The sequence below is a fragment of the Vreelandella sp. 2A-K22 genome (assembly GCF_054065485.1).
This window is the reverse complement of record NZ_JBSUGC010000006.1, coordinates 225,162-280,974: the sequence shown is the minus strand read 5'-3', so window position 1 is coordinate 280,974 and position 55,813 is coordinate 225,162. Positions and strand designations below refer to the sequence as shown.

Annotated in this window: 58 protein-coding genes and 1 riboswitch (2 of these 59 only partly in view); of the genes, 32 read left to right on the top strand and 26 right to left on the bottom strand. The window is 53.9% G+C overall.

What is annotated here, in order from left to right; genetic code table 11:
• The 5 genes from ACW17M_RS10750 to ACW17M_RS10730 all read left to right on the top strand — a co-directional run.
• On the top strand, nucleotides 1–778 hold the 3' portion of the coding sequence (locus ACW17M_RS10750; RefSeq protein WP_457547374.1) for a ThuA domain-containing protein. It extends 2 nt beyond the left edge of the window; only the last 778 of its 780 coding nucleotides appear in the window; the start codon is cut by the window's left edge — 1 of its three bases falls inside, at nucleotide 1; it ends in the stop codon at nucleotides 776–778.
• Complete coding sequence (locus tag ACW17M_RS10745) at nucleotides 775–1,824, top strand: Gfo/Idh/MocA family protein (protein ID WP_027959886.1); 1,050 nt, start codon at nucleotides 775–777, stop codon at nucleotides 1,822–1,824. Before ACW17M_RS10750 ends, ACW17M_RS10745 begins: the two co-directional genes overlap by 4 nt.
• A gap of 86 nt (nucleotides 1,825–1,910) precedes the next feature.
• Complete coding sequence (locus ACW17M_RS10740) at nucleotides 1,911–2,900, top strand: LacI family DNA-binding transcriptional regulator (protein ID WP_457547373.1); 990 nt, start codon at nucleotides 1,911–1,913, stop codon at nucleotides 2,898–2,900.
• Nucleotides 2,901–2,981: 81 nt separating this feature from the next.
• Nucleotides 2,982–3,410 carry a type II toxin-antitoxin system VapC family toxin gene (locus ACW17M_RS10735; RefSeq protein ID WP_457547372.1) on the top strand — a complete coding sequence of 143 codons (429 nt, stop codon included), beginning with the start codon at nucleotides 2,982–2,984 and terminating at the stop codon, nucleotides 3,408–3,410.
• A gap of 46 nt (nucleotides 3,411–3,456) precedes the next feature.
• Nucleotides 3,457–3,945: an acyl-CoA thioesterase gene (locus tag ACW17M_RS10730; RefSeq protein WP_457547371.1), complete on the top strand. Its 489-nt coding sequence runs from the start codon at nucleotides 3,457–3,459 to the stop codon at nucleotides 3,943–3,945.
• Nucleotides 3,946–4,034: 89 nt separating this feature from the next.
• Here the strand turns inward: ACW17M_RS10730 and ACW17M_RS10725 are convergent, their stop codons facing one another.
• The 10 genes from ACW17M_RS10725 to ACW17M_RS10680 form a co-directional block, all read right to left on the bottom strand.
• Nucleotides 4,035–4,976 carry a helix-turn-helix domain-containing protein gene (locus ACW17M_RS10725; protein ID WP_457547370.1) on the bottom strand — a complete coding sequence of 314 codons (942 nt, stop codon included), beginning with the start codon at nucleotides 4,974–4,976 and terminating at the stop codon, nucleotides 4,035–4,037.
• Nucleotides 4,977–5,093: 117 nt separating this feature from the next.
• Nucleotides 5,094–6,287, bottom strand: coding sequence for an MFS transporter (locus ACW17M_RS10720; protein ID WP_457547369.1), 1,194 nt, complete (start codon nucleotides 6,285–6,287; stop codon nucleotides 5,094–5,096).
• Nucleotides 6,284–6,559, bottom strand: coding sequence for an amidohydrolase family protein (locus tag ACW17M_RS10715; protein WP_457547368.1), 276 nt, complete (start codon nucleotides 6,557–6,559; stop codon nucleotides 6,284–6,286). The genes ACW17M_RS10720 and ACW17M_RS10715 overlap by 4 nt, the downstream gene beginning before the upstream one ends.
• An 800-nt stretch (nucleotides 6,560–7,359) precedes the next feature.
• Entirely contained in the window at nucleotides 7,360–7,779 is a 420-nt protein-coding gene (cdd, locus tag ACW17M_RS10710) for a cytidine deaminase (protein WP_457547367.1), read from the bottom strand.
• A gap of 12 nt (nucleotides 7,780–7,791) precedes the next feature.
• On the bottom strand, nucleotides 7,792–8,517 hold the full coding sequence (gene deoD, locus ACW17M_RS10705) for a purine-nucleoside phosphorylase (RefSeq protein WP_027959881.1): 726 nt from the start codon (nucleotides 8,515–8,517) through the stop codon (nucleotides 7,792–7,794).
• A gap of 29 nt (nucleotides 8,518–8,546) precedes the next feature.
• Nucleotides 8,547–9,791 (bottom strand): phosphopentomutase, encoded by a 1,245-nt coding sequence (locus tag ACW17M_RS10700; RefSeq protein ID WP_457547366.1) that lies wholly within the window; start codon nucleotides 9,789–9,791, stop codon nucleotides 8,547–8,549.
• Nucleotides 9,788–11,143 (bottom strand): thymidine phosphorylase, encoded by a 1,356-nt coding sequence (gene deoA, locus ACW17M_RS10695; RefSeq protein ID WP_138799914.1) that lies wholly within the window; start codon nucleotides 11,141–11,143, stop codon nucleotides 9,788–9,790. The genes ACW17M_RS10700 and deoA overlap by 4 nt, the downstream gene beginning before the upstream one ends.
• Entirely contained in the window at nucleotides 11,143–11,937 is a 795-nt protein-coding gene (deoC, locus tag ACW17M_RS10690) for a deoxyribose-phosphate aldolase (RefSeq protein WP_022520641.1), read from the bottom strand. The genes deoA and deoC overlap by 1 nt, the downstream gene beginning before the upstream one ends.
• 85 nt (nucleotides 11,938–12,022) lie before the next feature.
• On the bottom strand, nucleotides 12,023–13,306 hold the full coding sequence (locus ACW17M_RS10685; RefSeq protein WP_159176300.1) for a NupC/NupG family nucleoside CNT transporter: 1,284 nt from the start codon (nucleotides 13,304–13,306) through the stop codon (nucleotides 12,023–12,025).
• 168 nt (nucleotides 13,307–13,474) lie between these two features.
• Entirely contained in the window at nucleotides 13,475–14,320 is an 846-nt protein-coding gene (locus tag ACW17M_RS10680; protein ID WP_457547365.1) for an outer membrane protein OmpK, read from the bottom strand.
• 310 nt (nucleotides 14,321–14,630) lie between these two features.
• Here ACW17M_RS10680 and ACW17M_RS10675 point away from each other — a divergent pair, with 310 nt between their 5' ends.
• The 6 genes from ACW17M_RS10675 (at nucleotide 14,631) to cyoE (ending at nucleotide 20,569) form a co-directional block, all read left to right on the top strand.
• Nucleotides 14,631–15,413, top strand: a complete 783-nt coding sequence (locus ACW17M_RS10675; protein WP_457547364.1) for a DeoR/GlpR family DNA-binding transcription regulator — start codon at nucleotides 14,631–14,633, stop codon at nucleotides 15,411–15,413.
• Nucleotides 15,414–15,758: 345 nt separating this feature from the next.
• On the top strand, nucleotides 15,759–16,766 hold the full coding sequence (gene cyoA / locus ACW17M_RS10670) for a ubiquinol oxidase subunit II (RefSeq protein WP_457547363.1): 1,008 nt from the start codon (nucleotides 15,759–15,761) through the stop codon (nucleotides 16,764–16,766).
• 3 nt (nucleotides 16,767–16,769) lie between these two features.
• A complete protein-coding gene (cyoB, locus tag ACW17M_RS10665) occupies nucleotides 16,770–18,746 on the top strand; it encodes a cytochrome o ubiquinol oxidase subunit I (protein WP_009287202.1) in 1,977 nt (658 codons plus the stop codon).
• Nucleotides 18,746–19,366: a cytochrome o ubiquinol oxidase subunit III gene (cyoC, locus tag ACW17M_RS10660; protein WP_009287203.1), complete on the top strand. Its 621-nt coding sequence runs from the start codon at nucleotides 18,746–18,748 to the stop codon at nucleotides 19,364–19,366. The genes cyoB and cyoC overlap by 1 nt, the downstream gene beginning before the upstream one ends.
• Nucleotide 19,367: 1 nt before the next feature.
• Nucleotides 19,368–19,688 (top strand): cytochrome o ubiquinol oxidase subunit IV, encoded by a 321-nt coding sequence (cyoD, locus tag ACW17M_RS10655; RefSeq protein WP_022520636.1) that lies wholly within the window; start codon nucleotides 19,368–19,370, stop codon nucleotides 19,686–19,688.
• Entirely contained in the window at nucleotides 19,646–20,569 is a 924-nt protein-coding gene (gene cyoE, locus ACW17M_RS10650; protein WP_457547362.1) for a heme o synthase, read from the top strand. The genes cyoD and cyoE overlap by 43 nt, the downstream gene beginning before the upstream one ends.
• 88 nt (nucleotides 20,570–20,657) lie before the next feature.
• Here the strand turns inward: cyoE and pta are convergent, their stop codons facing one another.
• Together pta and ACW17M_RS10640 are read right to left on the bottom strand one after the other, a co-directional pair.
• Nucleotides 20,658–22,838 (bottom strand): phosphate acetyltransferase, encoded by a 2,181-nt coding sequence (pta, locus tag ACW17M_RS10645; RefSeq protein ID WP_009287205.1) that lies wholly within the window; start codon nucleotides 22,836–22,838, stop codon nucleotides 20,658–20,660.
• Nucleotides 22,835–24,019 carry an acetate/propionate family kinase gene (locus tag ACW17M_RS10640; protein ID WP_457547361.1) on the bottom strand — a complete coding sequence of 395 codons (1,185 nt, stop codon included), beginning with the start codon at nucleotides 24,017–24,019 and terminating at the stop codon, nucleotides 22,835–22,837. Before ACW17M_RS10640 ends, pta begins: the two co-directional genes overlap by 4 nt.
• A gap of 186 nt (nucleotides 24,020–24,205) precedes the next feature.
• Between ACW17M_RS10640 and ACW17M_RS10635 the strand changes: the two genes are divergently transcribed.
• The 5 genes from ACW17M_RS10635 (at nucleotide 24,206) to ACW17M_RS10615 (ending at nucleotide 28,435) form a co-directional block, all read left to right on the top strand.
• On the top strand, nucleotides 24,206–25,126 hold the full coding sequence (locus tag ACW17M_RS10635) for an EamA family transporter (protein WP_457547360.1): 921 nt from the start codon (nucleotides 24,206–24,208) through the stop codon (nucleotides 25,124–25,126).
• Between the two features lie 77 nt (nucleotides 25,127–25,203).
• Nucleotides 25,204–25,716 (top strand): porin family protein, encoded by a 513-nt coding sequence (locus ACW17M_RS10630; RefSeq protein ID WP_457547359.1) that lies wholly within the window; start codon nucleotides 25,204–25,206, stop codon nucleotides 25,714–25,716.
• Nucleotides 25,717–25,950: 234 nt separating this feature from the next.
• On the top strand, nucleotides 25,951–27,012 hold the full coding sequence (locus ACW17M_RS10625) for an HlyD family secretion protein (RefSeq protein WP_027959873.1): 1,062 nt from the start codon (nucleotides 25,951–25,953) through the stop codon (nucleotides 27,010–27,012).
• Nucleotides 27,002–28,126 carry a DUF2955 domain-containing protein gene (locus ACW17M_RS10620; protein WP_027959872.1) on the top strand — a complete coding sequence of 375 codons (1,125 nt, stop codon included), beginning with the start codon at nucleotides 27,002–27,004 and terminating at the stop codon, nucleotides 28,124–28,126. Before ACW17M_RS10625 ends, ACW17M_RS10620 begins: the two co-directional genes overlap by 11 nt.
• A 123-nt stretch (nucleotides 28,127–28,249) precedes the next feature.
• On the top strand, nucleotides 28,250–28,435 hold the full coding sequence (locus ACW17M_RS10615; RefSeq protein WP_027959871.1) for a CsbD family protein: 186 nt from the start codon (nucleotides 28,250–28,252) through the stop codon (nucleotides 28,433–28,435).
• A 135-nt stretch (nucleotides 28,436–28,570) separates the two neighbouring features.
• Here ACW17M_RS10615 and ACW17M_RS10610 read toward each other — a convergent pair whose 3' ends face one another.
• The 3 genes from ACW17M_RS10610 to tenA form a co-directional block, all read right to left on the bottom strand.
• Nucleotides 28,571–30,280: a hypothetical protein gene (locus ACW17M_RS10610; protein WP_027959870.1), complete on the bottom strand. Its 1,710-nt coding sequence runs from the start codon at nucleotides 30,278–30,280 to the stop codon at nucleotides 28,571–28,573.
• 240 nt (nucleotides 30,281–30,520) lie between these two features.
• Nucleotides 30,521–32,425, bottom strand: coding sequence for a phosphomethylpyrimidine synthase ThiC (gene thiC, locus ACW17M_RS10605; protein ID WP_457547358.1), 1,905 nt, complete (start codon nucleotides 32,423–32,425; stop codon nucleotides 30,521–30,523).
• Between the two features lie 31 nt (nucleotides 32,426–32,456).
• Entirely contained in the window at nucleotides 32,457–33,140 is a 684-nt protein-coding gene (gene tenA, locus ACW17M_RS10600; RefSeq protein WP_009287211.1) for a thiaminase II, read from the bottom strand.
• An 88-nt stretch (nucleotides 33,141–33,228) separates the two neighbouring features.
• Nucleotides 33,229–33,391: riboswitch (TPP riboswitch) on the bottom strand.
• 213 nt (nucleotides 33,392–33,604) lie between these two features.
• On the opposite strand from tenA, the gene ACW17M_RS10595 reads away from it, so the two are divergent.
• The gene (locus ACW17M_RS10595; RefSeq protein ID WP_027959869.1) at nucleotides 33,605–34,561 is read left to right on the top strand and encodes an NAD(P)-dependent oxidoreductase; all 957 of its coding nucleotides are present in this window, start codon (nucleotides 33,605–33,607) and stop codon (nucleotides 34,559–34,561) included.
• 53 nt (nucleotides 34,562–34,614) lie between these two features.
• Complete coding sequence (locus ACW17M_RS10590) at nucleotides 34,615–35,382, top strand: class II aldolase/adducin family protein (protein WP_022520626.1); 768 nt, start codon at nucleotides 34,615–34,617, stop codon at nucleotides 35,380–35,382.
• A 153-nt stretch (nucleotides 35,383–35,535) separates the two neighbouring features.
• On the opposite strand, the gene ACW17M_RS10585 is transcribed toward ACW17M_RS10590, so the two are convergent.
• The 4 genes from ACW17M_RS10585 to ACW17M_RS10570 form a co-directional block, all read right to left on the bottom strand.
• Nucleotides 35,536–36,369: an ABC transporter permease gene (locus ACW17M_RS10585; RefSeq protein ID WP_009287212.1), complete on the bottom strand. Its 834-nt coding sequence runs from the start codon at nucleotides 36,367–36,369 to the stop codon at nucleotides 35,536–35,538.
• A gap of 9 nt (nucleotides 36,370–36,378) precedes the next feature.
• Entirely contained in the window at nucleotides 36,379–37,098 is a 720-nt protein-coding gene (locus tag ACW17M_RS10580) for an ABC transporter permease (protein ID WP_027959867.1), read from the bottom strand.
• Nucleotides 37,099–37,164: 66 nt separating this feature from the next.
• The gene (locus ACW17M_RS10575) at nucleotides 37,165–37,941 is read right to left on the bottom strand and encodes a transporter substrate-binding domain-containing protein (RefSeq protein WP_027959866.1); all 777 of its coding nucleotides are present in this window, start codon (nucleotides 37,939–37,941) and stop codon (nucleotides 37,165–37,167) included.
• Between the two features lie 71 nt (nucleotides 37,942–38,012).
• A complete protein-coding gene (locus ACW17M_RS10570) occupies nucleotides 38,013–38,783 on the bottom strand; it encodes an ABC transporter ATP-binding protein (protein WP_457547357.1) in 771 nt (256 codons plus the stop codon).
• Between the two features lie 324 nt (nucleotides 38,784–39,107).
• On the opposite strand from ACW17M_RS10570, the gene ACW17M_RS10565 reads away from it, so the two are divergent.
• The 6 genes from ACW17M_RS10565 (at nucleotide 39,108) to ACW17M_RS10540 (ending at nucleotide 43,446) form a co-directional block, all read left to right on the top strand.
• Nucleotides 39,108–39,785 (top strand): TetR family transcriptional regulator C-terminal domain-containing protein, encoded by a 678-nt coding sequence (locus ACW17M_RS10565; protein ID WP_022520621.1) that lies wholly within the window; start codon nucleotides 39,108–39,110, stop codon nucleotides 39,783–39,785.
• Nucleotides 39,786–39,795: 10 nt separating this feature from the next.
• A complete protein-coding gene (locus ACW17M_RS10560) occupies nucleotides 39,796–40,983 on the top strand; it encodes a pyridoxal phosphate-dependent aminotransferase (RefSeq protein WP_039859267.1) in 1,188 nt (395 codons plus the stop codon).
• Between the two features lie 372 nt (nucleotides 40,984–41,355).
• The gene (locus ACW17M_RS10555; RefSeq protein ID WP_022520619.1) at nucleotides 41,356–41,544 is read left to right on the top strand and encodes a 2-hydroxymuconate tautomerase; all 189 of its coding nucleotides are present in this window, start codon (nucleotides 41,356–41,358) and stop codon (nucleotides 41,542–41,544) included.
• Between the two features lie 290 nt (nucleotides 41,545–41,834).
• Nucleotides 41,835–42,197 carry a DUF1304 domain-containing protein gene (locus tag ACW17M_RS10550; RefSeq protein ID WP_027959862.1) on the top strand — a complete coding sequence of 121 codons (363 nt, stop codon included), beginning with the start codon at nucleotides 41,835–41,837 and terminating at the stop codon, nucleotides 42,195–42,197.
• Between the two features lie 119 nt (nucleotides 42,198–42,316).
• Entirely contained in the window at nucleotides 42,317–42,901 is a 585-nt protein-coding gene (locus ACW17M_RS10545) for an HD domain-containing protein (protein WP_022520616.1), read from the top strand.
• An 89-nt stretch (nucleotides 42,902–42,990) separates the two neighbouring features.
• Entirely contained in the window at nucleotides 42,991–43,446 is a 456-nt protein-coding gene (locus tag ACW17M_RS10540) for a GNAT family N-acetyltransferase (protein WP_027959860.1), read from the top strand.
• A gap of 255 nt (nucleotides 43,447–43,701) precedes the next feature.
• Here ACW17M_RS10540 and ACW17M_RS10535 read toward each other — a convergent pair whose 3' ends face one another.
• The 3 genes from ACW17M_RS10535 to ACW17M_RS10525 form a co-directional block, all read right to left on the bottom strand.
• A complete protein-coding gene (locus ACW17M_RS10535) occupies nucleotides 43,702–43,956 on the bottom strand; it encodes a Txe/YoeB family addiction module toxin (protein ID WP_039859268.1) in 255 nt (84 codons plus the stop codon).
• On the bottom strand, nucleotides 43,953–44,204 hold the full coding sequence (locus tag ACW17M_RS10530) for a type II toxin-antitoxin system Phd/YefM family antitoxin (protein WP_022520613.1): 252 nt from the start codon (nucleotides 44,202–44,204) through the stop codon (nucleotides 43,953–43,955). Before ACW17M_RS10530 ends, ACW17M_RS10535 begins: the two co-directional genes overlap by 4 nt.
• Before the next feature lie 156 nt (nucleotides 44,205–44,360).
• Complete coding sequence (locus ACW17M_RS10525; protein WP_039859269.1) at nucleotides 44,361–44,600, bottom strand: hypothetical protein; 240 nt, start codon at nucleotides 44,598–44,600, stop codon at nucleotides 44,361–44,363.
• Nucleotides 44,601–44,760: 160 nt separating this feature from the next.
• Between ACW17M_RS10525 and ACW17M_RS10520 the strand changes: the two genes are divergently transcribed.
• Nucleotides 44,761–45,696 (top strand): LysR family transcriptional regulator, encoded by a 936-nt coding sequence (locus tag ACW17M_RS10520; protein ID WP_039859270.1) that lies wholly within the window; start codon nucleotides 44,761–44,763, stop codon nucleotides 45,694–45,696.
• On the opposite strand, the gene ACW17M_RS10515 is transcribed toward ACW17M_RS10520, so the two are convergent.
• Nucleotides 45,663–46,682 (bottom strand): NADP-dependent oxidoreductase, encoded by a 1,020-nt coding sequence (locus tag ACW17M_RS10515; RefSeq protein ID WP_457547356.1) that lies wholly within the window; start codon nucleotides 46,680–46,682, stop codon nucleotides 45,663–45,665. The genes ACW17M_RS10520 and ACW17M_RS10515 overlap by 34 nt on opposite strands.
• 107 nt (nucleotides 46,683–46,789) lie before the next feature.
• Between ACW17M_RS10515 and ACW17M_RS10510 the strand changes: the two genes are divergently transcribed.
• A complete protein-coding gene (locus tag ACW17M_RS10510) occupies nucleotides 46,790–47,674 on the top strand; it encodes a LysR family transcriptional regulator (RefSeq protein ID WP_201764691.1) in 885 nt (294 codons plus the stop codon).
• A 342-nt stretch (nucleotides 47,675–48,016) separates the two neighbouring features.
• Here ACW17M_RS10510 and ACW17M_RS10505 read toward each other — a convergent pair whose 3' ends face one another.
• Both ACW17M_RS10505 and ACW17M_RS10500 read right to left on the bottom strand, forming a co-directional pair.
• Nucleotides 48,017–48,205, bottom strand: coding sequence for a manganese efflux pump MntP family protein (locus ACW17M_RS10505; protein ID WP_230804532.1), 189 nt, complete (start codon nucleotides 48,203–48,205; stop codon nucleotides 48,017–48,019).
• 298 nt (nucleotides 48,206–48,503) lie between these two features.
• Nucleotides 48,504–49,508, bottom strand: coding sequence for a LacI family DNA-binding transcriptional regulator (locus tag ACW17M_RS10500; RefSeq protein ID WP_457547355.1), 1,005 nt, complete (start codon nucleotides 49,506–49,508; stop codon nucleotides 48,504–48,506).
• A gap of 269 nt (nucleotides 49,509–49,777) precedes the next feature.
• Between ACW17M_RS10500 and ACW17M_RS10495 the strand changes: the two genes are divergently transcribed.
• The 4 genes from ACW17M_RS10495 (at nucleotide 49,778) to ACW17M_RS10480 (ending at nucleotide 54,199) form a co-directional block, all read left to right on the top strand.
• Nucleotides 49,778–50,695 (top strand): dihydrodipicolinate synthase family protein, encoded by a 918-nt coding sequence (locus tag ACW17M_RS10495; RefSeq protein ID WP_041157810.1) that lies wholly within the window; start codon nucleotides 49,778–49,780, stop codon nucleotides 50,693–50,695.
• Nucleotides 50,696–50,796: 101 nt separating this feature from the next.
• Nucleotides 50,797–52,068 carry an Nramp family divalent metal transporter gene (locus ACW17M_RS10490; protein WP_022520605.1) on the top strand — a complete coding sequence of 424 codons (1,272 nt, stop codon included), beginning with the start codon at nucleotides 50,797–50,799 and terminating at the stop codon, nucleotides 52,066–52,068.
• A gap of 38 nt (nucleotides 52,069–52,106) precedes the next feature.
• On the top strand, nucleotides 52,107–53,318 hold the full coding sequence (locus tag ACW17M_RS10485; protein WP_427768565.1) for a DcaP family trimeric outer membrane transporter: 1,212 nt from the start codon (nucleotides 52,107–52,109) through the stop codon (nucleotides 53,316–53,318).
• A gap of 347 nt (nucleotides 53,319–53,665) precedes the next feature.
• Nucleotides 53,666–54,199 (top strand): AAA family ATPase, encoded by a 534-nt coding sequence (locus tag ACW17M_RS10480; RefSeq protein ID WP_414122406.1) that lies wholly within the window; start codon nucleotides 53,666–53,668, stop codon nucleotides 54,197–54,199.
• Nucleotides 54,200–54,235: 36 nt separating this feature from the next.
• Here ACW17M_RS10480 and ACW17M_RS10475 read toward each other — a convergent pair whose 3' ends face one another.
• Nucleotides 54,236–54,412, bottom strand: coding sequence for a hypothetical protein (locus ACW17M_RS10475; RefSeq protein ID WP_155705713.1), 177 nt, complete (start codon nucleotides 54,410–54,412; stop codon nucleotides 54,236–54,238).
• Here ACW17M_RS10475 and ACW17M_RS10470 point away from each other — a divergent pair.
• Both ACW17M_RS10470 and yddG read left to right on the top strand, forming a co-directional pair.
• Nucleotides 54,411–55,142, top strand: coding sequence for an AraC family transcriptional regulator (locus ACW17M_RS10470; RefSeq protein WP_022520602.1), 732 nt, complete (start codon nucleotides 54,411–54,413; stop codon nucleotides 55,140–55,142). The two genes, ACW17M_RS10475 and ACW17M_RS10470, sit on opposite strands and share 2 nt — an antisense overlap.
• 88 nt (nucleotides 55,143–55,230) lie before the next feature.
• Nucleotides 55,231–55,813 carry the 5' portion of an aromatic amino acid exporter YddG gene (gene yddG / locus ACW17M_RS10465; protein ID WP_039859273.1) on the top strand. Its footprint extends 299 nt past the window's final position, so only the first 583 of its 882 coding nucleotides appear in the window; it begins with the start codon at nucleotides 55,231–55,233; the stop codon falls past the right edge of the window.

Below are 55,813 nucleotides of genomic sequence, written 5' to 3'. Positions count from 1 at the left end.
GACCATTAACGTTACCGTTTGGGGTGAAAACGTCCACGAACAAACCAATGAGGTCGTGGCGCGAATTTATCCAGAAGGTATGCATCACTGCATCGCGGAAGGTTTAAACGAAGCGGAGGGTATCCACGCCAACGCGGTTACCTTGCAAGATCCCGAACAGGGTTTAAGTGAAGAGACTCTCGAGAATACCGATGTGCTGCTGTGGTGGGGCCACGCTGCCCATGGCGATGTGTTGGAGGAAACCGTCGACCGCGTGCAGGTGCGCGTGTTGCAGGGGATGGGGCTAATTGTGCTGCATTCTGGGCACTACGCAAAAATCTTCAAACGCCTGATGGGCACGACCTGCTCACTCAAGTGGCGGGAAGCGGGAGAGCGCGAGCGGCTGTGGGTCGTTAACCCTGGTCACCCTATCGTTCAGGGCCTGGGCGACTATATCGAGCTGCCGCATACTGAAATGTACGGCGAGCCGTTTGCGGTGCCCAACCCCGATGAAGTGATCTTTATCAGCGCCTTTGAGGGTGGTGAGGTATTCCGTTCAGGGCTGACCTACAAGCGCGGCAACGGCAAGATTTTCTACTTCCGCCCAGGTCACGAAACCTATCCGATCTATTACAACGAACAGGTAAAAACCGTGCTGAAGAACGCTGTGAAATGGGCGCGCCCGGAAGGCTCCCGCTGGATCGATAGCTGCCCCAATGTTCCTGCCGACCAGGCCCCCAACCCGGTGGAAATCAAAGGCGAAGGGCTGCATAAACCTGGCGAGGAGGGCTTCAAATGATCCGTTTAGCGATTATTGGCGCTGGCAGTATGGCGGGTGAACACGCCAAGCACTTTAGCCGGATCGAGGGAGTGGAAGTGGTGGCGGTGTGCGATATGGAGCTGGCCAAGGCCCGCGACTTTGCTGGCCGTTTTGGTATCGCCGATGCGTATGACGACCTGGAAGCTATGCTGGCGCGGGAGGATATCCAAGCCGTTAGCAACGTCACGCCAGATGGTGTTCATAAGCGCACGTCATTGGCCGCGATCACCGCAGGTAAGCATATCCTGTGCGAAAAGCCGCTGGCGACGAATGCGGATGATGCGCATGAAATGGCCCAAGCGGCGCAGGCCGCTAAGGTCATCAATATGGTCAATTTTAGCTATCGCGATGCCCCGGCCATTCAACACGCTCGCGCGCTGATTACCGCTGGGGCGATTGGTCAAGTTCGCCACGTAGATGCCAGCTATCGGCAAAGTTGGCTGGTCAGCAATGAGTGGGGGCGCTGGGATCAGGAGAGCCAGTGGCTATGGCGGCTCTCGGAAGCCCATGGCAGCAAAGGTGTACTGGGCGATGTGGGTGTTCACATTGTTGATTTTGCCAGCTTTCCGGTCGGCGATATTACTCGCGTTAACTGCGAACTGACCTGTTTTGAAAAAGCTCCAGACAACCGGATTGGTGACTATTTGTTGGATGCCAACGACACCGCGCTAATGCGAGTGACGTTTGCCAATGGGGCCAAGGGCACCATTCAAGCCACCCGCTGGGCGACCGGGCATCACAACTCGTTAACCCTGAGTGTACACGGCGATAAAGGTGCTATTCGCGTCGATTTAGACGCCTCAAAAGACGACGTGCAGGTGTGTTTGGACGATGACGTTCACCCGGCGCGCTGGAGCACAGTGAAGGCACCGCCAACACCCAGTATCTATCAGCGTTTTGTTGAAAGCATCCGCAGTGGTCAAAACGACCAGCCGGACTTTGCCCGCGGGGCGGCGATCCAAACCGTTCTTGATGCCTGCGTTATCTCCAGTCAGGAAGATCGCAGCCTGGAAGTTGCAGTGTAATCAGCGTCGCAACGCCGGGCGTTTTTCGGCACACTGGAGGCATTCCAGGTGAAAAATAGGGCGGGAAATAGCCGGTGAGAGATTCGGTGATAAAGAGCAAGCAAAGCGCCCAAACGGCCACCATCCGAGAAATTGCCCGGCGGGCCGAGGTATCGATTGCCTCGGTGAGCCGGGCCCTGAACGGCAAGCCAGGGCTCAGTGATGCCCTGCGTGAGAAAATTTTGGCGATTAGCCAAGAAGTGGCCTACCAACCCAGCGCCGCGGCTCGTCAGCTAATAAGCGGTAAAACGGCGGTGGTAGGCATCTCTCTCGGCCGTCAGGATATCGAGCTGCGCCCTTACTATATCTTGCTCTACCAGCACCTCACCGTGGCCCTTCATCAGCAGGGTATGGTGCCGGTGTTCTTTAATCACCAGCAAACCGCCGAATTACCCGAACGCGCGGGGGCGGCTATTTTGCTTGGTGAAGCCCCAGACGATGAGCGCCCGGCACTGCTTAAAGCCGCTGCGATTCCTTTTGTGCGCATAGGTGATGCCAGGGAAGGCTTTTCGGTCGCCCCGGACGATCGGCAGGGGCTGTATGAAATAACGCACCACCTCATTACCCAGGGTCGCCATCGGCTGGTTTTTATGGGGGGTGAGCTAGAGGTGCCGCGTCCCCATAGCCGTTTGGAAGGATACCGGCGGGCATTGGCAGAGGCGGGGCTCGCCGAACGCTTGATCAGCCTACCGCACCGCTTCGCGTCAGACTCCCTTAACAGCTATCGCTATCTAAATCGCTATTTAGACGGAGAGAGCACTCAACCACTGCCTTTTGATGCGCTGGTATGCGCCACCGACGAACTAGCGTTGGGCTGTGTAGCCGCGCTGGAAGACCGCGGGATTGAAGTGCCTTTTCAGGTCGCGGTAACAGGCTTTGATGACCTGCCCACCCTCGCCACTGGGCTCACTACCGTACGGCAGGATATTGCCGAGATAGCCGAGACGAGCATGGCACTACTGGCAGAAGCGAGGGCGGGAGAAGCGCCCCGACACGTATCGCTGCCGGTGGCGCTGGTGTTACGGGAAACGAGTTAGCGCGGCGGCAACTGCTCCGGCCTAAAGGCGTCGGGGAGCAGTGCTTGCATATGCAAGCTTGGGTGGCTGCAGGTTCGATCTGTGACGACCTATATGCTGGATACCTGTATCTGTTCATTCATTATGCGCGAACAAGCAGCATCGGTTATCAGTCGCCTAGCCACTGAGGTTGGGCAGGGGAATCGAATAGTGGGATTGACGCTGACTTATGCCGAAATTCGCTATGCAGAAATGCGCTATGGTCAAATCGGCAAGAAAGCATCTGCTAAGCACAAGTCTCTTGTTGATGAATTCGTGAAGCGATTGGATGCCGTATTGCCCTGGGATAAGCAAGCCGTGGATGCAACCGTTGAGATAACGCGGGTGTTAGCTAAAGCAGGCACGCCTATTGGCTCAAACGACTCGGCCATTGCAGGGCATGCAATCGCCTCGACTTGCACCCTGGTTACCAACAACGTGCGTGAATTTAGCCGTGTACCAGGGCTGGTTTATGAAGACTGGATTCATTAACACTGGCTATTTTTACGTGAACAGTCAGTTTTATGGAGACAACACAGTGAATCTATATTTTCGAATGATCTGGCTACTACTGACGACGAAGCGTCGACGCGGTTGGATGCGCCTGAATGCCCTTGAAAATACCCTTGAGGGAATTGTTTTACTCAATGATATCGATGTGAATGGCCACATGAACAATGGCCGGTTCATGACGGTCTGCGATCTTAACCGCATTGACTTGTTCATTCGCACAGGCTTGGCTCGAATCATGCTTCGGCGCAAATGGATGCCCATCATCTCTTACCATGACATGAACTACTATAAGTCACTCAAGCTGGGTCAGCGTTATCGCTGCGGCATGAGCATGGAGCGCTGGGACGAGAAGTATTTCTACATGCGGCACTGGTTTACCAACCCTAGCGGTGCCACGGTTGCTGAGGGTGTTTCACGTGCGGTGATTCGTGGCAGAGACGGGGTCATCCCACCTGAAGAAGTGGTGGCCGCAGTGGAGGCGTATCAACGGTTGTTCACGGAAGAGCTTTTATGACCGAGGTGCTGTGGCTGATGAAGGGCCTTGGCGTCGCTGCATTGCTATAAAAAGTGCACGAAACGAGTTTGGCAGGGCGACATGCATCCTTAAAGCCAAGGCTTGACTGAACGTTTGGCTCTATAATCTCGTGGAGTGGCCTTAATAATGCGAGAGAATGCCTTTGAAAAAGATGAAACGCTATTAAACCCGCAACGCTCGGAAATCAAGCCAATAGGTAATTCAGTATCTGTCAAAAGACGTGATGCTTTGCGGATGCGCCTCATCAATATATATTGATGAGGCGCCATACCAAAAGTGGCTTTAAAGGCACGAGAAAAGTGATACTTGCTTAGGCAAGCCACGCCCGCCAGTTCGTCAAGCGAAACATCATTAGTCAAGTTGGCCTGAATGAAGTCAGCAACTTGGAGATGCCGCGCTCGGGATAGCTTAGGGCTTTTGGTAACTTCGTTTTTTACTACACTGCTATATTTTTTTAAAACATGAAGTGCAAAAAAACCAAGCGCTTGCTCTACATAAAGTGTTGAAATAGACGAAGGAGAAGCCAACTCCTCTTTGAGTCCGTATGCTAAACCGGTCATTACGGGGTCTTGGATATTCATGCGATGATGGTCGATTCGGATAACCGGGCTCGTCTGACCAAAGTATTCGATTGCCTTTAAGTGAAGAAACTCAGGTGACAAGTGTATTCGGCAAATGCTGGGTGTCTGGCTTGCCTCTCCTAAGCGCGGCTTCCAGTAAATCTGATTTTCTAGAGCAGGCGCAATGAACCAATCATATCTTCGCTTTTGATAAGAACGCCAATCGCCACCATTGTATTGGTACTCACCAACTTCCTCGTTAGAACTATACAATACGAATTGATGCTCTTCTGTGGCAGGACGTAAGTTTTCCTCGGGCTCGCGGGGTTGTGTATGCCAGCCGACATAATAACTCTCCAATTGTAAGCTGGATGAGCTAAGCGCTATTTCGCCTGGAATATATTTTTCGTAATCATCTCCGCAAACTGGAATGGGGCTTTCGCTTTGCATAATAGTCATCCTTGGTTCCCGGTACACCGACTTTGCGTATAGATCAGCTTACTACCCGCCGAAGCTGGTTGCCCAGGGAAACCCTTCACAGGAAATCAACACTTCACGTTCGCCAGCTCACCGAGGAGGGTAACCAGGCCTCGTAAAGCCACTACTTAGCCAAACACTGATTAGAAAAGCGGTCACGCATAGGACTGCAGCGGTCAGAAGCAGCATGGGGAATTTCCCCAACTGGTACAACCAACCGAAAGTGATGCCTGCCACCATGGTTCCGCCGTAGGCCACAGCACTATATATCCCCATAAGTCGTACCCGTTGCCGTTCATCGAGCTGCGTGAGGATAGAAACCAAGCAGTTGAGTCCTATCTGGTTTACGATGCCCCAGAGTATACAACCCAGCACCAAGCTCCAATATTGCTGAGCTAAGATCAGAAACCCAAGGTAGATGCCGGCAATGGCTAGGAGGACTGGCTTGATTAATTTCTGAGGTGTCCATATGTCGAGTAAGTTTCCCCCCATACCGGCCAAGCCGAACCCAAGGCCGTAGGCCAATACCGCAAAGCCCGCATAAGTCGCCGTCCGATCCAGCCCTTGCTGAACCTGGCTCCCCAGAAACGTATAAGTGCCATAGAAGCTCACCATATATAGGAAGCTGATCATCAAGGTTGGTTTTGCCTTAGGGATGGCCAGGGCCTGTACCAGTGTTGTGGATCCACCCGAGACGCTTCTGTCCCCTGCGGGAAGACGGGAAAATCCTAGAGTGGCAAGGGAGGCCATGAGAAAGACTAAATAATAGGCATAGCGCCACGACAGTAAATCCGAAACGAAAGCGCTCAATGGAACGCCGGCCACCATGGCTAGAGACCACCCAGTGATCACTTTGCCCAACGTAGCTGATTCGCGCCCTTTCGGTGCAATAATGGCCGTCATCGAATACAGAGTTGGCAGCATGACGCCCGCCCCCAAACCAGCCAAAGACTGGGCTAAAACTAGCACCACATAGTGAGTTGCTAGCCCTGAAGCAAGAATGCTTGCCGCCAGAATGCAGCCTGCCAATTGAAGCGTCAGGCGATACTCGAGGCGTTGAGCCAGACCTGTCAGAAACAGCCCGGCCATTGCCGTCGAGCCGCCGTAGGCGGAAACAGCCCAGGCTACCTGAGCTACGCTGGCACCCAAGGAGTGACTTACATCACTCAGGATGGGACTCATGAGGAACGCGTTAGAGCCAATGACTGCCACACCGAGTAGGAGGACAACCGTACGGAACGTAAAGCTGCCGTCATTGTCTTCCAGATTCTGATAAATCGTCATGAGGTCTCCCGATGCCCATATCGAAATGGCATCGGTTGGGTAAGCTCGCCGGCCTTCACGACATGCTCAAGGTTCTGAGGATCATGAATAGAAGCGAACCCCTTTGCAGGATCCGCCTTCACTACGATGAGATCAGCCATATAGCCTGGTGCCAGCGCTCCAAGTTTCCCTTCCAGACCCAAGGTCCGGGCATTATCGCTTGTGGCTGCCTTGATGGCCTCCTGTGGGGAGAGACCGGCATATTCCATCAGGAGATCCATTTTCAGCGCCATGGCGACAGATCACTTCCAGCGCGGCAAGGGTAGGCATTTTTGTATACGACGTATGTGGAAATAACTATCGAACACTGCATAATTTGAAGTAGATGTATAGCTTCTTGTGCCTCTGCAAAGTCAGTCTGCTTGATTAGCTGATTTAATATGGTAATCCGTTCTTGGTTGCTGAGTTTGTTAAACCCGTTTAGTGATTCTAAAGCTATTTTTGAAGTGAGCCTTGGCTGATTGAAAAAGGGTAACGTCCTAATATCTTCAGGTAAGAATAGCTCTATATATGTATGTGGCATATATATCCTTCTTGAACGCCGTTTGTAATCATTCTAGTTAAGACCCAGGTAGCCGAGTTTGCTAAAATTGCTTTAGATTTTCCGTTTGTTGCTTAATTCGCCGCTTGATGAAGCCTTGAAGAGAACGCCAGAGTTCCTGAAAGACCGAACCGAGGCAGTGGCCCGGTTATGGCGGATTGGACAGACTAGCTAGGTTTCGTGGAAGCCGTCCTCTGCGCTGCAAGGGCGGCTATTGGGCTTGGTACATGGGATGTGGTCGGTATCGATCAATTCTGCAAACGGCAGCGAGAGCGGATACAAGCCGCTTCCTAAATGGGGTAACTTTGCACCATCACGAGCAATAGCCCTGGAAAGGGCTGCCGGTGAACTACGAAAGCATCTTGATCGCCTGACAGAGCACGAGCGTTTACGAACTATAAAGTGGCTTGGCGGCATTCTGCCAAGCTATCGACAGTCATAGGAAAAGCCGTCAGCTGAATAAAGCGAAACGGCTTCTTTGGCGTAGAAATATTAACGCGGTGGCAACTGCTCCGGCCCGAAGGCGTCGGGGAGCAGTGCTTCCATGGTGTAGGTTTTGAGCAGCTCTCCGCTGCCGGATAGCACCTTGATCTGAGTCTCTGGCGTGGCGAACTCGCGAATGCGCTGACGGCAGTCGCCGCAGGGCGTGCATAAGTGATCAGCGGGGCCCATGACGTAGACGGTCGCCAACTGGCGTTGGCCTGCGGTCACCATGGTGGAAATGGCCGAGGCTTCAGCACACAGGCCTTTGTAGTGCGCCACTTCCACATTAGCGCCCGCAAACTGCTGACCGTCAGGGGTCACCATCACCGACGCCACCGGGTGATTAGAGTAGGGCACATAGGCGTTAGCCCGCGCGCTGAATAACTTCTCAACGATCTCTTCTGATACTTCATCCGTTTGCTGACTCATCACAACTTCCTCTTAAGCGCGGGCTGCGTCGTCGCGTAACACGGTGTCCAAAGCAATCAGCATCATGTCGTCAAAGGTAGTTTGACGGTCTGCGCTGGAGAGCGAATCGCCTTTCAGGATGTGATCCGATACGGTGCAGATGGTCATGGCGCGGGCGCCAAACTCAGCGGCGACGCCGTAAAGACCTGCGGCTTCCATCTCGACGCCGACAATGCCGTAGCGCTTGAGCATTTCAGCCATTTCGGTTTGCGGGTTGTAGAACAAGTCTGCAGAGAAGATGTTGCCCACTTTGACCGGCACGTTTTTGGCCTTGGCGGCGGCCACTGCGTGCTGGGTGAGTTCAAAATCCGCAAGCGCGGCGAAGTCGTGGTCGTTAAAGCGCATGCGGTTGACCTTGGAGTCGGTGCTGGCGCCCATGCCGATGACCACATCGCGGACGTTGACATCGTCGCGCACCGCGCCGCAGGAGCCCACGCGAATTAGCGATTTTACGCCGTAGTCGGTGATCAGCTCTTTGGCATAGATGGAGACCGACGGAATGCCCATGCCGTGGCCCATCACGGAAATCTCGCGGCCTTTATAGGTGCCGGTATAACCAAACATGTTGCGCACGTCGTTGACCTGACGCACATTCTCCAGGTAAGTATCGGCGATGTATTTGGCGCGCAGCGGGTCGCCGGGCATCAGTACGGTATCGGCAAAATCACCGGGAGCAGCGTTAATATGTGGGGTTGCCATCAAAGGTCTCCTTTAAGCGGCGCTAGTCGTTAAGCGGCGTCGGGTAGAAAGCTTTTGCCATCGGCCATGGCCGGTAGCAGGAAAAAGTCGGCCAGGGTTTGGCCAATATCGGCAAAGGTGCCGCGCTCGCCCAGCGGGCCGGGGGTAAAGCCGGGGCCATGTACCAGAATGGGGATGTACTCGCGGGTGTGCTCGGTGCCGTGCCAACTGGGGTCGCAGCCGTGATCGGCGGTGAGAATCAGCAGATCATCTTCGCTTAGCGCAGCCAGTAGATTAGGCAGCTTTGCATCGAAATCTTCCAGCGCGGCGGCATAGCCCGGCACGTCCCGGCGGTGGCCATAGACCGAGTCAAAATCGACAAAGTTGGTCATGATCATGGCGCGCTCGCCTTCGTCGCGTTGGTTGGTGCGCTCGATCTCTCTGAGGGTGGCGTCCATGAGTGCGTCATGGCCGCTGGCTTTTACCTTGTGGGTAATGCCGCAGTGGGCGTAGATATCGGCGATTTTACCAATCGAGACCACTTCGCCACCGGCATCGGCGAGCTTTTGCAGTACGGTGGGCGAGGGCGGCTCAACGCTGTAGTCGCGGCGGTTGCCGGTGCGGGCGAAAGTGGTGCTGTCTTCGCCAATAAACGGACGCGCAATGACGCGGCCAATGTTATAAGGCTCCAGCAGCTCGCGGACGGTTTCGCACAGCTTATAAAGCCGCTCAAGGCCGAAATGCTCTTCGTGAGCGGCGATCTGAAAGACCGAATCCGCCGAGGTGTAAACAATTGGCTTGCCGGTGGCGACGTGCTCTTCACCCAGGCGGGTGATGATCTCGGTGCCTGACGCGTGGCAGTTGCCAATCACCCCAGTGAGGTCGGCTTCTTGCACGATGGCGTCGAGCAACTCAAGGGGGAAACTGTCGGTTTTATCTAGAAAGTAACCCCACTCGAAGCGTGCCGGGACTCCGGCAATTTCCCAATGGCCGGAAGGGGTATCTTTGCCGCTGGAAATTTCTTTGGCGTGGGCGTAAGCACCTTCCAGACTATCCGGCAGCGTGACGCCTTCGGCAACGCTGCCCGTGGCATCGCGGTGGGCGTGAAATAGCCCCAGCTTGGCCATATTGGGCAGTTTCAGCGGCCCTGAACGGTTGGCGTTATCCGCTTCGTCACGGGCGCAGGCAGCGGCGATATGGCCCAGAGTATCGGACCCTTCATCACCGAAGGTAGCGGCATCCGGGGCGGCGCCAATCCCAAAGGAGTCAAGTACCAGTACAATCGCGCGGCTCATAAGGTTTCTCCACGGAAAGTGTCTTGTAGCAGGGTGTCGGCGCTGGCCGTACCTTCGCCAATCGAAAACGCCGCGCGCAGCTGTTCGGCGGCACGTTCAGCGGCGGCTTCACTGCGGGCGTGAACCGTCGCAATGGGGCGCTGGCTATCCACGCTTTCGCCGATTTCGACGATATCCGTAAAGCCGACACTGTGATCGACGCTGGCGTCGTTGCGCAGGCGACCACCGCCCAGCTCCACCACGCTCATACCTACAGCGCGGGTATCAATACGTTGGACCACACCGGCTTGCTCGGCATACACGGGTTTAATAACGTCGGCCTTGGCCAGGTAGTGCTCTGAGCGTTCCATAAAGTCGCTGGGGCCACCGAGTTCGTGCACCATGCGGGCGAATACTTCAGCAGCTGCGCCAGAGGTTAGCGCCTTCTCAAGCTGAGTAAGCGCTTCTTCACGTGAGCCTGCGAGCCTGCCGGCGATCAGCATTTCTACGGCCAGTTCACGGGTGACTTGCATCACGCGGCTGTTGGGGCGGTCGCCACGCAGCAGGGCCAGAGTCTCAACGATCTCTACGGCGTTACCGGCGCAGGGCGCCAGCGGCTGACTCATATCGGTGAGCAGGGCGGTGGTGGGCGTGCCTGCCTGGGTGGCCACATTGGCGATGCTTTTGGCCAGTTCGCGGGATTTTTCTGGCGTGGGCATAAAAGCGCCGCTGCCGACTTTAACGTCCATCACCAGCGCATCCAGTCCGGAGGCCAGCTTCTTGCCTAGAATAGAGGCGGTAATCAGCGGAATCGATTCCACCGTGGCGGTCACATCACGCACGCCGTAGATGCGCTTGTCGGCGGGGGCGAGATCACCCGTTTGGCCAATAATCGCTACGCCAGTGGATTTAACCACCTCGCGGAAACGCTCTGGTGCGGGGTAGGGGTCGTAGCCGGGGATTGATTCGAGTTTATCCAGGGTGCCGCCAGTGTGACCTAAGCCGCGACCGGAAATCATCGGTACAAAGGCACCACAGGCGGCCACCCAGGGGCCGAGCACCAACGAAACCAAATCGCCTACGCCGCCGGTGGAGTGCTTATCGACAATCGGGCCGGGCAGGTTGAGGTCGCTCCACTGCATCACGTGGCCGGAGTCGCGGGTAGCGGTGGTCAGCGCAACGACTTCTTCACGGCTCATGCCGTTGAGAAATACTGCCATGGTGAAGGCGCCTATCTGGGCGTCGCTGATGCGATCATCAGCAATGCCCTGCACAAAGGCTTTAATCTCTTCCGCGGGCAGCGGCTGGTTATCACGCTTTAGGCGAATCAGCTCCTGGGGAAGAAGGGTGTGTTTAGTCGCGTTGGCAGACATTAGTAACCTCCGTCAGTGGTGGCCGCGTTGGTGTTGCCGGTCAACGTAGCCAGCAGATTGCTCAGCAGGCTAGAGGCACCAAAGCGGAAGTGAGCGGGCGTCGCCCAGCCTGAGCCCATAATATCGTTAGCAAGAGCCAAATATTCTGCTGCGTCTTCGGCGGTTTTGACGCCACCTGCTGCTTTAAAACCAACGTCTTGGCCACTGGCCTTGATGGCTTTGAGCATAATTTCTGCGGCTTCCAGTGTAGCGTTAACAGCTACTTTGCCGGTCGAGGTTTTAATGAAATCCGCACCGCCTTCAATGGCCAGTTCGCTGGCGCGTTTGATCAGCGCAGGTTCTTTGAGCTCGCCGGACTCAATGATCACTTTGAGCAGTGCTTGACCAGCGCAGGCGGCTTTGCACATTTCTACCAGCTCAAGGCCGGTCTCTTCGTCGCCTGCCATCAACGCGCGGTAGGGAAATACCACATCAACTTCATGGGCGCCGGAGGCAACCGCATCGCGGGTTTCACGGGCGGCGGCCATAATGTCGTCGTCGCCATTAGGGAAATTGGTGACCGTGGCGATCTTCACCTGCTCGTTTAGCTTGTGAGCCGTAAGGGCACGCTGGGCGGTGACAATAAACTGTGGGTATACGCAGACCGCGGCAGGGGTGCCAAAGGGCGTTTTCACCTGCTGGCAGAGCGCTTCAATGGTGCTGTCCGTGTCGTTGTCGTTCAGGCTCGTCAGATCCATGAGGGTGAGTGCTTGGCGGGCGGCTTGGACGATATGGGGGGAGGCGGTCGCAGTCATGGAATTCTCACAAATCAGTAAAAGATAAAAACGGGCACTGCGGATAAAGCCGCAGTGCCCGCCACCTTCAGTAAAACCCGCTGCGTTAAGCAGTGACGTTACTTAGGGCGATAAAGAAGCCAGCAATCGAGGCCGACATCAAGTTGGACAGTGTACCGGCCAATACGGCTTTGACGCCAAAACGAGCAATCTCTTTGCGGCGGGTAGGGGCAATGCTACCCAGGCCACCCAGCAGAATCGCAATGGAGGAGAGGTTCGCAAAGCCACACAGCGCAAAAGAGAGGATCGCCATGGTGTGCGGTGTCATCATCTGACCCGTCGCAGCTACCACCTGTTCCCCATCAATGTAAGGCGCTAGGTTGATGTAGGCGACAAACTCGTTGACCACTAATTTTTGGCCAATGAATGAGCCAGCCAGCGTCGCTTCTTCCCAGGGTACACCCAACAGGAAGGCAAGCGGGGCAAACAGCCAGCCCAGGATCAGCTCCAGGCTCAGCGATTCAAAGCCCACCCAGCCGCCAATGCCACCCAGGATGCCGTTGATCAGGGCAATCAGGGCGATAAATGCCAGCAGCATCGCGCCCACGTTGGCGGCCAGCATTAAACCCGAGGTAGCGCCCGATGCAGCAGCATCCAGTACGTTGGCAGGTTTATCTTCCAGGGCTTCAATCTCTTCTTCCACCTTGGTAACGCTGTCGCTGTCGGTAACGTCTTGGGTTTCCGGCATGATCAGCTTGGCGAACAGCAACCCGCCCGGCGCCGCCATAAAGGAGGCCGCTACCAAGTACTCCATGGGAATACCCAGCGCGGCGTAGCCCGCCAATACTGAACCGGCGACCGACGCCAGACCACCACACATAACGGCAAACAGCTGCGAAGGCGTCATGCGGGCGATAAACGGGCGCACCACCAGCGGCGCTTCGGTCTGGCCGACGAAAATATTTGCCGTTGCGGAAAGTGATTCAGTCCGTGAGGTGCCCAGGGCTTTTTGCAGGGCACCACCTAAGATGCGAATCACCCACTGCATAATGCCGATGTAGTAGAGCACGGCGATTAGCGAGGAGAAGAAGATAATGACGGGGAGTACTTTGATGGCGAATACAAAGCCGACATTATCCACATCGGCTAAGCCACCGAACAGAAAGCCGATACCGTCGTTGGCATACACCAATATTTGGCTAACACCGGACGAAATGGCCTGCAGCACCGCTTGGCCAAACGGCACGTAAAGTACAAAGGCACCGATACCCGCCTGGATAGCAAAGGCGCCCAGCACGGTACGCAGCCGGATCGATTTACGGTCGTAGGAGAAGATCAGGGCAATGGCCACCAGAGTGACCATGCCTACCAAGCTCATAAGGAGTGTCATAAGGAGATCCTTCGAGTCCGGGAACCTCTAATTAACTATTGCGCTTGCCTATACGGCGTTAAAAATCGCCTCAAAATGCTCATTTACTGCTCGTAAACTCCGCCTTTTCGTTGATTTTTGCCTTGTCTAGCCTGCGCTCATTACGTTAATCAAAGGCTCCTAAAGCGGTTATAGTAAGTTGAGCTTGACGGAGTAGATCATCGCATTCTGATAATCGTTGGGGGTACCCAACTTATTCTCAGAGTAGCGGTACTGAATGCCGGTGGTGATCAAATCGCTCGGATGCCACCATAGGCTCAGTGCACCGTTGGTGCCTACACTGCCCGCTGTATCGCCCACGTAGTTCTGCTCCAGATACTCATCGTCGCGACCAAAGGTCTGTTCGTGCCAGTTGGTGACGCTGAAGTCCTGGTTGAGTGCAGTGAAATCATAACCCGCGACCCAGCCTGCCATATAGCCGTTCATGCCGGTATAGCTGTTACTTTGTACCCGCGCAGCACCGATAAAGGGCTTGAACCACAGGCCATTGTCGAAGGTAGTGCGGTAACCCAAACCAAGAATCTGATCCTGCTCGCGGCTGTCATAACCGTAATCGCGGAAGTCATACAGGTGGGCGTAAATCGACAGCGGGCTGTCACCCAGGTAAATGTGTGAGGTCACTTTACCCGCGGTGCGGAAGTTGTCTTTACCACCGCTGGACTCGTCGAACTGGTCGTTGGTGGGGTTCTCGAAATCAAAGAAGCCGTAGAACTCGCCCCAGCTAAAGCCAGCGCCGCCTTCGATTTCGAGAAACATAAAGTCGCTTTTCGCCGCGTTGGAAGCGGTGCGCGCCTCGGTGCCGTTTGACCAGTCCAGGTAGTTAACCGAAACGTTGGCGAATGACCACAGCCGATCTAGAGGATGCGACTGAGCAACCTCATCTGCCATTAGCGGCGTAGTGAGCATGGCCCCTAATACGCCAGCGCCAAGCGCGATCTTAGACGAAGGGGGGCGAGAGTGTGTACGAGCAGTCATGAGAGCCTCAACATTGGTTGTCGCGGAGCCATTTGGGTGTGGCTATCCGAGGTTGTAGTCGTGCGGGCTGGCGTTAATGTTAAAATTATAACATTCAGTGTTATTTTTCTAACGTTGATTTGCAAGAGTTGTCACATCAACGCTATTTAAATGTCATATGGCTCTCATTGTGGCACTAATAGTACCAATAGCCGTCGTAGCAGTGGAAATTACGCCGCAGCTCGCTCAGCATAGAAATGAAAATGGACGCAACACCGATGCTCTCGTTGCGAAAATCACAACAAGAGGGGTTTGCCAGGAGATGCCCACCATGAATGGCCGTAGTGCGCTGCGCCTTGCCAAGCTTCAGGAAGCGCTTGCCAGTGGCGGTACTCTTCATCTGCGCGATGCCGCAGAGCTATGCGATGTTTCCGAAATGACCATCCGTCGCGATCTGACGACTCAGGACACTGCCATTAGCCTGCTGGGTGGACGCCTAGTGATGGCAAACTACCCTGGCGTAACGCCTATTTATGACTTGACCGAACAGCAGGCTAGTCACTACCAGGCCAAGTATCGGCTTTGTCAGCGGGCGCTAGCCTACATAGAAGAGGGCGATACGCTGTTTATTGACTGCGGCTCAACGCTAATGCCGCTGCTGAGCCAGTTAAGTCATTTCCGAGAGCTGACGGTAGTGACCTATGCGCTTAATGTTGCCAATGCCGTTGCCGCCCTGCCCAACGTGCGCTTGGTGCTACTGGGCGGGCTGTTTTATGCCACCTCGCAGTCATTTGGTAGTGACAATATGACCGCTGCTATCGAGCGGTTAGGCATTAATAAGGCACTGATCTCCGCTGCAGGGGTGGATTTAGAGCGTGGTGTTAGCTGCTTTCACTTTCACGAAGTGGCGCCTAAACAGGCTGCCATTGCCACCGCTATGCAGCGCCTGTTGGTGGTAGATGCCAGTAAGTTCAGCGTAGTTCGCCCGGCCTATTTCGCTGCTCTGGACGATTTTGATGTGGTGGTTACCGACGAAGAGGGAGCCCCGCAGTTGCTTAAAGAAAATGGCCGCGTTGTACCTGAGATAGTGGTCCCCACCGTCACAGTGGCGTAAGCGATTTCCCCCTTGCTCATCCCAGTCAATACCTGGGGTGCGGCAATGCGCCACTTCTTTCATGATCTCGATCAATAGAAAATACTTTAGTCTTAACTGCTTAAGCCTTTAGTGCTTAGGCCGGCGAGGCTCGTCGCCAATTCCCATCCGGCGACGCATATTTTTCCCGGAGCAATGGCGCCCAGCGTCACGTGTGCACTGTCCTTGAGAGCGTTTTCCTAGCACGTTTTCAAGAGCGCCATGCAGAGCATGTTTTGGGAAGAGTATGGGGTGGTAGTTAGCCTGCTATGTAGAAGGGCGACATGGCTAGCTAGTGTTTTAAACAACCTCTGACGAGATCACACCATGCAACGACGCTCACTTTGGCGCAGACGAGGCACGCTAGTGCTCCTTGCGCTGTGTCTGTTTCTAGCAGGCTGTAGTTCAGCGCTGCTAGACCCAAAAGGCCAGATTGGCGCTGAGCAGCGCACACTGATTCTGACCGCCTTTGGCCTAATGTTGATTGTAGTTATTCCTGTGATTGTCATGACGCTGCTGTTTGGCTGGCGTTACCGGCGTAGTAATAGCCTGGCTAAATACACGCCTGATTGGGCGCACTCCAACGTGATTGAAGCGGTGGTGTGGATCGTGCCCTGTGCGATTATCGCGGTGCTCGCCCTGTTGACCTGGAAGACCTCCCATAGCCTTGATCCCCACAAACCGCTGGAAAGCGATGTGGCGCCGATCGAAATACAGGCGGTGGCGCTTGATTGGAAGTGGCTGTTTATCTACCCCGAGCAGGGTATTGCCAGTGTTAACGAAGTGGCCTTTCCGGTAGATACACCGGTGCGCTTTAGGGTCAGCTCAGGCTCAGTGATGAACGCTTTCTTTATCCCCCATCTTGGCAGCCAGATTTATGCCATGGCGGGCATGGATAACGATGTCCATCTCATCGCCGATGAAATTGGTAGCTACCCTGGTCGTTCCACCAACTACAGTGGCGCGGGCTTCTCTGGCATGACCTTTGAAGCCAAGGTGACCAACCCCGAGGATTTTGACGCCTGGGTGGAAACGGTACGCGCTGCTCCACAAACGCTGACCTACCCAGAAGGTTATGAAGCGTTGGCGGAACCTAGCGAATCGAATCCGGTTGAGTACTTCTCAGCCATTTCACCATCGCTGTATGAAAGCATCTTACGAAGCTTCCATACCGGCGGCGAGCATCAGATGGACGGCGATCATGCTGACTCCCACGATGGCGAAAATGAGAAGACTGCCGATCACGCGGCCGAATCAGGTCATGTCACTAACAACCATGCTAGTCAGGATAATGCCATGCGCAGCCACTCCTCTAGCGTAGAAGTGGGAGGTTAAGCCGTGTTTGGAAAACTCACGTTAGAGTCAATTCCCTACCACGAGCCGATCATCATGGTCGTCGCGGCCTTTATGGCCATTGGTGGGATCGCACTGTTTGGTTTAATCACCTATTACCGTAAGTGGGGCTGGCTGTGGAACGAGTGGTTTACCTCCGTTGACCATAAAAAGCTCGGCATTATGTATTTCATCGTCGCTCTGGTGATGCTGCTGCGCGGCTTCTCGGATGCGATAATGATGCGCACCCAGCTGGCGATGGCCGCCGGGGATGCAGCGGGCTATTTACCCCCCGAACACTACGACCAGATATTTACCGCCCACGGCGTGATTATGATCTTCTTTGTCGCCATGCCCATGGTCATCGGCTTGATGAACCTGGTGGTGCCGCTGCAAATTGGTGCCCGCGACGTAGCTTTCCCTTTCCTGAATAACTTAAGCTTTTGGCTGTTTGCGGTCTCCGCGATACTGGTCAATATCTCGCTGGTGGTGGGCGAATTCGCCAAAACCGGCTGGCTCGCTTACGCGCCGTTATCGGGGATCGAGTTTAGTCCCGGGGTGGGGGTCGACTACTGGATATGGGCGTTGCAGATATCCGGTATAGGCACCACGCTGACCGGTATTAACTTTTTCGTGACCATCATTAAAATGCGCACCAAAGGCATGACGATGTTCCGCATGCCGATCTTCACCTGGACCTCGCTGTGCGCCAACGTGCTGATCATTGCTTCCTTCCCAATTTTGACCGCGACCATCGCGCTGCTAACGCTGGATCGCTATTTGGGTATGCACTTCTTTACCAATGATTTTGGCGGCAACATGATGATGTACGTCAATCTCATCTGGGCCTGGGGCCACCCGGAAGTTTATATCCTGATTCTGCCAGCCTTCGGCGTGTTCTCTGAAGTGATTGCGACCTTTGCCCGTAAGCGGCTGTTCGGCTACGCCACCATGGTGTGGGCGACCATTTCGATCACCTTGCTCTCGTTTGTGGTTTGGTTGCACCACTTTTTCACCATGGGGGCGGGCGCCAACGTCAACGCCTTCTTCGGCATTATGACAATGATCATCGCCATTCCTACCGGGGTGAAAGTGTTCAACTGGCTGTTCACCATGTTCCGCGGCAGCCTGGAACTCACTTCGCCGGTGCTATGGACGCTGGGCTTTATTATCACCTTTACCCTAGGCGGTATGACCGGCGTTATGCTGGCGGTGCCCGCAGCTAACTTTGTGTTGCATAACAGCCTGTTCGTTATTGCGCACTTCCACAACGTTATTATCGGCGGCGTGGTGTTCGGCATGATGGCGGGGCTTACCTATTGGTTCCCCAAAGCGTTCGGTTTCACTTTGAACGAAAAGTGGGGCAAGCGTTCGTTCTGGTGCTGGTTTATCGGCTTCTACGTCGCCTTTATGCCGCTTTACGTACTGGCCTTCTTTGGTGCCGTGCGCCGCATGCAGTCCTACGCCAACCCCGAATGGCAGCCGTGGATGATTCTGGCTTGGGTAGGCGCGGTAATCATTATGCTGGGCATTGTCTGCACCATCATCCAGTTCTGGGTGAGTATTCGCGACCGCAAACAGAACGCTGATGTCACCGGCGACCCCTGGAATGGCCGCACCTTGGAGTGGTCAACCTCTTCTCCAGCGCCGTTCTACAACTTTGCACGTCTGCCGGAAGTGGGCGATATCGACAGCTTCTGGTCGCAAAAGCAGCGTAGCGAAGAGCAGCTTGAAGAAGCCCCCTATACCGATATTCATATGCCGCGTAATACCGTGGCCGGGCCAGTTATCAGCTTCTTTGCGCTGGTCATCGGTTTCGCCCTGGTGTGGCATATCTGGTGGTTAGCTGGCGTCGGCGCCGTGGGTGTATTCATCAGCTTTATGGCACGGGTATTTAACGACGATATCGACTACTACGTTCCCGCTGCTGAAGTTGAGCGAATCGAACGTGAGCATCAACAACGCGTGGAGGCGCAAGCGTAATGTCGACTGATACGCTAAATCATAGCTCGCACCACCCGGTAGAGCACGAAGAAGAGCATCACGATGCCTCGGGCACGAAATTGTTTGGTTTCTGGGTCTACTTAATGAGCGATTTGGTGATCTTCGGGTCACTGTTCGCCACTTACGCCGTGCTGATGAAGGGCACGGCGGGTGGGCCAACTGGCGCTGATATCTTTGAATTACCTTTGATCCTTTTCGGAACCTTTGCACTGCTGATCAGTAGTTTCACCTTCGGTATGGGCGTTTTGGCAATGCATGCCAACCGTGTTGGCCAAGTGAAAGTGTGGCTGATTATTACCTTTCTACTGGGCTTGTGCTTCCTGGGGATGGAAGTCTATGAATTCCAGCATCTGATCCATGAAGGGTACGGTCCGGACCGTAGCGGCTTTTTATCGGCCTTCTTTACCCTAGTCGGTACTCACGGGTTGCACGTTACGTTTGGCATGATCTGGATTTTGGTGATGTTGGTACAGCTTTACACCAAAGGGTTGAACGATATGACCCGGCCGAGGATTTTGTGCCTAAGCCTGTTCTGGCACTTCCTCGATATTGTCTGGATCTGTGTCTTCTCATTCGTCTATCTGATGGGAGTGTTGTGAGATGAGTGCAAGTTCAACCAATGCCCATGGCAGCGTTAAGTCGTATGTGACAGGACTGGTATTGTCGCTGATACTGACCATTATCCCTTTTGCGGTGGTGATGAGTGGCGCTTTTAGCGTATTGGCTACCGTGATTGTGATAGCCGTGACCGCAGTGTTGCAGATACTGGTGCAACTGGTCATGTTTATGCATATGAGTACCAAAGCCGACGAAGGCTGGAATCTGATGTCCTTCGTCTTCACACTGACGATTCTCGTCCTAGTGGTAGGAGGCTCGCTGTGGATCATGCAGCATCTGCATCTCAACATGATGATCGGCTAATCTCAGCGCCCAGCCGCTGGCGGGATCTGTTCGAGCTGACCAAGCCGGGCATTATCGGCGGCAACCTGATTGCCACCCTGGGGGGCTATTTTCTCGCCGCCCAGGGGCAGTTCGAGTGGCTCAGCTTTGTCTCGGTCATGGTGGGGATTGCGTTAATCATCGCGTCGGGCTGTGCGTGTAACAACGTTATTGACCGCGATATTGATGCATTGATGGCGCGTACGCGCCATCGCCCCCTGGTCAGAGGCAGCATCTCTATCACTCAAGCGCTGGGCGTTTCGGCGCTGCTGGGTGTATCGGGGGTGGTGTGCCTGGCGCTGGGCACCAACGGGCTAACCGTTGCCTTGGCGGTGATTGGCTGGGGCGTGTATGTGGGGCTTTATAGCCTCTATATGAAGCGCCGCTCGGAGTACGGCACCTTGGTAGGCAGCCTCTCCGGCGCCATGCCGCCGGTGGTAGGCTACTGCGCAGTCACGGGGCAGTTCGACAGCGGTGCCATTATGCTGCTGGTGATTTTCTGCCTGTGGCAGATGCCGCACTCCTATGCGATTGCGATCTTCCGCTACGCTGATTACCGCCGCGCGTCGATTCCGGTACTGCCGGTGGTGCGCGGAGTGAAAATGGCAAAACACCATATCCTGGGCTACATCGTGGCGTTTATACCCGCCTCGTTGGCGCTAGGGCTGGCCAGCCAAGCGGGCGCGGGATATCTGTGCGTGGCGCTGACCATGGGCGGCTATTGGCTCTACTTGGCGCTGCGCGGCTACCGTTTAGACGACGATGTGCGCTGGGCCAAAAAGGTGTTTGGCGTCTCTATCCTTACCATCACCGCGATGAGTTTAGTCATGGTGCTGGAATCGATGGTGCCGATGTGGGTTTAGCCCTCACATACCGTTAAGCCGTTAATAAAACGCCCCAAGCAGTTATCTGCTTGGGGCGTTTTTATTGGCTAGGGAAAGTTTCTGTAACTCAGCTTTCCCGCTGACTGGCCTGAATGGCGGTTAGTGCAATGGTGTAAACGATATCGTCGACCAGTGCGCCCCGGGAAAGGTCATTCACTGGCTTGTTTAGGCCTTGCAGCATGGGGCCAACGCTCACTACGCGGGCGCTACGCTGCACTGCTTTGTAGGTGGTATTGCCGGTATTGAGGTCAGGGAACACAAACACGGTGGCTTTTCCTGCCACCGGCGAGTCGGGGGCTTTCTGCTTGCCCACGCTCTCGATGGCAGCGGCGTCGTACTGTAGCGGGCCGTCGATGGCCAGGTGCGGCGCGCGTTCTTTAGCAATCCGGGTGGCTTCGCGGACTTTATCCACATCCGCGCCGGTGCCGGAGTCGCCGGTGGAGTAGCTGATCATGGCGACACGAGGCTCGATACCGAAGGCTTCAGCGGAGCGGGCGCTTTGTAGGGCGATTTCGGCCAGGGTTTCAGCGTCTGGGTCGGGATTCACCGCACAGTCGCCGTAGACTACCACCTGCTCGGGCAGCAGCATAAAGAAGATCGACGAGACTTGATTATACTCCGGCGCGGTTTTAATCAACTGGAAGGCGGGCCGCACGGTGTTGGCGGTGGTGTGTACGGCGCCGGAAACCAGTCCGTCGACTTCATCTAACTGCAGCATCATGGTGCCGAGCACCACGTTATCTTGCAACTGCGCTTCGGCGGTTAGCTCGTTGAGTTTGCCACGACGACGCTCGACCATCGGGCCAATATAGTTCGCACGGGTGCTTTCAGGGTCAACAATCGTCAGCGATTCTGGCAGTGTCAGGCCGCGGTTGCGCGCTACATTTTCGATATCGTCGCGCTTACCCAGCAGTACGCAGTCGGCAATGCCGCGGCGCTGGCAGATTATTGCCGCTTCTACGGTGCGCGGTTCATCTCCTTCCGGCAGCACTACGCGCTTTTTAGCCAGCTGGGCGAGTTTAACCAACTGGTGGCGAAACGCTGAAGGTGAAAGGCGGCGGGTATAACCACTGCTCAGGTGGGCTTTCAACCACTCAAGATCCATATGGGCTGCGACGTAACGGGCCACCTGTTCGGCGCGCTCGAAATCGTCCATAGGGATTTCGCTGCTTAGCTGGCTGAGGTGCTGTGCTGTGGTCAGGCTGTCGGTTTCTACTGCCAATACCGGTAGGCCCGTTTTGAGCGCGGGGCGGCACATCTCGATCATGCTGTCGTTGGGCATAAAGCCGTTGGTCAACAGTACGCCCGCTAGCTGAATACCGTTCATGGTCGCCAGCGCTGAGGCCAGCACCACATCGTCGCGGTCACCGGAGGCCACTACCAGGCTACCCGGGGTGAAAATATGCAGTGCGTTGGCAGCACTGCGGGCGCAGAGGCTAGTGGAGAGTACCCGACGGCTGGCTGCCTCGCCTTCGTTCAACAACTTGGCATTAAGCGCTCGGGCCACATCCAGAGTGCGCGGGGCGCTAAGCGTTTTGCTGTAAGGCACCACACCAATCAGGTGGAATTTATCGGTCGCCAGGGCGGGGGAGTACTGGCGCAGTTCAGCGAGCACTGACTCTTCCAACTGCGGTTTGAAGGTGCCCGGTGCTGCAGAAAGATCATCTTCCTGCGCGTAGGGCAGATTTTTCATGCGCATCAAAATGCCGCCCAACGTGCGGCTGGAGCTAACCCCACCAAAGCTGCGGGCGTGCATATCAAGCTGCTCGGCCAGCGCCTGGGGCTCGTTTAAATCACCGGATCCGACAAGAATAATCCGCGCGTTAAGCGCATTGGCGAGCTGGGCGTTGGTTTGGGTGGCGTAGGTGGTGTGCTGGGTGGGCACTACGCCCTCTACCACGACTAGGTCTAGGGTACTGCCATCGCGGTGGGCCTGTTGAACAACCTGTTCATAGAGCTCGACGGCATTTTCCATCAGCTCATCGATTTGGTCGTCGCGCAGCAAGCGCTCAAGGCGTGCCTGGGAAATCGGCGAAGGCGGGCGCTGATTGAGTGCCCGGGAAACCAATGCGGTGGATCGATCCAGGCCTGGGCCGTTCAGCTCGTTCTGCATAAACGGCTTTAAAAACCCGGCTTTCAGGCCGATGGTATCCAGCGCTTGAATTAACCCCAGACAGGCGGAGGTAAGCCCGACGCCCTGGCTGGTAGGCACTAACAGAATCGCTTGTGGCTGGTCGGGGTGAGTCATACACGTGTCTCTAGGCAGTGGCGGGTTTCCATGGCAATGCGGCCTTCTTCATCGGTAGGGATCACCCACACCTGGGGGCCTTCATGGCTGGCGCTATCCAGCTTGCCCTCTTTGCCGCGGATAGTCGCTTCGTTAGCGTCGTTATCCAGAGCAAAGCCGAAGTGGGGCAATAGGGCGAGCACACGGCGACGTACAATCGGCGAGTTTTCGCCGATGCCGCCGGTGAAAACAACCCCATCAAGCTGGGGCAGGGCGCAGGAGAGCCCCGCCAGAGATTTAGCGATCCGGTAGCAGAATACCTCTACCGCCAGCTGTGCGGTGGCGTGCCCTTGTTTAGCAGCCTCCTCGATTTCGCGCATGTCGTTGGTTAAGCCTGAAAGGCCCAGTAGGCCGCTCTCTTTATTGAGCACGTCGTCGATTTTGTCTAACGACCAGCCCAGTTGGCGGTGCAGGTGGGCGTGCAGGCCAGGGTCAACGTCGCCACTGCGGGTGCCCATCACCAAGCCTTCCAGTGGAGTAAGGCCCATGCTGGTATCCTGGCTTTGATTGTTCCAAACCGCGCTGGTGGAACAGCCATTGCCCAGGTGGGCAGTCAGCCAGCCGCCTGTGCCACGGCTACTCAGTTCGCCCGCCCGCTGGCTAACATAAGCGTGGCTGGTGCCATGAAAGCCATAGCGGCGAATGCCATGCTCAGCGTAGAGGCTTTCTGGCAGAGCGTAACGGTAAGCACGCGGCGGCATGGTTTGGTGGAAAGCGGTATCGAACACTGCCACTTGGGGCAGGTCTGGAAAGACGTCTTGGGTCGCCGCAATACCTGCTAAATTTGCTGGGTTATGAAGGGGGGCAAGCGCTGCGGTGGTTTGGATAGCCGCAATGACGCTAGCGTCGATGAGTGCGGCCTGGGTGAAGTGCTCGCCGCCATGCACGATGCGATGGCCCACCGCCGCTGGTAATCGGCCCTCCATACGCTCAAGGATCGCGTTAAGTGCTTGGGTGTGGTCAGCGCCAGGAAGTGGTTGGCTGAAACGATCACCGGCGCTGTTTTTGCCCTTGAGGCATGCATCCTCGCTACCCAAGCGTTCCGCTATGCCCTCAAGTCGCGGTGCCTGAGGGTCGGAATCAATCAACGCGTATTTAATAGAGGAGGAACCGCAGTTAATGACCAGCACCGGTGCGTTCATAAAAACCTTTTCGCTAGGAGGTTATTGAGCAAAGGGGTAGACTTTAGTTTAACATGTTGCAGCGCGCAAAAGCAGCGTCAGGCTTTCGTTAGCCTTCTAGGCAAAAGCTTGGCATGCTGGGATCTTTGCCTACCTGGCTACTCGCCATCTTACACCTTCACCCCTATAACGAGCCGTACCGTTCTTATGTCAGCGTCCTCTTTGCCGAAACTACTACCGCGCCATTTGGCCATTCTGTTAATGATGACCGTGGCCACCATGTTCGCCGCCAATCACGTTTCAGCTCGGCTGGCGTTTGATAATGGCACCGGTCTGTTACTGGCGGTATTAACCCGCTCGGGGGTTGCCTGCCTGATTTTAGTGGCGCTAGTCATCGTGCAGAAAAAGCGCTTGTGGCTGCCCGCAGGCTCTTGGCCGTGGCAACTTACCGTGGGGCTACTGATTGCGATCCAAAGCGTTAGCCTCTACTCGGCGGTGGCCAGGCTGCCTGTGGTGATCGCACTGCTATTGGTCAATACCTTTCCTATTCAGCTGGCGCTGCTCAGTTGGGCGTTGGGCGGCCCGCGCCCTACTCTGCGTAGCTGTCTGATCATGGGCACGATTTTAATCGGCTTACTGGTAGTGCTGGATATTCCCTCATGGATTGCCAGCGCCGATGGCATGGGACCGGGTTGGATAGCAGGCATTGGTTTTGGAATAATGGCGGCCTTCGTATTTGCTTGCGCGCTGTGGGTTACCGAGCACCGCCTTGCAGGAGTGGGCAGCACCCTGCGCAGCCTGTTGACCATGCAGACCGTGTTTATTGTCATGATCATTGGCGGCATCGCCGGTGTAGTGCCAGGGGGGATGAGCCTGCCGGATAACAGTACCGGCTGGCTAGGGCTGACGCTGCTTGGTCTGTTGTATGGTTCGGCGTTTTCGACGCTGTTTATTTTTGTACCGCGACTCGATATGGCACGCAACGCACCGGTGATGAATATCGAGCCGGTCGCCTCCCTGGTACTGGGCTACTTCGTATTGGGGCAAATGCTTAGCCCCGGCCAGTTGGTAGGTGGTGCAGTCGTCGTTGGCGGTATTGTCGTGCTGAGCTTATCCAAGGGGCGGTAAATGTTTGCGTTCTTCATAGTTATGAATCACAATACAAGTGTGTAAGGAAACACTGTTTTTTAACTGAGGTGCAAGCTATGAAGATGTCCATGTTGTCACTTACATCGGCGGTACTCCTGGTTGGTGCAGGCGCATTTGCAACCACTGCTCAAGCACAACAGACTTTCGGTAATCCGCAGGCTTACCTGGGCGCTGATGCCATGTTCTGGAGCCTGGATCCAGATAGAGGCTCGTCCCGTGATGACGTAGGCTTACGCCTGCGCGGTGGCGCCCAGTTCAATGACTACTTTGGCATTGAAGGTCATTTAGGTACGGGCGGTTCCGACGGTGGTGCCGAGTTAGACTATATAGCGGGTGCTTATGCTAAAGGGATTATTCCCATAGCACCTGAAGTACGTCTGTATGGCTTAGCCGGTTTTACGGAAGTAGAGTTTGACCGCGGCGACAGCGAAAGCGACTTTTCCTACGGCGCAGGCGCTGAGATGGATGTGGCCAGAAACCTCTCCCTCAGCGCGGACTATATGCGCTATCTGGATAAATCAGCTTACTCCTTTGATGCTGCAAGCGTAGGTTTACGTTACCGGTTCTAAATCCTTAGCGTAACAGCGTAGCGAATGACTAAACCCCATGGCCTTTATGCCATGGGGTTTTTTGTTTTATAGGCTTGTAGAGAGCGTTTATGTAGCAGTAGATAGACATAGGTATATTGTTAGCGCGCTAATTAGTTGTTAGACTAAAGCCCCCTATGCGATTCCCTACACGATGCGCGCCCGTTGAGAGGCGCTGGCCAGGTGGTTTCCTGGTGGCTAACAAGTGAGCTCTGCATGACCCCCGATCAAATATTTGCCCGATGGGTGAGGGTAGCCCTTGCTACCTTTGTACTGCTTTTTATCTATTTTCTGGTGGCCGATAGCTTTATGCCCATGACGCCCGAGGCGAGGGTGATGCGGCCGGTCACGCGAATAGCGCCCGAACTCAGCGGCCCAGTGAGTGAGGTGCTGGTCAGTAATCACCAGCATGTAGCAAAAGGCGATGTGCTGTTTCAGATCGACCCTGCGCCGTTTCGATTAGCCGTTGAGCAGGCGCAGCTTAATCGCGAACAGGCCAAGCGGGAGAATGCCCGGTTGGAAGCAGAGCTTACCTCTGCCCAAGCGGAGCTGGCGTCCGCTGAGGCAACGGCTGCCGAGCGTCGGGGAGAACTTCAGCGTGCTGAAACCCTTGTGGCGCAGCAGAGCGTATCGCGCCAACAGTACGAACAGCAGGTGGCTGCTGAGCGTACCGCACAGGCCAGTGTGGCGGCAGCCAGGGCTAAAATCGTCAGCCTGGAAGTGCAACTGGGCGAGGCCGGTGAGACGAATCTGCGTTTGCGCCAAGCAGACAATGCGCTTTCCAAGGCGCAGTTGGATCTTGCTCATACCCAGGTGCGCGCCGCGCAAGCCGGAAGTGTTTCCAACCTGCAGCTAGATGTAGGCGACTACGTTCAGGCGGGGCAGCCAGCGGTAGCAGTAGTGGCGGATGCGATAGATGTCATTGCCGATTTTCGCGAAAAGAGCCTGCGCCATGCGGCACCTGGTGACGCAGCGCAAGTAGTGTTTGATGCTTGGCCAGGCCAGGTATTTGATGCGCAAGTGCTCGCCATGGATGCCGGTGTTCGTGAAGGACAGTTGTCTGCCGATGGTCAACTGGCTGATATTCCCACCACCGATCGCTGGATACGCGATGCCCAGCGGATGCGTGTACACCTGGTGCTAACTCAGCCAATCGCGAATTTATTACCCAGCGGCGCCCGCGCCACGGTGCAGCTTCAGCCAGGAGATGCTGCTTTGGCCAAACCATTTGTGTGGTTACAGGCACATCTGATCAGCTGGTTGCACTATGTTTATTAAGAGCCCGTATATTAAGCGCCTGTTGTTGACCCCGTTTAAAGGTTGGTGGGGGAAGCGTGACTGGGCTAATGCCAAGGGAACTGCTCGCCCGGTGTTAACCCAAAACGGCCTGCGTCAGTGCTTGCGGGTGGCCGGTGGTGGCACGCTGGGGTTTGTGGTCAGCCAGCTAATGGGCTGGAACTACGGGGTGTTTTTTACTGTTTTCCCGATGTTCTTGCTGGGCATGGTGCCGATTCTGAATGGCCATATTATTCGCCAGTTTTTAGCCAACGTATCGCTTAACGTGCTTGAAGTCAGCCTGGTGGTGGGGTTACTCAAACATATACCGGTGGTGATGACCCTGGTGGTGATGGGCATTTTTCTGTTTCGCTTTAACCTGATGGCGAAAGGGCCGCTGTTTCTGTTTGGCGCCAACGGTGTGCTGACGCTCAGCATTCTGCTTCACTTCGCCAGCTACCCCAATGTGGACTTGAGCGATTTACTGGCCTGTAATCTCGTCGCCAGTGGTTTGGCGGTGTTTATTGCCATGCTGATGCATACGCTGTTTCCCGACGTGGAAGCCCGCAAACCGCCGCCCAGGGTTACCAAAACACCCTCGCAAATTCGCCATGAAACTTTAATCGGTGGATTAACCGCCACGCTCTCATTTGTAGTGTTTCAGATGTTCGACTTGCAAGGGTCGCTCTCTGCGCAGATGGCGACCATCCTGGTGCTGTTTACGCTGGGGTACTCTGGAGCGAAAGTATCAGCCGGTAAGCGAGCCATAGGAACCCTACTAGGGTGCAACTTGGCTCTATTAATGCAGTTATTCTTATATACTCAGAGCCACCATTTCCTGCTGGTGGTGTTGCTCTACTGGCTGGGGTTAATGCTTTTCGCTCGAGAGCATATCCATGAAGGGGGCGGTTCAGGGATTGGCTTTGGTGGACTGACCACTCTGGGGATTCTGTTTGGTCAGTCGTTAGGCCCGCATCAGGATCTGGTGTATAGCGCGCTCTATCGCTTCTCTTCCATGAGTGTGGCACTGGTTCTTACGCTTCTGGCTATGGCTTCCCTGCACTTCGTGTTGAACCGCTGGGCACCAACGCGGTTACCCGCCAACAACCCGGCCTAAATTAATTAGCGCAACTTTTTTAATAAAGGCTACTCTGATGAATGTGTCGACGTGTGATTAGCCGTGCTACTCGCACCTTTCACACACGGCGTTTTCCCTACTAACGGATTAGAGGTGTTCGTCATGGCAACTGGTAAAGAAGATAAAGCGAAAGGAACGGCCAACAAAGCAGCGGGAAAAGTGAAAGAAGCCACGGGCAAGGCAACAGGAAGCGCTAAAACTGAAGCCAAAGGTAAGGCCCAGCAGGCTAAAGGCGAACTGCAAAAAGGCAAAGGCGACGCCAAGGAGAGCCAGAAAAAACAGCGCTAGTTATGTAACACTGATACCAACAGGGGGGCTTCGGCCCCCTGTTGGCGTTTAAGTGGTTTTAAACAGTTGTCTTGCTCAAACGAAAAAACCGCTAACCCACTAGCAGGTTTTTCGCATTATTGAAGCGGCCTGATCTTAGTTTAATTCCAGCGATAAACTCATTTCCACGCCAGCGTCATCTACTCTGAACCAGTACTCCATGTTTTTGTAGATGTCACCATATTGCTTGAGCATATCAATATCGGACGCTGACAAATCATCTGATGGTATCTGTTCCACAAAGTCTGCCAGTGAATGGTAGAACTCGCCTGTTATGTGTCCATGAACAAGCAGATTGCGCTCTGAGGCAGGGGCTTCCAGCTCTTTCTGCAGTGTCGCCGAATCACTGATACCAGCGCCCAGTACAATAGCCGTGTCAGACATGGCGGCGTAGAGTTCCGGTGCCTCAGGGGGCAGCATCATGCTCTCGACTTGCTTGGCTTCCCCACCGGGTTCAAGCCCTAGAGTCCCTAACTCCGGCGCGAAAGAGCTTGCGGCAGAAAGCAGGGAAAGAGGATTTTGTGAAGCAAGCGTCAGGAGCCCCGTCATGGTAGGTTCGCCGTCTGTCATTGTCAGACTGTTGATACGAGCTCTGAAGCCAGATAGTGACTGACCAATCATCATGGTGATCGGGTTATTAATCGCCATGTTGATCTCATTCCAGGAGCTGTTCAGATCTTGTAGTTCATCACAGCTGAAGGGGTTCTGGCGCACTTCCTGAGCATATTTCTGAACGGTCTGAACCAACAGCGGCATGTTCAGACCTAAGCCATAGCTGGCCATACCTTCTGTGCTACCTAGGCCCGGCACCTGAGTCGTCAGAGTGCGCAGGTCGCTGACAATATCCTCATCGGTTTCTAGAATCAGGTTCATTTCCATGCGGTCAAGATCGTTCTCGCGCGAGCCCATTACAAGGCCAGGGAAGCGGTTCGTGATACGGTCGATATCTGCCTGGCAGGCGGATAAATCCAATTGCTCGGCATCAACCGCTTCCATCAGTGCCTGAGTACCTGAGTGAGTGGGGGTGCTCAGCTCATTAAGTAGGCGTGAGGAGTCGATTTTCCCCGCGCCGTAAGGTGTAAAGCCATGGCGCTTTTCAAGCTCTGCCAGTGCATCGGTATCACCGATGCTGCTGTCGGGCAGGGTGTTGCCCAGCACTTGTGCTAGCAGCTCGTCACTAGCATTCTGTGGTACCACAGACACCAGCAGTTGCTGGTCGTCAATGGCTAGAATCGCCTTGACGGGCCCCTCAGGCGTCAGCACCCAGTATTCAGTGCCGTTGGTGGTGGCCGTGCTCAGGTTAATGTCTGCTTTGGTCAAAATGCGTTGCAGCGTTTCGCGGAAGGCATCTTCATCCTGCAGTTGCATACGTAAAACAGGCAAGACACCCAACCCATAGAGGGCGGCCTGAGGGTTCATTTTCAGGCCTAGCGCATGGACATCGTCCAGTGTTTCAACATCGACCAGTTCTTCACTCATGGCGATCAATACCGTCATCAACGAATACATCACTTCATCGTCTATCTCGGGCAGTGTCTCGCGTAGCTCATCCAAACTAGACTCAATGCTAGCCTTGGGTTGCATGCGTTGATAACGATCAAAAGCATCTTGTTCAGGCATTGCTTCACGTGTTGCCATGAAGTAGGGAGAGTCAGCCGGAATATATTTCAGCATGGGAGCTGCATTATTTTTCGGCGCTTCCTCCTGTGTGGCTGCTGACGTTGATTCGTTATCATCGCTGCAGCCGGTTAACATGCCTGCGCTGAGCAGAGCCGCGGTTACCGCCAAGGAAAGTTTGGTTTTCATCTGGAATCGGTTCTTTGAATGGTGTTGGTTTTAAATAAAACGCTATGAACAGAGCGCTGCGCAAATGAGAATCATACACGAGCAATGTATAATTAATCTACTTGGACGGTAATTACTTTTAATATTGTTAGAACAAATTCAGTGGCTGGCCTGTGGCGATTGGATATTAATGTGACCCTTGAGTTTTGCTAAGACTCAAGGGCCACATATAGTCACAATGCTGTTCAGTAAGTCGCTATTTTAAACTTCCTGATACAGCTCACTGCCTTTGTTGCGGAACTTCTCTGCCTGCTCTTCCATGCCTTTCATCACCGCTTCCTGATCGCCGTTTAGGCCATGTTCGTTGGCGTAATCGCGCACCTCCTGGCTGATCTTCATGGAGCAGAACTTTGGTCCGCACATGGAGCAGAAGTGCGCCACCTTGGCGGAGTCTTTGGGCAGGGTTTCGTCGTGGTACTCCCGAGCAGTATCCGGGTCTAGCCCCAGGTTGAACTGGTCTTCCCAGCGGAACTCGAAGCGCGCCTTAGAGAGTGCATTATCCCGCCGCTGTGCTGCAGGGTGGCCCTTGGCGAGATCCGCCGCGTGGGCAGCAATCTTGTAGGTAATGATGCCGGTTTTGACGTCGTCTTTATTGGGCAGGCCCAGGTGCTCTTTGGGGGTGACGTAGCAGAGCATGGCGCAGCCAAACCAGCCGATCATCGCCGCCCCAATGCCCGAGGTAATGTGGTCGTAGCCGGGGGCTATATCGGTTACCAGCGGGCCTAAGGTATAGAAGGGCGCTTCGTCGCAGTATTCCAACTGCTTATCCATGTTCTCTTTCACCAGGTGCATGGGCACGTGGCCGGGGCCTTCGATCATCACCTGCACATCGTGCTTCCAGGCAATATGGGTCAGCTCGCCCAAGGTTTTTAGCTCCGCCATCTGTGCTTCGTCATTGGCATCGGCCACTGAGCCAGGACGCAGGCCATCACCGAGGGAGAACGCCACATCGTACTGCTTGCAGATCTCGCAGATCTCCTCGAAGTGGGTGTACAAGAAGCTCTCCTGGTGATGGTACAAACACCATTTGGCCATGATCGAGCCGCCGCGGCTGACAATGCCGGTGACCCGCTTGGCGGTGAGCGGTACATAGCGCAGCAGTACGCCCGCGTGAATGGTGAAGTAGTCCACGCCCTGTTCGGCCTGCTCGATCAGCGTATCGCGGAAGACTTCCCAGGTGAGGTCTTCGGCCACGCCTTTGACCTTTTCCAGCGCCTGATAGATAGGCACTGTGCCAATCGGCACCGGAGAGTTGCGCAAAATCCACTCGCGGGTTTCGTGGATGTTCTGCCCAGTGGAGAGATCCATAATGGTGTCCGCGCCCCAGCGGATGCCCCAGGTCATCTTATCCACCTCCTCTTCGATAGAAGAAGTCACCGCTGAGTTACCCAGATTACCGTTAATTTTGACCAGGAAATTACGGCCAATAATCATCGGCTCGCTTTCTGGGTGGTTGATGTTATTGGGAATAATCGCCCGCCCTCTGGCGACTTCATCACGCACAAACTCAGGGGTGATTTCTTCCGGCAGGCTGGCGCCAAAGCTCTGGCCTTTGTGCTGATGGCCCAGAATGCGCTCTACTTCAGCGGTACCTAGCGCTTGACGGCGCTGGTTTTCGCGCAAGGCGATAAACTCCATTTCCGGGGTGATAATGCCCTGGCGGGCGTAGTGCAGCTGGGTCACGTTCTTGCCCGGTTTTGCTCGGCGTGGTGTGCGGGTTAGATCAAAGCGCAGCTGGGCAAGCGTCGGGTCGTTGGCGCGGCGGTTGCCGTAATCAGACGTGGGGCCTGATAGAAATTCGGTATCGTCACGCTCTTCAATCCAGGCTCGGCGTAGTTCCGGCAGACCGCGGCGCAGGTCATTGTTAGCATCCGGATCGCTATAGGGGCCTGAAGTGTCGTACACCAGCAGTGGCGGGTTCTCTTCATCAATGCCGGTGGTTTTGGTCGGCGACAGTGAAATTTCCCGGAACGGCACACGGATATCCGGGCGCGAACCTTCGATATATACCTTACGTGAGCCGGACAGCGGCGCAATGGCGGCGGCATCGACCTGGGCGGTTTCGGCTAAAAAGTGGCTGGTTTTGCTTGTTACGGTCTTAGTCATTACGGTTGTTTCCTTGTGTTGTTTTGCTGAATTAGTGGGTGAGGTCTTGGTCTATCAGCTCTAGGCCCATCTGCCAGAAGTCGATTTCCAGGCGGGTGGCGTCGCGGAAGATCTTGCTCAGTTCGGCAAAGCGGGCGGGGGTAATGTCGGCAAGGCGGATATTCAGCCATTCAAGCTCCGCCTGCATGGCGGCCTGAAACTCCTCGCCTTCGTACATGGCTATCCAGGCGTCGTAAGGGTTTTGTGCGCCGCGCAGGGTGGAAGGCTGGGCGTTTAGCCAGTTGGCGATTTCGCCGTAGCCCACCAGGCAGGGGGCCAACGCCACGTGCAAATCCAGCAGGTCGCCGCGGTTGCCGGTATCTAACACATAGCGGGTGTAGGCAAGCGTCGCTCTGGCTTCGGGAAGCTCCTCCAGTTCTTGCTCGGAAATCCCCCACTCCTGACAAAAGCCCACGTGCAGGCCCAGCTCCACATCCACAATGGCTTTCAAGCCTTCATGGGCTTGGCGAAGATCGGCGAGGGTGGGGCTTTTGTAGGCAGCCAGCGCATAGGCGCGGGCGAAGTGAATCAAAAACAGGTAGTCCTGCTTTAAATAGTGGCGAAACGACGCCCCGGGCAGCGTGGCGGTGCCTAGCTGGCGCACAAAATCGTGCTCAATATAGGCGCGCCAATCTTTCTGGCAAGCGGTAGTGAGATCAGTAAAGCGGTAGCCCATGACTCCTCCGGTGGTAATGATCCGGAGGGCGGGCGAAAAAGATCGAGGGAGTGGCGCAGAAGGGCGGCGTGCGATCGTGAGAGAGCAGCCGTGGCCATCGCTTGATCCCTACGCCGGTACCCTCGCTGCGAACTTGTGTAAGTAGCAGCGCATTAGCCGGATCAGGTTCTGCGGGATCAGCGCTCGGCAGCATTAATTGCTACGCCCTGCGCCATCTCAGCCGGATTTCACCGGCACCCCGTCAAGCTGTTCGTTGGTGGAGTGTAGGAGGCGGGTGAGGGAGATGCAAGGGTGTATGACATGGAAAGTTATCGGGAAACAATTTATTAGCATCATTACAGCGATGAGAGTTTAGGTGCTGTAATGGCGTTTCATGGCATCGGTACGTGAATTATTATACAGTTGAGTAACAAGTGGCTGTTTTACAGCCACTGCTATTTCGAATGTGAACCGTAGGAAGTTGCATGACCAACACGAACTCGATTTTAGGCGTCTATCTCAGTGATTCGCTCGACCTTGATGCCATTTATGGTAACGCCTTGCGCGATGAAGCGAGTGATGTCGTCCTGCGCCATCCCCATGAGATCGATAACCCCGAAGATGTGCGTTTTGCGATCTGCTGGTTGCCCAATGACAAGGCTTTCGAGAGCTATCCTAATCTTGAGCTGGCGATGTCTATCGGTGCCGGTGTTGATGCCCTGCTGGCGCATCCTGGCCTGAGCGATGAAGTACATATCGCCCGGGTGCGGGATCCACATCAGGCCGACTTGATGGCGGGTTTTGCCGCGCATGAGGTGCTCCATCGTGAGCGTGAGTTCACCACCCTGGAGCAAAATGCTGCCAAGGCGCATTGGGCGCCATTGACGATGCGCGCGCCAGCATCAAGAAAGGTGGCGGTGCTGGGACACGGCACCATGGGGCGCGCCGTGGTGAAAGCGGTGGCCGCGCTTGGCTTTTCTGTACACGTAGCCTGCCGCAGCGAGCCACAAGCGCCGGTTGAAGGCGTGACCTATCTGACAGGTGACGGGGCTGTCATGGCGGCAGCGGATGGCGCCGATTATCTGATCAATGTGCTGCCACTGACGGCTACCACTGAAAACGTGCTTAACAAGGCGCTGTTCGCGAAGCTCGCCAAAGACGCTTGGTTGGTGCAGATCGGTCGGGGTGAGCACTTGGTCGAGGACGATCTTCTCCTAGCGCTCGAACACGGCCATTTGGGTGGGGCGAGCCTGGATGTGTTCCGTGCAGAGCCGCTGCCTGCGGATCATCCCTTCTGGCAGCATGAGTGCCTGCGCATCACACCACACATTGCCAGTGATTCGTTGCCAGAGGTGGTCGCAGGGCAGGTTGTCGACACCGCCCGCGCCCTTCGCGATGGGCAGCCGCTTGCCATGGGCGTTGATCGGGCGCGCGGTTACTGACGTAAACGCTAACCACGTTGCATGACAATCACTTTGCTGCAAAGGAACACCTGATGAGTCTCGATAAGTCTCAACGCACCACGACGAGCAACGCCGAACAAGAAACCCGCATCGCGCTGGCAGCCTGCTATCGTCTGGCCGCCCACTATCGCATGACGGATCTGATCTACACTCATATTACCGCGCGGGTGCCTGGTGAGAAGGGACGTTTCCTGATCAACCCTTACGGTTGGCGTTGGGAGGAGATTACGGCTTCTTCGCTGGTGAAGATTGACGTTGATGGCCATAAGATTGATAACAGCCCAGAACAAGTGAATCCGGCTGGTTTCACCATCCATTCCGCGATTCATACTGCTAGCCACCATGCGGCCTGGGTGATGCATACCCACACGCGCGCTGGCGTGGCGGTGTCGTCGCTGGAGTCGGGCCTTGAAACACGGCTTAACCAGATTGCGCTGCAGTTTCACGAACGGGTGTCTTACCACGATTATGAAGGCATTGCCCTGGATCTGGCTGAGCGTGAGCGAATAGTGGCAAGCCTTGGCGACAACCCGGCGCTGGTGTTGCGTAACCATGGCCTGCTGACGACCGGTGCGTCGGCTGCAGAGATGTTCAACAATATGTTTTATCTTGAGCGTGCCTGTGAGCTACAGGTGGCGGCGCAGTCTACTGGCCAGCCCTTACGGCTGGTGCCAGAAGAGGTGGCGCGGCACGTGGCGCGCCAATACGACCAGACTATTCATGAAGACGGCGATCTTGAACTCGAATGGGCCGCGCACCTGCGCACGCTTGAGGCGCTGGATCCAAGCTACAAAGACTAAATTGGCGCGGTTGCCAGCACGGCAAGCAAGCCAGTATCAGAACTATACGAATATCTACACAAGCAAAAGGGGGCCACTGGACGGCCCCTTTTTGGTTGTGCCACGTCCTGAATTAGCGTTAATAAACGTGATGCTCGCACAGGCCCGTGACCATTAGTGTTGTGGTACGCGGTTTTCCAGCCAGCGCAGCCCAACGATCAAGACGCCGCTCAGGCAGAGGTAGACGGCGACCAGGAAGAGTAACGGTTCGTAAGTCAGGTAAGTGGTCTGGCGTACCTGGGTGATGACGGCATACAAGTCCATCACGGTGATGGTGGCAACCAGCGGTGTGGATTTCAGTTGCAGGATGATCTCGCCCGTCAGCGTTGGTAGAGCACGATGAACAGCACGCGGAAACCAGACACGGCTAAAAACCTTGCGACGCGACATGCCGAAAGCCTTGGCGGCTTCCAGCTCGCCATGCGGTACACCGGCAAAGGCACCGCGCATAACCTCACCCTGATAGGCGGCAAATGACACCGTGAGGGCAATGAAACCATAGGGCCAGGCCTGGCGCAGGTAGTCCCAGGCCCAGGAGTCGCGAATTTCCGGGAACTGGCCGAACAGCGCTCCTAGCCCGAAATAGAACAGCCATAGCTGCAGTAGCAGTGGCGTGCCACGGATGACGGTGCAGAAGCCGGTGGCTAGCCATCGCAGCGGCCACGCTCCTTTGACTTGCGCAAGCCCTAAAGGCAAAGCAATCAGAAAGCCCACCACCACGCTGGATACCAGCATGATCAAAGTCATCTGCAGGCCTTCCCAGAGCTTGGGCAAGTAGCGGGGTAGCCAGCTCCAGTCCATCAGTTGAATCGCGGCCACCAGACCGACGATGAATATCAAAAGCAGGATAATACGGTGAGGCTCAAGTAGGCCCGGCAGTTTGGTTAACATGGGCGTTCGCGACGGTCGGGTAAGCGACGCCAGAGTTTGAGGGTCAGACACAGGCATTCCTTGAGTTCAGCGTGTAGAGACAAGACCACGCCGTGCGTAGCGTTCGAAGCGGCGCAAGGCCACGTTTGATATCAGCGTTAGCGCCAGATACAGCACGCCCGCGGCCAGAAAGAACATAATGTAATGCTGCGTAGCGCCAGCGGCCTGCCGGGTGACCAGTGTGAGCTCGCTGAAGCCGATGACGGCAAGCAGGGCGGTGTCTTTAGTGGCAATCATCCACAGGTTGGCCATGCCGGGCAGAGCATGTGGCGTCATTGCTGGCAGCGTGACCCGACGCAGCACCTGGGCGGGCGACATGCCAAAGGCGTGGGCCGCCTCGGTCTGTCCGCGGGGGACGGCGAGAATAGCCCCGCGAAAGACTTCGGTCGCATAGCCGCCCTGTACCAGGCCTATTACCAGAATCCCGGCGGTCAGGCCGTCGATATCGACGCTGCCAAACCCCATGGCGGTTGAAGCACGGCTTAAAAGATCGGTGCCAACATAGTAGAACAGCAGCATCAGCACCAATTCGGGCACGGCACGAATGACCACAGTGTAGATTTCAAACAGGTCGCGAACGACCTTGTTGCCGTACAGTTTGCCAGCGGCACCTGCGATGCCGATCAGGATACCCAGCAAATAGCCACCCGCCGCCAGCTGAATCGAGCGCATGAACCCGACGAGCAGCACCTTGCCCCAGCCGGGAGGCTCATAGGCCAACAAGCTTAAATCGAAGACAGTCGTCATAGTGGCTTGTCCTTGTAAAATTGGAAAGCAAAGGCCGCCTGGGTGGGCGGCCTTTGCTGGTGGGGATTAGCTGCCGTAGATATCAAAGTCGAAGTAAGGGGCGCTAATTTCTTCATAGGTGCTGTCGGCGCGCATCGCGTCGATGGCTGAATTGACCCGTTCTCGAAGTTCGGTATCACTCTGGCGCAGGCCTACTCCCATGCCTTCGCTCATGAGTTCAGGGTCGCTGGCCACCTCGCCGCGGTATTCGCAGCAGGATTGGCCGGTCTCAGAGTTGATAAAGGTCTGTACCGCCAGGGTGTCGGCGACGATGGCATCAAGACGGCCAGCGACCAGATCCTGTAGCTCTTCGTTGAGGGTTTGATAGACATTAAGGGTGGCGCTATCCGCGAAATGCTTGCGTGCATACTGCTCTTGGTTGGTGCCCGACTGAATGCCCAGGTAGGCGCCTTCCAGGCCTTCGGGAGTAGGCTCTATGTCAGTGGACTTGCGCGCCAGGATGCCGGTGGGGCTGGAGTAATACTTATTCGAGAAGGCGATTTGTTCGGCACGTTCAGGGGTGATCGACATTGAACCGATGATCATGTCAATCTTGCCGGTTTTCAGGGCCGGAATGATGCCTTCCCAGGCCACTGGCTTGATCTCGCACTTGGCATCCAGGCGGTCACACAGCTCCTCGATGAAATCGATTTCCCAGCCCGACCAGTTGCCGCTGGCATCTGGTGCATAAAAGGGAGGATAAGGCTCTGCGGATAGCCCGATCTTGTAGCTATCTGCCAACACAGGGGCAGCGAAAATGCTCAGGCCGATAAGGCCGGCGGTAGCAGTGAATGTCTTGAACATGGGGATTACCTCTGTTGTTTTCGGGGTTGTCTTCCAGATTGTTTGCAGGAGTGGTGGGATATCGGTGGCGGTCAGGCCACCGAACTGATGAACTGCTTCAAATGCGGTGAGCGAGGGCCACCAAAAATCTGATCAGGAGGGCCCTGTTCTTCGATTATGCCCTCTCGCAGGAACACCACATGTGTGGCCACATCACGCGCAAACGCCATCTCGTGAGTCACCAGCAGCATGGTGCGATGCTCGGCTGCTAGGTCACGAATCACGGTTAGCACTTCGCCGACCAGCTCCGGGTCGAGTGCTGATGTGGGCTCATCGAACAGCATGGCCAGCGGGTCGACGGCCAACACGCGAGCAATCGCTGCGCGCTGCTGTTGCCCGCCGGACATGACGGCCGGATATATGTCTTTCTTGCTGCCAAGTCCCACTCGGTTGAGTAGTTCCTCAGCGCGATGAATGGCCTCGTCGCGCTTCATGCCCAACACATGAATAGGCACCTCGATCACGTTTTCCAGAACCGTACGGTGTGGCCACAGGTTGAAGTTCTGGAAAACCATGCCGAGGTGAGCGCGAATACGCTGAACCTGGCGACGGTCTGCGATTTCAAGACCGCCATGGCGGGCGTCCTTCATGCGATAGGGTTCACCCTGGATAGCTATCTCGCCCGAGGTCGGGCGCTCCAGCAGATTAATGCAGCGAAGTAGTGTGGACTTTCCCGAGCCTGATCCACCAATGATGGCGACGATATCGCCTTGGCGTGCGGTCAGGGAGATACCCTTGAGGACCTTGAGAGAGCCAAATTGTTTGTGAAGATCACGGATCTCTATTGCAGGTACGTTTGCCATTGATTGTCTCGTCTCTGGGGGCGCCCATCTGCCTCCCGGAGGGGAAACATCTTCATCATTTAGCAGGCGCTTGCAATTAGTTCCTTGTTATACGACAGTATAACTGTAAGCCAAGTACGGTCAGATTCAAAGCATCAATGTTCAACGAAAGGTGAGTCGGTTGCTGTTGGTGATCGACTGTTGAGGCAGGTTTTGTATTGATCTCACAAGGTTATTCAGTTGCTTAACTTATGTGCTGGAAACAATGCGAAGTAGATCCTGTGAAGTAATTTACGTGGCATTAAATGCCTAGGCGGATGTTTCTTAGCGGAAACGAAGGGAATTATGAGTAGGAAATCATTTCAGCGCTGGTCTATGGATGCACGGCGGCGCAGCTTACTCGAAGCCACGCTGCACTGTATTGCTGAGCACGGAATGAATGGTGCCAGCGCGCGTCGTGTGGCCGAACGTGCAGGGGTAACGGCTGGGCTGATTAGGCATTACTTCGGCTCTAAAGATGCCATGGTGAGTGCTGCTTATGCCTACCTGATTGGCCAACTGACGGGTGAAGCCGAGGAATCTTCTGAGCAAGCGGGCGAAGTGCCAGAGCGGCGCTTGGCACGCTTTATCGTCGCTAACGTAACCTCGCCGAACCTGTCGTCTCGAAAGGTCGCACTGTGGGCAACCTTCATTGGTCGCGTGCGAACCGAGCCGGAATATTCCGATATCCACCGCGAAAGCTATCGAGAATTCCTGGCTTTGCTGGAAACATTGATCCATCCGGTACTTTTAGCGCTGGAGCGTCCGGCAGACCCCGTTACCTGTAAACACTACGCTATTGCGCTGAATGCGCTGATTGATGGCCTGTGGCTTGAAGGGGGGCTGGGTCACGGCCTATATGACACAGCGTTGCTACCTAAGATCGCGTTGAGCGCCGCCGAAGGCATTCTAGCGCTGCCCAATAACACACTGATGCAGTATGTCGCTGTCGACAAATCGTCTTCTCAACCCGCAACACAATAGGGATTTATTCATGCGCTACGCAGCGATTACCGACCGTCTTTATGAACTTGGCGGTGACAAATGGGCGGTGCACAATGCCGCCAGAGCGCATCAAGCCAAAGGCAAAGAGGTCATTGAACTGAGCATCGGTGAGCCGGATATCACCACAGATCCGGCTCTTGTCGAACACTGCATCAATGCTTTGCGGGCGGGGCGAACGCGCTATTCTAACGGGCGTGGTGAACCGGGATTGGTCGATGCGCTTATCGACACCTATGCACCACGCCTTCCTTCTATCAGCGAAGAGAACGTGCTGTGTTTTCCCGGCACCCAAACTGCATTGTTCGCTGTCATTCTGGCACTGGTCGGTGAAGGCGATGGTGTGTTGAGTGGCGACCCGTACTATGCCACCTATGAAGGGGTTATTCGCGCGGCAGGTGCGCATTTACAACCGGTACCGCTGCGTATGGCGAATAGTTTTATCATGCAGCCCGATGATCTGGCCGACGCTATTACTCCGGAAAGTCGGGTGCTAATGCTCAATACTCCGCACAATCCTACCGGCGCGGTGTTGGATCGTAAGACCTTGGTGCAGCTGGGCGAGCTGTGTATCAAGCACGATTTGTGGATTCTCTGTGATGAGGTTTATGAAGCGTTGATTTTCGACGGTGATTTTGTCTCACCGCTGGAAATCGACAGCCTACGAGAGCGAACCGTGGTGGTGTCATCGATCTCCAAGAGCCATGCGGCAACTGGTTTCCGTAGTGGTTGGTCAATTGGGCCGGTGGAGTTCTCGCGCCGCTTGCTGCCCATCTCTGAAACCATGTTGTTTGGCAACCAGCCATTTATCGCTGACATGACCGAGGTAGCCCTGCGCCAGCATTTCGATACCGCCGAGCGTCTGCGCGAAGCGCTGGGACGTCGCGCCAAACTACTGCACGAAGCCATCAGCCAAATCCCCATGCTGTCTTCAAGCCTGCCCCAGGGCGGCATGTTCCTGATGATCGATATCTCCAAAACAGGTATGGACGGCGAGGCCTTCGCTTGGCGCCTTCTCGAAGAGCAGGGTGTGGCGGTGATGCCGGGCGCTTCCTTTGGCGAGAGTGCTACATCTCTAATTCGGCTGGCGCTGACAGTGCCGGATGAAGTGTTGATGCAGGCGGTCGACAGGTTGGCAGCGCTTTGTCGAAGCCTGGAAGGGCATCACCTTGAGGCGTAACAGACAAGATATAAGAATGCGTTGACTGTGATATTTAACCCCCTACTCCGGTGTCTGCACAGGCAGTGCATTAGCCGGATCAGGTTTAGCGGGATCAGCGCTTGGCAGCAAAATGCTCACCTTGCGCGATCTCAGCCTGATATCACCGGCACCCCGTCAAGCTTTTTGTTGGTGGAGTGCAGGAGGCGGGTGGGGGAAATGCAAGGGGAAGGTTGATACTGCCGAATTAGGCTTTGCTTGGTTGTGAAAGAGTGGAGTAGAGTCAAGATATAGTTGATAGAACTTCAGTGGAAGAGCCGTCAGGTTGAATAAGGTTGCTCAGGGTGCCTCATTTAAACCTATATATATCTTTGATTTTATTAGGAGATCTATATGCCAATCGTAACCGTTCAGCAGTCTCCAGGCAGGACTAAAGAGCAACGTGAGCTCTTAGTTAAGCGTATAACCGAAGCATTTTCAGAAGCATATGGAACCAGCCCTGAAGCAGTAACAATCTTCCTGCAAAATTTTGATGATGAGCATTGGGCCAAAGGTGGGAAGCTACATTCTGATCGTTCCTGAGTAGCTTCCCCCGATATGGACAATGGTGATCAGTGGGGCAGGTCGAGATATTGAATCCGTATAGCGTTTGACTCTGAGGGTAGCCTTCACCCGCTCCATCAGTTTCATAGGGGCCGCTCCCTACAAAATGTGTGCTTATATACAGCGTTGTCGAGTTGAGCAAAACGCGCAAGCACCCGAATCTTGGGTGTGCTGCCGAAATTTTCTTTGCCACCTGAAGAATCAATGGGGTAGAGTTAATTTTGATGGCTACATAAGCTCAATTATGTCTCAAAAGTAGGTAAGTGCACATGGCAATGATTACTGATTTGGTAGTGTTATTGGTAGCTTTGCTCCACGGATATTTCTTGATATTGGAGATGTTTCTTTGGGATAAGCCGATGGGCCTTAAAGTCTTTGGTCATTCCAAAGAGCAAGCCGCAACGACAAAAGTTTTGGCATCGAATCAAGGTCTTTATAACGGTTTTATTGCAGTCGGTCTTTTGGTTGGTATCTTTCAAGGTGCGGCAGGATACGATTTCAAGTTATATTTTTTGGCGTGCGTTGTTGTGGCCGGAATCTACGGTGCAGCAACAGCAAACCGGAAAATTCTATTTGTGCAGGCGTTGCCAGGAGCAATTGGCTTGCTTTTAGTTCTTTTCGCTAATCATTAAGTGCAGGTTCGCCATAACAATTCGCATCAGTACGCGGCCTGCGGCCGCCGGATACCCTTTCCAGGGCTCCTTCGTCACCATTTCAAGGTCGCCGCTGTGCACGGAGTTAGGAGAAGTACGTGACCAAAAAAGTCACTCAGATATCGGAATTTTTACTTCAGTTTGATGCGTTAAAATCGGTAAACCGCAAAACCTACATCAACGGTGGAGAGCGAGTTGAGAACTCAGCAGAACATTCGTGGCACCTGGCGATGGCTTGCTGGGCTTTTGCAGAGCAGTCACAGGAAGACTTTGACCTCTTAAAATTACTCAAACTGGCCCTGGTGCATGATCTTGGTGAGATTGGTGCAGGAGATACATTTCTCTATAGCGCAAACCGCAATGATGCCCACATTGAAGAGCGTAAGTATATCGAGAAACTGGCTTCTCATCCCGGTAACCCAATCGGAGATCTTCCGGAGCTCTGGGAAGAGCAAGAGTCTGGGGAAACTAAGGAAGCAAGGCTTCTCAAAGTCATCGACCGTCTATTACCCTTTCTGCACAATGTAACGAGCGAGGGCCGTGCCTGGAGAGACCATGGCATACGGAAGAGCCAAGTGCTGAAAATGCATGGGTTCATAGAGCAGGAAAACTCAGAAATATACGACTGGTTTATTTCAAAGGTTGAGTACGCCGTGGATCAAGGCTGGCTAAAGAACTCCTAACCAGGTCCGTCACGGCGACGCCTTCATTTCGTAGCCGCGCGTGCTGAACGGCGTTAGATCTACAACCAAACACTAAAATGGAGCTCCTAATGAAAGTTGCATACAGGATGGCAACACCTGACGATGCGGCCGAATGCATTGCCTTGAGAGGAAAGACGAGAGAAAACGCTTTCTCTGTCGAACAATTGGAAGAACTCGGTATTACTTTAGAGAGCTGGAAAGCAGGAATTAGCGATGGCTCCTTACCTGGTTACGTTGGTGTTAGTGAAGGAAAGATTATTGGCTATTGCTTCGGTGATAGCGAAACCGGAGAAATTGTTGTTTTGGCACTATTGCCAGAATATGAAAGTAAAGGTGTTGGCAAAGCACTATTGAATAAAATGATTGAGTCTTTCAACTCTTTCGGGTTTGAACGACTTTTCCTCGGGTGTTCATCCGATGCGAAAGCTCGTTCATATGGCTTTTATCGACACCTAGGCTGGCGTTCAACTGGTCTATTTGATGATGCGGAAGATGAGATACTTGAATACTTCCCTAATAAATAGTGAGGTCATATTGGCACCATCCAACAAGTGGTTCAAACCGTTCGCTGTGCTCGCTGGGACGGGCTAAAGCCCACCCCTTAACAAAACGTTATGGCACACGATTAAATTAACTGACTCAAAGCTCAGCGTCATAACAAAGCGTTTAAGAGTGAATCGCAACGCTTGGCATTTTCAGCTCAAGGCTGGGTGTCGTTTTTACGGCACAATGTTTTAGGTTAGGTGGCAGCGTTGCTTACACCTTAATGCTGCGTTAAATCAGTAGTGATATCGGAGTTGGGCAATTAGCAAAGCGTCATCCGTGACTTTGTAAACCATTCGGTGTTCTTCGTTGATTCGCCGAGACCAATAACCGGCGAGACTGTGTTTGAGAGGCTCTGGTTTGCCGACCCCTTCAAATGGCTCTCGGTTGGTCTCTTTGATTAACTTGTTAATTCGGTTAAGAATCTTCTTGTCGGTTTTCTGCCAGTACAGATAGTCTTCCCAGGCGCTCTCGGAGAAGATTAGTTTCATTCAAGAAGTTCCTTCTCCTGACCACCACCTTGTTCCAATTCGGCAACGGATTCCAGCAAACGGCGGGCGTTCTTAGGTGCGCGCAGAAGATAGGCTGTCTCTTGCAGCGCCTCATAGTCTTCGAGAGAGATCATTACCACGGATTGCGCCTTGCTTCGGGTGATGATCATAGGTGAATGGTCTTCACAGACCTGCTCCATGGTTTTTGCTAGATTGGTTCTAGCGGCTGTGTAGCTGATAGCATCCATAAGGTTGCTCCTGTACAGGATGTTGTTAATGTACAGAATATAGTACGTAGTGAGGTTTGACAATCAACTGCACAGCGCTCGGTTTTCCGCCGCTTTGCGGATTCGAATCCATTGGAAAGTTACGCGTGTTGGCAGCTTGTTTGCTAATGCGTTGTCTCAACGCAGACGCCATAGCTTTTCGATACGTCGTACCATCGCCTGGATTACCTGTCGTCGAGCTTCTTGCTGATCCAGCCGCACACGCTCAAGATCAACGCCTCCCCGCCCATCGCGGTATCTGGAAGGGATGCTTCCCTTGAGCAAATTGCCGGCACTTCCTTCTGGCACGGCATCGTTATCGCAGCGGGCTAACGAGCCGTGGTGGTGAAAGTTCTGCACTTTTGTTGAGTTCATCATGCGCCTGACCTCCATCATATCGTCCCTGTTCCCGGGGCGATTGGGTTATCTCATGGGTTCAGGTGCATGCTAATCTTGTTCTAAGCTGCAAGGTATTCCATGAAAGTGAGAATTAACTTTGCAAAAACGAACAGGTAAAAATCTCAGGCAACCTTCTGCCATGACACAGAAAACCAGGAGTCACCTAGCGTGGAACGACTTTGAGGTCGTCCTGGCAATCGCAACTGCAGGTTCGCTGTCGGGTGCCTCACGCGCCTTGGGCGTCAGTCACGCTACGGTTTTCCGGCGGCTGGGTGATATCGAACAGCGCCTTGGTGTTTCTCTTTTTGAAAGAAGCCGAACCGGTTACCGGCCAACGCTTGCTGGAGAAGAGCTCGCTGAAACCGCCAGAATCATGGATGAAGCAGCCTTGGCCGCCGAGCGTAAAGTCGCTGGGCGCGACTTGGAGCCGAGAGGGGAAATCTGGCTCACCACAACGGACTCTTTGTTGATGGGGCTGCTCTCTCCTCTGTTCACGCAGTTTCAGCATAAATATCCAGGCATCGTGCTGGACGTCGCCGTATCCAACCAGCTATTCAATCTGACACGCAGAGAAGCTGACGTCGCCATCCGCCCGTCCAATGCTCCTCCTGAAAATCTGATTGGGCGACCGCTGATGGCCATAGGGCAGGCGGTCTACGGACATCGAAGCCTCAATCTGTCACCAGGAGCTTCCATCAAGGCCCTTGCTAGCCAGCCCTGGATTGGTGCTGGTCCGCGATTGCAGGACTCAGCACTGGATCAGTGGATGGACAACAACGCGCTGAAAGCGGCCTGTGTCTACCGTGTCGATACGCTGGTCAATATACTCAGCGCTGTTAGCTCCGGTATGGGGCTGGGTGTTCTGCCCTGTTATTTGGCGGACGAAGATCCGGACATTATCCAGCTCACTGATCCCATCCCCGAGCTGGAATACGGTTTGTGGTTTCTGATGCACCCGGATCTACGAGGCGTAGTGAGGATTCATGCCTTGATGGATTTTCTGACAGAAATGGTTCGCGCTCAGAAACAACGCTTGGCCGGTTACTGTTTAACGACAAGCACGACCTTACCTTGAATGCCGCCTTGCATAGCTCTCTGGTGCGCAGCCGATGCTTCTGCCAACGAATAGGTACTGTCGATCACGATCCGAATGGTACGGTCGTCGAGCAAGCGACTGGCCTGCGCCAGCAGCATTCCGTTTGAGTGCACCTGTAGTGAGGAAACCGTAATCCCTAGCCTGTCGGCTTCATCCCTGGCAGAAAAGCCCAAGGGGTTGACCAGAAAAAGCGAACCGCCTGGTTTAATAATGCTGAGCAAGCGCTCCATGTTCGGGCCACCCACAGCGTCAAGCACCAGATCCACATCATGTGCGACCGTTTCGGCGGCTGCCTTGGTGTAATCAATGAAGTCGTCAGCACCCAGTTCGTGAAGAAGCCCTTCATGCTTGCCTGAGGCAACCGCGATCACACGCGCCCCTTTCCATTTAGCGACTTGAACCGCTAGATGCCCCACGCCACCGCCAGCCCCATTGATCAAGACGGTCTTGCCTTGGAGCGGGACAGGCACATGCCGAAATGCCTGGAATGGATTGGGTAGGTCATTACCAGGATCAACCAGAAACTGCCAGACAGTAAGCAGTGACATTGGGGCACCTGCTGCCTCGACATGAGAAATGCCCTTTGGTTTCAACGCTAGGTGGCTTTCAGGAACGCTGACATATTCGGCATAGGCGCCGCTGCCCGTCATCAGGTCTTCGGGGAAACGCACCATTACAAAGACGTGGTCACCTACGCTGACCTTGGAAACCTCGTCGCCAATGGCAGCAACGACCCCTGACACATCAGTGCCTAATGTCAGCGGGAAGTTGGGGCTAGGCTGCCATTCTGGAGGTAGCGCCCGATAGCCGTCGCGCAGGTAAAGGTCTGGTGGGTTAAGACTTGCCGCATGAACTTGGATAAGCACTTCACCGGCTTGTACTTCGGGTCGGGGCGTATCTTCGTAAAGCAAGACCTCTGGGCCGCCGAAACTATGCAGCTGCACTGCTTTCATCATGTCGTTCATCACAACCTCACTCAAGAATAGTCACATGGCAAATAGTAAGGAAGTTCCTTGTCATTGATAATGGTGCGTAGATTCGTTTTAATAATTCCATGAAGGAACAAATCGGATTGGAACGCCTCACGGGGCTTATCGCATTTGCACGCGCCGGCTCCTTAGGCAGCTACACCGCTGCGGCGCGCTCGTTGTCTGTTTCGCCCTCTGCGATAAGCAAAAGCATCCAGCGGTTGGAGCGTCACTTCGGCGTCTCTCTTTTCACTCGTACGACACGATCGCTGTCTTTCACGGCCGAGGGCCGCGACTTGCATGGACGTGTGCTAGAGCTGTTGCGCCAGGCAGAAGAGATAGAGCAGGTAGTGAAGTCTGCTCGTTCCGAGCCCGCAGGCACGTTACGAATTGCGGCATCACTCCCATTGGGTCTGCATCTGATTGCTCCTGCTATTACGGATTTTCGAACGCGCTACCCGAAGGTAACGATCGACCTGCGGCTGAGCGACCATATCGTCGGTATGGTTGAAGAGAGCATTGATCTTGCAGTGCGGATCGGTGAACTTGCGGATTCGTCACTTTTGTCCAGGCGGCTCTCACCTTACAGGCTCTCTTGCTACGCTTCGCCAGACTACCTGGCTAGGTATGGTGCTCCCGAGCATCCAGATGAACTGGTGGGGCACGAAACGATCAATTTGCGCTACCAAAGTACGGGGCAAATGTTTCGCTGGCCGTTCCGGATCGGCGAGAAGGAGATCGAAATAGTGCCATCTTCCCCTGTTATCGTTGATTCAAGCGAAGCCGTCATAGCTGCTATGGCCACGGGTGCAGGTATCGGGATGGTTGCAAGTTTCATGGCTGCCCAGCGGGTTAGGCGAGAGGAACTGGTACCAATCCTGCCCGACTTCGATGTAGAGCGGCATAATATCATTGCGCTATGGCCACAGAGTCGTAGCACCAACCCCGCTGTACGCGCCTTTATCGATATGTTGATCGAACGACTTTGAACAGCTTTGTGTCGTTTCGGTGAGCGCCATTTTGACGGCGGCTGCTGGCCGAAAGCTCACCAGGATTGTCGTTCTCCGTTCCTTTGCGTCAGCGATCCGAGCCACGACAGCTACCCTGGGAATTTGCCGCTACAGTGCCAATAGCCCTGTGGTCTGGCGCAAAACCAAATGCCAGTTCGAACGGATGGTTACCTGCCAGTCTCCATCCATAGGAGGGAAAAACTTTCTGACCAAGGGAATCTATAAATACTCTGAAACAGTGGGGGCTGACTCACGCCAAGCAAAACTGTCGTTGCAATGCCTATTGCAACTTTGGCTACAGCTCAAGAAACGGCAGCATTACTAAAACTGAGTGCCATCCCAATCAACACTACGCCGCCAATGAGTTTTGCCCAATGGCCCAACATATTTACCGAGTTTGTGGTCTAGTAGCGCTTCTATGGAGGCCATCACTGTGATGGCTAAGCCAATGGCGAGGCTGGCGGTGATGATGTTCACATCAATGAATACGAGGCTGGTGTCTATGTTCACGGCGTCTAGGCCAGTGATGGAATGCAGGGCAATACACGTTATGGTAGGAAAGCTCGTTTGATTAAACTAGGTGCGTAAAATAACTTACTTAAGTGTAAGGTTAGGATGCTGAGTAGCGCTGGATTTTATCAAGTTCTTCTCTGATGATAAGCAGTTAATGAAAAAGTAAATATTTTTATAAATGTAGGGCGTATACTATTTGCTAATGAGTATCTAGTGAATAGCCCTCTGCCATAATTTAGATTAGCATTAGGAGGGCTCTCAGAGTAATAGCTTAATACTGCGTACTCATGATTTTTTATATATGTCGGACTGATGATGATCTTGGGATCAAACTAGGCATAGCCACTCTATTGATCGGCGAGCCAGAGTGTTTATCGCTTAGCAGTAAGTCGACAGCCTGTTGTGCAATATAGTCAAAAGGTATGTATACAGACGTGAGCGGCACAGGTAGACGACTGGCAAGAGGGATATCGTTATATCCGACTAATGAAAGCGTTCTGCCCACCTCAATGCCAAGTCTATGTGCAGCAGCCATCACGCCAATAGCGAGGTTATCGTTGACTGCAAAAATGGCTGTTGGTTTCTCATTCTGTGAGAGCAGAGCCAGCCCTGCTTCCTCGCCAGCTTCGATTCCATAGCCTGACTCGATAATCCATGGCTCACGCACAGGAATCCCTGATTCGCTCATGGCTTTGCGAAAGCCTTTTTGTCGGTCGCGAGCGCTAGAGGTAAAGCTAGGGCCTGCAACAAGGCCAATGTCACGGTGCCCCAGGTCGATGAGGTGCCGAGTAGCAAGGTATCCACCTCGAATATCGTCACCCAAGGCAGAAGGACTTTTACCATCGGTACGAAGCACCAATGAGTGCGGAACTCCCCGGTCACGCAGTTGAGATGGTAATTGGTCATCAAGTCGGCTGGTAGCCAAAATTAGGCCGTCCACACGTCGATTGAGAAGCAATTCAACCGCTTGACGCTCGCTTTCAGGATCGTCACCACTGGTTGCTACGATAGCGAAATAGTGACGTTCTTGAGCAACTTTAGAGATCGCTTCGTAGATAAGAGCCATGACGGTATCGCTCAGTCGGGGCACCAGTACACCGATAGTGCCTGTACCACCTCGCCTCAAGCTGGAGGCAAGAATGTCACGCTTATAGCCGAGTTCTTCCGCCGTTTTTTTAACCCGTTGAGCGGCTGGGCTATTGGAAGGCGGAAGGCGCTCATCAAGAACGCGAGAGACTGTAGACGTGCTGACGCCCGCGGCTTTGGCAACGTCTTGCATAGTTATAGGCTTACCGTGCATGAATATATTATTCCATGACGTGAGGTGGATTACTGAACCTCTGTGTTGGCTCGCATAAACAGGCATTTAGGCGAACCATTCTATCGGTTTTACAGCGATCTTATAAGCGATATGACGCTAACCCCACTGATTTACTATTAGTTTGCTTTCCGTATCCACACATCATTTGTGAGTCGTAGACTAACGTCTAATTTTCGATGTGGTGTATTTGGTGAAACGATTGCAATCGTTCCCAGGAACGATAACACAATCATATAAGAGGAATCATCATGTCTCTCGATCTCCGAGGTTTAACCCCCGCGCCGGTTACTCCTTTCACTCGCGATGGCGAGGTTGATTTTGCTGCAATCAAGAAGCTTGGCTCTTGGTTGGGCGGCATCGACGGCGTTAAAGGTCTCGTTGTTCTTGGCCACGCTGGTGAAGGTACATTCATGACCTCTGATGAGCAGAGGCGTGTTATTGAGGCATTTGTTGAATCGGTAAAAGGTGAGATCCCAATTATTGCGGGCATCACTCGCGAAGGCGACCATGTTGCAGCCGAAGAAGCAAAACGGGCTGTCGAGGCGGGCGCATCTGCTGGTCTAGTCTACCCATCTCATGGCTGGCTAAGGTTTGGTTATCAGGAGGGAGCGCCTCAAGAGCGATATCGCCGCATTCATGAGGAGAGTGGGCTACCGCTGATTCTTTTCCAGTATCCGGACAATACGAAAGCCACTTACAACCTCCAGACGCAGCTTGATATTGCGGCTCAACCTGGTGTGTTTGCGATGAAAAATGGTGTTCGCAATATGAAGCGCTGGGATACTGAAATTCCTGTCATTCGCGCTGAGTATCCGGATCTACAAATTCTGACTTGTCATGATGAGTACCTACTTCACACCATGTTTGATGTCGATGGTGCGCTAGTTGGCTATGGCTGTATTGCACCGGAGCCTTTGATCGAACTGATCAAAGCTGGAAAAGCCAAGGATTATGCTAAGGCGCGCGAATTGCATGATCGCCTCCTTCCAGTCACCAAGAATGTCTATCACCGTGGTTCGCATATGGAAGGAACTGTGGCTCTGAAGTGGGCCCTAGTAGCCCGGGGGATTCTTGATCACGCTACTGTGCGCTCTCCGCTTCGTCCGCTTGCCGAAGGCGCAGATCGTGAAATTGCTGCTGCTATGAAACAAGCCGGGTTAGCCTAACCGAGATTGACTATTCCTTAGGCGCTGGGCGTCCCCGAACGGTGATGCCAATGAGGCATCACCGTATGCATCCTAAATAACAAATTTAATAGGAGCGTAGGATGAGTATGAATACCAAACATGATTCAGGGCCATTTCCCCCTGCGACAAACCACCATCGATCTCGGTTTTCTCTGACGTTGCCACAAATGCTTGCGTTAATGGGGCCTGCATTTGTCGCTGGCGCTTGGCGTTTCGGACCCGGTGCGCTGACATCCGCTGTGCAGGCAGGCAGCCAATATGGCTACATGCTGCTTTGGGTAATCCTTGTGTCTGCAGTGCTAATGTTTGTGTTTAATGATATGGCTGTTCGGTTGGGCCTTGCATCTGGTGACTCTGTGGTCAAAGTCACCAAGCAAAAACTTGGTCGGCCAATTGGTGTCATGGCTGGCTTCGGTGTTTTCTCTATCACTTTGATGTTTGCTGTAGGCAATGCCGTTGGCTCTGGTTTAGCGCTAAGCCTGCTTTTAGGAGGTTCGGTAGTAGGCTGGACGCTCGCTAGTACAGTAGCGGTCGGCTTATTAATAGCCATGCGGAATACTTATAAGGCGATGGAGCGCTTGTTGGTCGCTTTGATTGGGCTTATGTCCGTAGGTTTTTTAGCATCAACCATACTGAGTGACCCAGATTGGGCGGCTGCTGCGCAAGGTCTTATTCCCAAATTTCCTGCTGAGGCCAGCGTTCTTTTAATTGCTTTGATCGGTACAAATTTCTCCATTAACTCAGCTTTTTATACTGGCTATGCCATCCATGAAAGAAAGCTGAATAGGCAGCAGTACCGAGCTATTACGTTAATGGATACTCTTCCGGGGAATGTGGCTACCGCATTTATGGCGATGCTCATCATCATTGTAGCCTCAGCGGTACTTCACTCCACTGGTACTGTAGCAACGACTTTTCCACAGCTGGCTAGTGTATTGGAGCCGCTGGCAGGAAAGGTAGGGGCGGTACTGTTCAGCCTTGGGTTCTTTGCAGCAGCCTTTTCATCAATGGCGGCAAACGCTTCTGCGGGAGGAACGCTATTAGCGGATGCGTTGGGCTGGAACAGCAGTTTATCCGGATGGAGAGTCAAGCTGCTTGTATACGGGGTGTTGGCTTGGGGAGCTACGGTTGCTGTGGTGGCGAAAGGTTCTCCCATTGAGCTAATTATTATCGCTCAAGCCTTAACCGTCCTAGTAGCACCTTTTTTGGGAATTATTCTCTTTCTTTTGACAAGACGTGAAGATGTGATGGGGGATCTAAAAAATGGCCCTCTACAAACCACGCTTGCTCTAGTGGGGTTGGTGACCATTTTCGCAATGTCTTCTCAGCTTGTCTTTAGGCTCCTGGGTTAAGTTGAAAATAAAAGTATTACAAATATAGAGATAAAGATATGAATAAGTTTTTGTTGTGGTGCAGAGTGTTTCCTTTCTTAGGCTATTCTTTTCTATTCGTTACTCCTTCTGTATTTGCAATTGATTATGATGTGAATGGAACCAACGTTTCTTTATACGGTTACGCTAAGCTTGATGTGATGTATGACAGTGGCGACATTAAGACTGGAAATAGCAGTGGCATGGGCGATAGTGTGAACTTCTCTAAAATTGCTGTGGATGGCCAACCAAGCACAAGTGGGCATTCGAATCTGCATGCTAATGAGTCACGCCTGGGTATCCGCACTACAACGCCGACAGAGAAAGGTGACTTGATTACCAATATCGAAGGCGATTTTTTCTTCGGTAATCTCCGAATGCGTCAGGCCTATGGCTCATGGAACGGTATTACGGCAGGACAAACGTGGAGCAATTTTCACACCTTTATAAGCACTACTCCTACGCTTGATTTTACTGGCCCCGCAGGTCGCGATGCATTCCTTCGACAAGCACAACTGCGGTATTCAGTAGGTGATTTTCATGTTGCTATTGAGGATCCGAGCGGTGCCATGTCTGGCAACTCTTTTGACGGAGGCTACGATGCAGTAACCGGTGGTAGATCCATTGCTGGTACTGATGTTGATCGTAAAGATGGCTTGCCAGACATTACGCTTCGGTACGAATCATTGGCTGGTGCATTACGTTGGGCATCAGCTGCCATGATTCGAGAAGTGGCCTTTGACGATGGTGCAGCAAAGGACTCAAAGATCGGGTGGGGAGCTTTTGTCGCGGCTAATTACGCTCTTACGCCAAATACGACGTTGCGTGGTCAAATAACCGGCGGTGAGGGGATTGGGGCTTACATGAAAGTAAACCCGGCACCCTCAGCTTATCGAGCAGGCAGCGAGCTAGAGACCATCTTTGCATGGGGGGGAACGATTGGCATTAGCCACGATATAGGCCCCGGTGCTTTCAACGTTTCATACTCATTTGTTAATGCAGATTGGGATAATGCCGAGCGCGATGGCGTGTCTCTTGTTAATACCGGTAGTTCAAGTGAGTTTATAAGCGCTTATGATGAAGAGCGTGAACTTGTGCATATTAATTACCAATGGAGTCCTGGTCATAACATAACCTACGGAATTGAGTTGGCTCATGCTGCACGGCATACTGTGGATGGCCGTAGTGGAAGTGTCGATCGTCTACAAGGGAGTGTTATCTATCGGTTTTAACCTGCGGCTTCGGCCTGAATAAAAAGTTGTAATTGATTATATGTCTATGGCTAGTTGTGCGTATAGTGACCTGAACCTTGCTGCATCGTAAGGTTGCTTTAAGCGTTAGTATTTTTGCTAACGCTTTTTTTAGTTAAGTGGGCTAGAAAAGTCTTTAAAAAGGAGCACTGCGTTGATATAAATATCTAACATCTACGCCAACAGAGTACACCTATGAAACATGGTGTTTTGTGCGAGTGGGCGAGCAGCTAGATGAGATCATGGGGGAGCCTGGGCTTTTATTGTGTTGGGGGAGACAGCATCTCACTCAATAGCGTTTTCCTTGTCTGCTGTAGGGCGTTAATAATATGAACCATCTATTCGTACTCACCGGTGGCCCCGGTGGTGGCAAAACTGCTCTCCTTGATGCCCTAGCGGAGCGGGGCTATCGCGTTGTACCTGAGTCTGCCCGTAGCATCATCAAAGAGCGGTTGGCGGCGGAGCTATCACCTCGGCCAGACCCGGTCTCTTTCGCTCAGGATATTCTGAAATCCGATATTGAAAAGTACCGGCGTGTCGCTGTTGGCGAGCAGGCCACGTTCTTTGATCGTGGGGTGCTGGATGCGCTGTACATGCTTGATGCGGAGAGCGCGTTGTCACGGGCGGGCATCGCCAACTATGTTCAACTGTTCCCCTATAATCCCGTTGTTTTTCTTCTGCCGCCATGGGAAGACATTTACGGTACAGATTCAGAGCGTGATCAAACGTTCGAGGAGTCCCTCAAGGTATTCGAGGGGATGAAAAGCTGGTATTCGCAATGGGGTTACAAAACGCTGGAAGTGCCGCGTGACACTATTGATGAGCGCGTGAAGTTCGTTTTACAGCATGTAAATAGCCTTTAAATTGTCATTGTTGTTGACGGTTTTCTTCCCCACGCTTTACCAAGACTGCTGAACTACAGCATCATCACTATCGATATGCGCCGAGCCAAGAGAATCCTCTCGCTGGATGCCACCTCCATCCACCAAGCGAGCGTTGCCTAAAAACGCACAGCCTAAGGCTGGAGGAATCAGGTCAAGGAAGTGAATATGCCCACGACTGCTGAGTAAGGTCATGAAATATCCAGAGATCGGCCTGCACATACGTACCTATGATGATGAAGTGAAAAGTCACTCCCATGACCATCATCAACTGGTATTGCCCCTGGTCGGCACGCTGTTTCTGTCAGTAGATTCCATGGCGGGGGAGGTGGTACAGCACCGTGCGGCCATCATCCCTTCAGGAAGCGGCCATGGGTTTGCTGCAACAGAAGATAATCGGTTTTTGGTGGCTGATTTGCCTGAGGGGCTGGCTCCTGCGCTAGATAAGCTGCCTTGTTTCGTGGAGCTTGATTCGGCTTTGCGCCATTACGTCCAGTTCCTACATGCTCAGGTCATGAGCGGGGCTGGAGCGGATGCTACCCAGCATCACATGCTGCTATTGCTGTTACAACTGCTGCAGGAGCGCCATGGAAGTCAATTGAAACTGGATCGCAGGGTTCACGCGGCAAAACAGTTTCTGGATGATCACTTCCACCAACCTATTTCCATGGCTGAGGCTGCTAACGTGGCCCATTTGAGTATTCGGCAGTTGAACGATCTTTTTCGCCATCAGGTGGGCATGACGCCTCATCAATACCTCACAGAAGTGCGAATGAAAGAGGCGTTTCGGCTTCTGGAACAGTCAGGCCTCAGCGTTCAGCGGGTGGCTGATGCGGTAGGCTACTCGTCGTTATCGGCCTTCAGCGACCGCTTCAGACGTCACTTTGGCAAACCGCCTAGCCACTTCCGCCGTCTCTCGACATAATTCCGCCAGGATTCAAAAGATCCTCATTGATGCCATGGATACGCTCTCCCGCAACCGCTAACGCATGAGAATCTCGGGGGAGAGTGACATGGCAACCGTGAATGCCGCTACCTGGATCGGATCCATTTCCGTTCTGCTTTGGGGTACGTTGGCTTTGCTGACCAAGCTATCCGGCGGAGATATTCCAGAGTTCCAGCTGATGGCCATGACTTTCGGCATTGCGTTTCTGTTGATGGGTGGGCGTTGGATCTTGGCTGGTCATACGGGCGTTCGGTATATACGCCAGTCGCCGTTTGCCTGGTGTATCGGTATCGTCGGGTTATTCGGTTATCACTTTGCATATTTCAAGGCGATGACGCTAGCACCGGCGGTGGAAGTCAGCCTGTTGGCTTACCTCTGGCCGCTACTGATCGTTCTGCTGTCTGCCCTATTACCGGATGAGAGGATGCAAGCTCAGTCTATCGTTGGCGCCTTGGTGGCGCTGGTGGGTTGTTGGTTGTTGATCAGCCGAAATGCAGGCGGATTTGCTTGGGAGAACCTGCCCGGTTATCTGGTAGCGCTGGCGTGTGCATTGATTTGGTCTTCTTACTCCGTGCTCAGCAGATTGGTGCGTTCAGTGCCAACCGATGCCGTCGGTTGGTTCTGCGGCGTGACGGCGCTGCTGGCTTTAG

Bases quoted from the DNA above. Each gene is read 5' to 3' on its own strand.
- ACW17M_RS10745 (WP_027959886.1), top strand. From the start codon at position 775: ATGATCCGTTTAGCGATTATTGGCGCTGGCAGTATGGCGGGTGAACAC.
- ACW17M_RS10725 (WP_457547370.1), bottom strand. From the start codon at position 4,976: ATGCAAAGCGAAAGCCCCATTCCAGTTTGCGGAGATGATTACGAAAAA.
- ACW17M_RS10720 (WP_457547369.1), bottom strand. From the start codon at position 6,287: ATGACGATTTATCAGAATCTGGAAGACAATGACGGCAGCTTTACGTTC.
- ACW17M_RS10715 (WP_457547368.1), bottom strand. From the start codon at position 6,559: ATGGCGCTGAAAATGGATCTCCTGATGGAATATGCCGGTCTCTCCCCA.
- cdd (WP_457547367.1), bottom strand. From the start codon at position 7,779: ATGAGTCAGCAAACGGATGAAGTATCAGAAGAGATCGTTGAGAAGTTA.
- deoD (WP_027959881.1), bottom strand. From the start codon at position 8,517: ATGGCAACCCCACATATTAACGCTGCTCCCGGTGATTTTGCCGATACC.
- ACW17M_RS10700 (WP_457547366.1), bottom strand. From the start codon at position 9,791: ATGAGCCGCGCGATTGTACTGGTACTTGACTCCTTTGGGATTGGCGCC.
- deoA (WP_138799914.1), bottom strand. From the start codon at position 11,143: ATGTCTGCCAACGCGACTAAACACACCCTTCTTCCCCAGGAGCTGATT.
- deoC (WP_022520641.1), bottom strand. From the start codon at position 11,937: ATGACTGCGACCGCCTCCCCCCATATCGTCCAAGCCGCCCGCCAAGCA.
- ACW17M_RS10685 (WP_159176300.1), bottom strand. From the start codon at position 13,306: ATGACACTCCTTATGAGCTTGGTAGGCATGGTCACTCTGGTGGCCATT.
- ACW17M_RS10680 (WP_457547365.1), bottom strand. From the start codon at position 14,320: ATGACTGCTCGTACACACTCTCGCCCCCCTTCGTCTAAGATCGCGCTT.
- ACW17M_RS10675 (WP_457547364.1), top strand. From the start codon at position 14,631: ATGAATGGCCGTAGTGCGCTGCGCCTTGCCAAGCTTCAGGAAGCGCTT.
- cyoA (WP_457547363.1), top strand. From the start codon at position 15,759: ATGCAACGACGCTCACTTTGGCGCAGACGAGGCACGCTAGTGCTCCTT.
- cyoC (WP_009287203.1), top strand. From the start codon at position 18,746: ATGTCGACTGATACGCTAAATCATAGCTCGCACCACCCGGTAGAGCAC.
- cyoD (WP_022520636.1), top strand. From the start codon at position 19,368: ATGAGTGCAAGTTCAACCAATGCCCATGGCAGCGTTAAGTCGTATGTG.
- pta (WP_009287205.1), bottom strand. From the start codon at position 22,838: ATGACTCACCCCGACCAGCCACAAGCGATTCTGTTAGTGCCTACCAGC.
- ACW17M_RS10640 (WP_457547361.1), bottom strand. From the start codon at position 24,019: ATGAACGCACCGGTGCTGGTCATTAACTGCGGTTCCTCCTCTATTAAA.
- ACW17M_RS10635 (WP_457547360.1), top strand. From the start codon at position 24,206: ATGTCAGCGTCCTCTTTGCCGAAACTACTACCGCGCCATTTGGCCATT.
- ACW17M_RS10630 (WP_457547359.1), top strand. From the start codon at position 25,204: ATGAAGATGTCCATGTTGTCACTTACATCGGCGGTACTCCTGGTTGGT.
- ACW17M_RS10625 (WP_027959873.1), top strand. From the start codon at position 25,951: ATGACCCCCGATCAAATATTTGCCCGATGGGTGAGGGTAGCCCTTGCT.
- ACW17M_RS10620 (WP_027959872.1), top strand. From the start codon at position 27,002: ATGTTTATTAAGAGCCCGTATATTAAGCGCCTGTTGTTGACCCCGTTT.
- ACW17M_RS10615 (WP_027959871.1), top strand. From the start codon at position 28,250: ATGGCAACTGGTAAAGAAGATAAAGCGAAAGGAACGGCCAACAAAGCA.
- ACW17M_RS10610 (WP_027959870.1), bottom strand. From the start codon at position 30,280: ATGAAAACCAAACTTTCCTTGGCGGTAACCGCGGCTCTGCTCAGCGCA.
- thiC (WP_457547358.1), bottom strand. From the start codon at position 32,425: ATGACTAAGACCGTAACAAGCAAAACCAGCCACTTTTTAGCCGAAACC.
- tenA (WP_009287211.1), bottom strand. From the start codon at position 33,140: ATGGGCTACCGCTTTACTGATCTCACTACCGCTTGCCAGAAAGATTGG.
- ACW17M_RS10595 (WP_027959869.1), top strand. From the start codon at position 33,605: ATGACCAACACGAACTCGATTTTAGGCGTCTATCTCAGTGATTCGCTC.
- ACW17M_RS10590 (WP_022520626.1), top strand. From the start codon at position 34,615: ATGAGTCTCGATAAGTCTCAACGCACCACGACGAGCAACGCCGAACAA.
- ACW17M_RS10585 (WP_009287212.1), bottom strand. From the start codon at position 36,369: ATGCCTGTGTCTGACCCTCAAACTCTGGCGTCGCTTACCCGACCGTCG.
- ACW17M_RS10580 (WP_027959867.1), bottom strand. From the start codon at position 37,098: ATGACGACTGTCTTCGATTTAAGCTTGTTGGCCTATGAGCCTCCCGGC.
- ACW17M_RS10575 (WP_027959866.1), bottom strand. From the start codon at position 37,941: ATGTTCAAGACATTCACTGCTACCGCCGGCCTTATCGGCCTGAGCATT.
- ACW17M_RS10570 (WP_457547357.1), bottom strand. From the start codon at position 38,783: ATGGCAAACGTACCTGCAATAGAGATCCGTGATCTTCACAAACAATTT.
- ACW17M_RS10565 (WP_022520621.1), top strand. From the start codon at position 39,108: ATGAGTAGGAAATCATTTCAGCGCTGGTCTATGGATGCACGGCGGCGC.
- ACW17M_RS10560 (WP_039859267.1), top strand. From the start codon at position 39,796: ATGCGCTACGCAGCGATTACCGACCGTCTTTATGAACTTGGCGGTGAC.
- ACW17M_RS10555 (WP_022520619.1), top strand. From the start codon at position 41,356: ATGCCAATCGTAACCGTTCAGCAGTCTCCAGGCAGGACTAAAGAGCAA.
- ACW17M_RS10550 (WP_027959862.1), top strand. From the start codon at position 41,835: ATGGCAATGATTACTGATTTGGTAGTGTTATTGGTAGCTTTGCTCCAC.
- ACW17M_RS10540 (WP_027959860.1), top strand. From the start codon at position 42,991: ATGAAAGTTGCATACAGGATGGCAACACCTGACGATGCGGCCGAATGC.
- ACW17M_RS10535 (WP_039859268.1), bottom strand. From the start codon at position 43,956: ATGAAACTAATCTTCTCCGAGAGCGCCTGGGAAGACTATCTGTACTGG.
- ACW17M_RS10530 (WP_022520613.1), bottom strand. From the start codon at position 44,204: ATGGATGCTATCAGCTACACAGCCGCTAGAACCAATCTAGCAAAAACC.
- ACW17M_RS10525 (WP_039859269.1), bottom strand. From the start codon at position 44,600: ATGATGAACTCAACAAAAGTGCAGAACTTTCACCACCACGGCTCGTTA.
- ACW17M_RS10520 (WP_039859270.1), top strand. From the start codon at position 44,761: ATGACACAGAAAACCAGGAGTCACCTAGCGTGGAACGACTTTGAGGTC.
- ACW17M_RS10515 (WP_457547356.1), bottom strand. From the start codon at position 46,682: ATGAACGACATGATGAAAGCAGTGCAGCTGCATAGTTTCGGCGGCCCA.
- ACW17M_RS10500 (WP_457547355.1), bottom strand. From the start codon at position 49,508: ATGCACGGTAAGCCTATAACTATGCAAGACGTTGCCAAAGCCGCGGGC.
- ACW17M_RS10495 (WP_041157810.1), top strand. From the start codon at position 49,778: ATGTCTCTCGATCTCCGAGGTTTAACCCCCGCGCCGGTTACTCCTTTC.
- ACW17M_RS10490 (WP_022520605.1), top strand. From the start codon at position 50,797: ATGAGTATGAATACCAAACATGATTCAGGGCCATTTCCCCCTGCGACA.
- ACW17M_RS10485 (WP_427768565.1), top strand. From the start codon at position 52,107: ATGAATAAGTTTTTGTTGTGGTGCAGAGTGTTTCCTTTCTTAGGCTAT.
- ACW17M_RS10480 (WP_414122406.1), top strand. From the start codon at position 53,666: ATGAACCATCTATTCGTACTCACCGGTGGCCCCGGTGGTGGCAAAACT.
- ACW17M_RS10470 (WP_022520602.1), top strand. From the start codon at position 54,411: ATGAAATATCCAGAGATCGGCCTGCACATACGTACCTATGATGATGAA.
- ACW17M_RS10475 (WP_155705713.1), bottom strand. From the start codon at position 54,412: ATGACCTTACTCAGCAGTCGTGGGCATATTCACTTCCTTGACCTGATT.